Consider the following 55,824-nt stretch of genomic DNA (forward strand, 5'->3'; position numbering starts at 1 on the left):
TTATCGCCCTCCTTGTTGTTCGGCCCCGATATGGATATCCACAAAGTTGTATGGAGGCCAGGGGCCCGTGTACTTAATGGTCAACGCGCCGTCGTACTTGGCGTCAATCTCATCAATCGCGGTATCAAAGTTGTCGCGCTGGTCACGGGCTACGAGGTATGACTTGTTGATAATCAAGCGGTCGGTGAAAAGGTCGTTCTCGGTTTCGTTGATGCTGAGTTCTGTCAGCTGGTCTGTGACAGTGGCTTCGATGTCGTCTTGGGGGACCGTGTCGTCAGCAGGCGCAAGTATCTTGACGCCAAGTTCAACGGTCCCGTCAATATCGTTGAGCGTACTACGCAACGCACGTCGTGCCCCGCGTAATACGCCTTTGAGCGTGCGCGCATTCTTGAAAGCCATCCCGAAACTCATCGGCACGACCGTGCGCCCACCATCGTACTCCAGCACATGTTGGAGGACAGTATTATGCGCCTCCACGTCTTCGTCAGTTCGGTCAGGCTCAGTCGTGTGAATGTCGGACACGACTGCCGAGAAGGTCTTGTAATCGACCGTGTAAATCTGGTCTGCACCAGCGACGCCCTCAACATCCAATTCGAGGTCTTCCTGTGCGATGATGCCGTATGTGTATAGGTTCTCACTCATCGGACTCACTCCGGTGGGATTGTGACTGCTCGGCGTTGCAATCGGTCAGGCCGCTCTTCAGAACGAACGCAAACAACAGCAACTGATCGGCCGCGTGGTCTATTCGGGCCAACGCTGCGTCAGGGTCGGACAGGGAGTATATCTTGCGTTTGCTCAACTTTTGCATTTCGAGTAGACCGTTGTCTGCTAGATCATTTAAATGTGGATAGACCGTGCCCGGACTCAGATCCGTCCCAAACAATCGCCGAATATCTTGTAACAGTTCTTTGCCGCAGGCGCCATCGCGCACAGCAATCAGGAGGAGCAGAATTGTGTCAACGTGCTCGGTAACAATCTTATCACTGATTGTGTGCAATCGGTCATTGTCAAGCCATCCGTCTAACGCCGCGATCATGTCATCAGTCAGCGGCGCATCCGTGTATCGTCGTACCGCTCCTTCGTCAGGCGGTTGGTCGTCGTGAGCTGCTGCACCGTCGGCTTCGATCGCCGATTCGAGATCGGAGCCTGTGAGTGAGAGCACGGCGTTGAGGTCAATGTCTTCGGTGAGCGCCTCCAGCGGGTCGTTCATCATCAGACCATCTCCGTGAGCGTGATTGTGGGAATCGACTCTGATTGGCTGATGCCGATACCAAGCAGCGGAGTCAACGGATTTTCACCATATAAAATGATGGCGTCACTGGACCGTTCCAGCCGGAAGTGCATATCGGCTACCCGATCTGCTTGTGTCCGGAGTTCAGTTCCTGGCTTGGTGATGAGGATTGTCAGGTCGTTGTGGAGAGCAACATAATTCGCAAAGTCGCCCAGCCGGGTTTCGAACGCGTCCCGCGCCGTATCCATACTGATTACGTGCAACAGCGGGGTTTCACATTCGTCTCGCGCCCGTTCAACGTGAGCCATGTAGGGTTCGTACGCGAGTTGTCCACCTTCTATAGGCGCCTCCAGATCTGCACCAATCGGAGCCGACTGACCATCTCCTGCATCCCTCGCACGTGGCTCATCGCCCTGCCCGTCTGCCTCATCTGCCGGCGTCGCCGTATCGGCCGGTGGGGTTGTCGCTGCTATCTCAGAAGAAGAGGCACCGGGGTCCAATTGAGTGTATCGGCCGGCATTATAAGTTGGACCAGCATACGTGCCGAACACGTGGCAGTATGTGTTGAAGACCTGTGACGAAAGTGCGGTACTGAGATCGTTGTGAAGTAACCCAGGGCTACCCTCTCGGGGTGGGACGACTGCAACGCCCATCTCCTGAGTCAGGAAATTACGAATCGTCGGGAGTGTCAATACGCTCCACGCGTCACGAGACAAATCGGGACCAAGATCAAGATGAACGACGCTGCCGCGATTGTAGCCCCCAGAGAGAATCCGGTCAAGATCACGAATGCCAGTCGAGAATTTCGCCTTCGAATTTGGTAGAGGCGTCCACGCGCCATCCGCGGTTCCTGTCCGAATGGATGGTAGTTCGACTGGCGTGATTGCTTGAAACTGGCCGCCAGCAAGTGTAAACGGTTGTAAGCGGTTGGCAATCCGAACGCCTCGAAGCTTTTCCAAGCGAAGATGCCGACGCGTTCGGCCGCGATTATCCTCTTCAACTTCGAGAGTGACAACACCATCGGCGATGTAGCCAAGCGATGAGGAGTCTGCTGTTTCTGACACCAACATCAGACGGATGTTTTCTTCGCGAGCAAGAACGACCAGTTGATTCGTCACTGTCTCGATATCAGGGGGGGCATCGTGGCGCGTCGCTAAGTACTCATAGATGAGTTCCCAGCTATCGAACGCGATTGTGAGTTGTGTGGTCGCGGCGTTGACTTCTTGGATCCATTTGAGCAGTGAATCCAAATCGAGTTTCTCGAATGGCACGTCCACATCTACTGGATGTTCGAATGGGTCTCGAGAGAGGTCAAGAATCGCAGTTGTGTCAAGTGAGGAATGATCATCGAAGTACATCTCATGAACCGTCTCTTGATCAACGCGTGTGGATACGTAGAGGACATCCCCATCCCGGTCCAATGTGTCGAGTCCACGGATCGTGAACAACGTCTTTCCCGTGCCTGGTGCGCCGTTGACAAGGAGCGTGTGCCCAGTATCACCGGTGAAGAACTGGCTGATCTCGTGCGGGAACAGCGCGAGTCCGGTATGGTCTGTGGGCGGTTGAGCGGGACTCGGTGGGCTCATTCCTTTGCTCCAGTCGCTGTCGGCAGGGCGTTTAGGACCTGGCGGTGAGGATTCCTTCGCATATGGACCGTACAGACTAGTTTATCCTCCCCTCACTTGGAAGTATGACTCATTACAGGCGATGAAACAACTGCTGAAACTGTCCGAATCTTTTTACCAGGTGCGGGTACACCGAAGAGTGGGTTCAAGCCCAGATCACCAATGGCACAGCCAGATTCCTCAAGCTTGGCAGAAGTTCTCGATCGCGTACTGGACAAAGGCGTCGTCGTAGACGTGTTCGCTCGTGTGTCGCTCGTTGGCATCGAAATCGTAACCGTCGAGGCACGCGTCGTCGCCGCCTCGGTGGATACCTTCCTCCATTACGCAGAAGAAATCGCCAAAATTGAACAAGCCGAACTTACCGCAGGCGTTGAAGCGGCACCCGAGGCCTGACGCACAGGTCTCCCATTCGGCCCAACGACAAGAGGGTGAATAGCTTGCAAACCTTGCCATTAATACCTTTTTGCGATACAAACCAACCCATGAGTGTCACAGACAAACGCGACGAGATGAGAGCGGCCCGCGAGGAGTTCGCGGAAGCACAGGACGAATTCGAATCATACACCGAGGAGTTTGCAGCTGACGTCGCGACAAAACACAACGAGGTTGATAATCTCGTTGATACGATCGGTGAATTCCAGGCGGAGATGACCAGCACGGCAGATGCGTTTCACACCTATGGTGATACGTTTGCCGCTGATGTCGACCGACTCCGTACCGATATCGACGCCCAGCGGGACGTGATCCGTGACCTCCAGGATGCATTCGAGACGTATACTGAGACGTTCGCGACAGACGTCGCAGACAAGCAGGATATCGGCGATCTGTTAGCGGCGGTTGAGACGCTGCGAACGGAGATGAATACAACCCACGAGACGTTCGCTGCATACGCCGATGATTTCGCAGCCGATGTCGCCGCGCTTCGCGATATAGCCGACCTGGTTGCGGCAATCGACGACCTGCGAGAGGGCTTTACCGCCGTGCACGACACGTTTGACGACTACGCTGATGGTTTCGATGCCGAGCTTGACCAGTTCCATGCTGCCACCGCCGACCAACGCGAGCGCTTCGCCGCGACCGCCGACGCCTTTGCAGAGTACCGAGAGACATTCCACGGCGAGGAAGTAGGCGCACTCCTCGAAGCAATCGATGACTACCAGCAGGAGATTGGTGCCTTCCGAGCGGAGTTCGAAACGACGGAAGACGCATTCGCTGCCTTCGCCCGTGACTTCTACGGCCACGAGAGGCTGGCCCAGGCAGGCGCCGCCGAAGCGGAGGCCGACCCCATTGAAACCGAAGCGGACGCAGATGTGGACGCACAGGTCTCACCGGATGAAGCTGCTGGAGGATCCGTCAATTCCGAGAACGAAGACTCCGAGTTGGTCGATGTTGACACGACGACGCCGGCCGAAGCAAGCAGTCCCGTGGATGCGACAGACGAAGCGAAAAAGACAGACGCAGAGGAGGGAACGGAGGAAGACCCACCGGAGGACATGGTTGAGTGCCGGGTCTGTGGCGAATACTACCAGGCGATTACGGAGCCACACCTCCAGACACATGATATGACCATTCAGGAGTACCGCGACGAATTCGGTGAGAACACCCCGCTTCGACCGGATGATCAAGCATGACAGACGGCTCCCGGAAGCGAAAAGTACGCGGCTCCCAGATTCGCTCGTCACACGAGGAGAAGCGACAGCAGCGAACACAGCAACAAGAGGACAAAGAACTCGAGCGGCTCGAAAAACAGCGCGACGGTCGGAGTCGAGAGGCCCCGACTGATCGTAAGGGAGGATTCTCTCCTGAGGAACAGCCGTTTATCGAGACAGAGGCAGTCAAGCAGGTCCAAACGCGGATGGAACGGTGGCTCGATGTTGGGCGTCCTGTTCACGTGATTGGCCCCACCGGTTCCGGCAAAACCTCGCTGGCCATACATGTCGCGCAAGAACGGGACCGGCCTGTAGTCTGGATTAATGGCGACGCTGACCTCACGACGAGCGACCTGGTCGGTGAATACGCTGAAAAGGAGCGTATCTCGGAACGGGATCAATTTATCCACAATGTCGTCAAGAGTAAAGATATCGTCCGGGATCGATGGGTGGATAATCCGCTCACACTTGCCGTGCGAGAGGGCGCGACGCTCGTCTACAACGAGTTCTCCCGCACCAAACCAGTCGCGAACAATGTGCTCTTGTCGGTCTTCGAGGAAGGTGTGCTCGAGTTGCCAGGGAAACGCGGAGAGTCGCGCTACGTCGATGTCCATCCCGAGTTTCGAGCAATCTTGACGTCGAACTCTATCGAGTACGCTGGCGTCCACGAGCCACAAGATGCGCTGCTTGACCGCCTCGTTGGTATCTACACGGATTTTTACGACCTCGAGACAGAAATTGAGATTGTTCAAGCTCACGTGGATGACGCTGACAGTACGGAGATTGAACAGATTGTGCGAGTAATGCACGAATTGCGTGAGGTGCTTGATACCACGGTCGGCACGCGGGCCGCAATCATGGTCGCTGAAGGAGCGACGACCGTCGACACGCTTGACCAAGCGACCTTGGCCGACATCTGCACGGATGTGCTGGCCTCAAAAGTCGCCCAGCGGAGTGCTGTTCACGACTTACGGGCTGATATCGAGGCGACACTTGACGAGTTGGGAGCCAGTCCTTCTTAAGACTCGGCTCCCGAGATAAAAGCATGGCAGACTCACCAGACGACCACCCAGGTCACGACAACGACGACAGCACCACCCCACCGTCCTCTCCGGACAGTGACGAGGCGTCAGCAACCGCCGACGCCGACAGCGCTGACGAAACCCCGCCGGGCGAGGCAACTCGCTCATCGTCGTCAAGAGAGACGCTCACGCTGGTTGCTGCGCAAAAGCGAGCAGAAGAGGCCGCAAAAGAGCTATTGGACCACCCATTCGAGGGAATTATCAAAGCGGAAGCGGCGGATGGCGACGGCTGGCGGACAATCGTCGAAGTCGTTGAACGGAGTGCCGTTCCCGATACGCAAGATATCATCGGCCGCTACGAAATCATGCTTGATGCGGCAGGGGCAGTGACTGGCTACGAACTTCTCGAACGATATCGCCGCAACGATATGAAAGAAGAACTGTAGTAGGGCGGAAACGACACCAAACATGGCCTATCGGCTGACAGTAGCTAATGAGAAAGGCGGTGTTGGGAAGACAACGACCGCAATTAATCTCGCCGGAGCCCTTGCTGACCGCGGGCACGAGGTGTTATTTGTTGATCTTGATGCGCAAGGAAACGGGACAATCGGACTTGATCTCGACACAGCCTATACCGACGACCAACTCTCGTTGTATGATCTCCTCCTCAATTTGGACGAGCAACAGAAGATTGATGCGGTCATACGCTCGGACGAAGAGTTCGATGTGCTCCCGTCGCACGTCGATATGTTCAATGCTGAGGCCGAACTGCAAACGGCGATGCGTGGGCGTGAACGGCTCTGGATGGCCTTGGAGGAACTGGAGGGCGACTACGCGTATATCATCGTTGATGCGCCCCCATCACTGGGGTTACTCACGGACAATGCACTCCTTGCCTGCCGAAACGTCCTCATCCCGGCCCTCCCCGAGGAGGCGTCCCAGCATGCATTAAATATTCTATTTGGCCATATTGACACGCTGGAAGACGGATATGGCGTCGAGATTGATACGGTTGGACTCGTCGCTAACAGAATCGAGGTGGATGGCGAGACCGACCGGATGCTGGAGCGGTTTCGTGCTCAGTATGAGTCACTCCCAATCTGGCGGATCCGGAACCGGGTTGTGCTCAAGCGGGCGTGGGCAAACGGAACATCGGTCTTCGCTCATCCGGAAACGACAGATATGGAGGAGCGGCTACACACTATCGCGGCTCACCTCGAGCAAATAGGTTGACATCCTCCCCGCGCTGACGTGCGAGGATTCTAGCGCGGGACAGCGAGCCGGGCCCCGTCCCCGCTGGCACTGTCTCGCCTGCCGAACGGGGACCGGCGAGGCGATCCCGGGGTCGTGCGCGATCCGTCGGCCCCGCGAGGGGTGTGGCGTGTTCGGCGCCTGGGGCGGACGCGGTATCCGCGTGCACCGTGCATCCCGGTCGTCTCGGAGCGACGGTGGGGATGCCCCCGGTCGCCCGTTCGGAGCGTCCGGGCACGGGCCGTGCCATCGGCCTGCCTGCCCTTCATGCCATGATTGGCAGGCACAATCGGGCGAGGGTCGCGTTTTGCCTGCCGTGTCACCACAGCCGTGGAGACGCCCGCTCGGGAACGGTGTGGTAGCCTTCGTCGTCCGGGTGGACCTCTCTCCGGCTGCCAGTTTGTGCCTGGTGTGCGTACCGCGACAGACGCTATCAAGGGGGTAATCCCGGCGGTTGTGGTCCTGTTGGCGGATTCATCCCCGCCGTGAGCGGCGAGGCGTTCTCCTCGAACTTCCGTAAACTACCCACCTCTACCCGCTCACGGCGTCGCCGGTCGGTTCGTTGTGAGTGGGGCCTTCGCGTGGACTCCCGTTCTGACCGATATCTACCAGCAAGAGAGGTCATATCCTCTGTTCGCGTTTAGCATCTCATAGTTCGCGCGCACGCCCACAGGTGCGCCTCCGCGTCTCCAGTTCGGGGACGGCGGAGATACCGCAGTCTGACGGGTTTTGCGGCGGTGTAGTCGGCGTGAAGAGAGGCAGGTGGGCTAGTAACGGCCCGCCGCTAAGGCCCACCTAAACTAGTTGGGGGGTCCCACCAGGAGTAGGGGCGCGGTTAGTCGTCGGCGACGGCCTGTCCAGGCGTCGGCTCCGGCTGAGTGTCGGGCTGGTCGGTGACTGGCTGCCACTCGCCGCCAGGCCCGTAGTGGAAGGCTCGGTGGTCCTGGGTCGGGTCGACGACCGTCAGCGAGAGCCACCTGTTGTCCAGCAGTGTGGTCAAGTTCTCGTGGCCAGATACTATACCCGCAACCCGCTCGACCGGCGCGTGGATAACCGTCGATAGGCGGAGTGGCTGGTGATACGGGTCGTCGTCGGCCTGCATCAGCGACTGGAGCGGGAGCCCGCTCATCAGGTCGCCGCCGTTGCCCTGATAGACGCCGACGTTCCCGACCGGATTCTGGGTCACCTTCGAGCCACTGCCGTAGACGGCGGTATCGACCGTCGAAAAGTAGTACTGGGTGTTGATCCACTGGGTGACGACGAGTGGCCCGGTCAGGATGGCCTCGAGCGCGTCGCCGTCCTCGTCAGTCGTCCAGTCGTACGAGTGGAGGAACGCGCGGCCGTCGAGATCACAACCGCTGGTCAACCCGCGGGGACCGATCACGAAGCCGGCGTTGCCGGCCAGTCCCCACTCGGGGCGTGTCTCGGCCCAGTCGGCCGCCCGCCGTTCCGTCTCAGTGATGCCGGTCGCGTCGTCGGCACCCAGCGCCGCGGCCCGCTCGGCCGCCGCCGTCTCGCGAGCCGTCGCGAGGTCCGACCGCAACTGCGCGAGGTCGGCCGCGTGGCTCTCGGGCACGTCGTCGGCGAACAGCTCGACTTCGTCGGTGGTGGTGTTGTGCTGGCCGGCCACGAAGACGGTATCCTCCGGGATTGCAATCCCGCGGTCGCGGAGGTCGGCCTTGACGTCGTCGTCGTTACAGATGGCCGCGAGAACGCGCGCATTCGGGCCGCCGGGATTGCCCGCACAGGCGCCACAGTCCAGACTCGCATCGTAGGGGTTGTTGGCCGTCTCGCTGGCATGGCCCGCGAACACGACGAGCCGGCCGAACTCCTGGATGCCCATCAGCTCGACGGCCGTCGCCGCGTACTCGACTTTCTCGTTGTGAGTCAGCCCCACCGGCAGGTCGCCGTCGTAGGTGTGCTGGTGGTGGACCAGCGGCTCACAGAACGTGTGGTCGTCGGGGACCAGGTCGGCGACGGTGTCGACTATGTCGTGGACACGACCAGGGATGAGCGTCCGGGCGGCGAGTGAGAGGCCATAGCCGCTCCCGACGGTCTCGACGTAGCCGTAGGCGGTGGCGGCGTTCGCCTCCAGAATCTCGATGACCTCGTCGGCGGCCCTCCGGATGCTCGTCCAGCGGTCGTGGCGGGCCCGTGTCTCGTCGTCGGTGGGGAACTCGCGGACATGGTGCTGTGGGTCAAGAATCGGGGGACAGGCGGTGACCGACACCTCGCTGTCGTACCCCTGATACTCCATCGGAATCCCGAAGAAGCCGGCGTACCCGTGGGTCTCGTAGTCGCCCGTCGCCTCGATATGACGGCGGATCACCTCCGAGCGGGTGTCGATACAGAAGACCAGCTGGGCGGCTGGGCGGCCCGATGGCTCGCTGTCGGCCAACTCCTCACTCTGGGCCGTGACGGTCCCGACGAGGTCCGCGCGATAGGTGGCTTCCCAGGCCCGCAGGAAGGCCTGTGCAATCTCGTCCGCCGGGGCCGGGCCGTCGGCAGCGGGTGCCGGTTCGATCTGGGCGTCGACGGCATCGAGCAGGGCCAGCCGTGCGGCCAGATAGCCCGCCAGCGAGATGGGATACTGCGTCTGCCAGGTGCCCTCGTCCGCGGCGCGCTGCTTGATGAACCCGGTCCAGCCCGGAAGAGCGGTCAGTTGTGCCTCCAGGATAGCCACCCACTCGTCGGCTGGATACGACGACAGCACCGCCTCGATTGCGTCGAGTGGCGCCTCTGGTAGGTCGGCGACCAGCCCCGCGTTTGGGATGTCGCTGTCGTGGGGGGCGACGCTGCGGAAGGCGGCGTAGAAGCCCGCCTCGCGGTTCGGCATCGACCAGTGGGCGCTGCCCTCGTCGAGGAAGGCCGCCAGCCACTTGCACAGCACCCGGTCGACGTGGGTCGTGGCGCTGTCGGTGTCCGCAGGCTCCTCAGTGGCGGTATCGGCTAGACGGTCGAGGAGCGCACGCGGGTCGGCCTCGTAGCCGGCGTCGGCCAGTTCCGCCTCGAGGATGGACCAGTCAATCTGGCCACGCTCCAAGGCGGTCGCGAACATGTCGGCACTGGGGTAGCCACGGCCGCCGAGCAGCGTCGCCGCTCGGTCGACCGCCTCCGCGAACGGCTGGTCCTCGAACCCAGCGAGCGGATTGGCCGTCACGAACGAGTGGAGCGGCCAGAGGCCGCCGACGGTGGTTGCTGCCTGGTCGATGCTGTCGCGGATGGCGGTGTCAGTACTCATTGTATTCCTCCGAGGAGGTGAGGACGGTGGCGGCGGCCGGTTGGGTGGCGTTCAACAGAGCCACGTACAGTCGCTGGCTGTGTTCGTGGATGCCCGTCTCGATGGCGACGTAGATGCCGACGAAGGCGACCGCGATGACGCCGTGGAGCAGGGTCAACTCGGTCGTGGCCGTGCTGACCGCCAGCAGGCCCGAGATACCCTCGTAGACCACAGCGTAGATGACGATCGCCGGGAAGAACACCAGCGGGACGGCCCCGTAGCGGGCGAGCGTCGGCAGCGAGGTCTGCTGGACCGAGCTGCGGGCGGCGTGGAGTGTGGTGACCACAACGAAGAACGTCAACAGCAGGCCGCTGTCGACGGTGGCGCCCTTCCCCGTGAGCACGGTGAACACGACGCCGCCGCCGAGGCCGGTCACCACGGCCACGGTGATGCCCACGAGGCTGGTGATCCGGCCGAGCGTGTGTTCGGTGGTCTCGTGTGGGCGTGTGTGCTCGACCTGGGCGCCCGTGCTGAGGAACTGATAGGCCTTGTAGCAGCCGTGCAGGATGAGGTGGGTGATGGCGGCCCCGAAGAAGCCGAGACCGGCCTGCATGATCATGAAGCCCATCTGGCCGACCGTCGAGCAGCCAAGCTGGCCTTTGACGTCCGTCTGGACGGACTTCAGGAGTTTCCCGCCGCCCGCACTCGCCGCGCCGACGGCCACCACCGCGAGCATGAACGTGGCGTCGACGGTGATGACCGGAGCGAAGCGGGTCAGCAGGATGCCGCCCGCGTTGACGAAGCCCGCGTGCATCAGCGCAGAGGCGGGCGTCGGGGCAGTCATCGACGAGAGCAGCCAGCTGTGGAACGGGATCAGTGCGGACTGGATCATGGCCGCGAGCAGGAGCGCGCTGGCGGCCGCCAGCCACACCGGCCCGCCGAGCGTGTCCGCAGCCGCGCCGATGCCGGAGATGGAGGTGGCGCCGGTCGCCCACCAAAGGGCGACCAGGGCGCCGCCGAGCAGCGCGCTACTGGCCAGGAAATACCGGCGTGCGACCGCGGCAGCCGCCTGGGCCTGCGGCCAGCCCTCGGTGACCCCGATGAGTGCGGCCATCGTCAGGCCCATGGCCAGCCACAGGCCGGCGAACAGGGCGACGTGGTCGGCTGCGACGAGGGCCATCACGACGGTGGTGAAGCCGCTCATCGCGAAGAAGAACCGCGGCTTGTGTGTGCTGCCGGCCATGTAGCGGCGCGAGTAGCTGTGGACGATGCCGCTAAAGAACGTGACCACCGTCCACAGCAGCACCGTCAGCCCGTCGACGGCGATTACCCCGGGGATAGCCCAGCCAGTCCAGCCTCGCATGCTGGCGACGAGAGCCGCCAGGCTCGCGACAAACAGCGTCCACACGAGCCATGTTAGGACAGCGGGCACGACCGGCGAATCCGCCGTCGTGTCCGGGAGCGCTCCGACCGTCGGTGTTGGACTCTCATCTGGCATCGTTCGATTCGTCGTACGACCCACAGCAGCACCCTATCCCTGGCCGACAGGCCCGCTCGCAGTCGTAGTTACCCACTGCTTGGACAGATTGGTTATTAAGTCTGTCTATATTCACAGTGTGTTCGGCAAGATGGTGTAAAAGAACATTATGGTTTTTCCGGTGGGATGTCGTGCCGCCCGGGCGCAGCGGCCAGACGCGACGGCCTGCGACACGGGCCGCGGGCCCGTCAGCGAGCGGCGCTCGGCTGGCACGCCAGGGCGATGCGCCGTCGGGAATTACCGGGTATCGCGTGTCAAGGGCCCGCTCTGGACACATCGGCGTGATTGTGGGCGCTGCCCGTGTCGGTCAACGACGCAGGGATAGCTATTCGAGACGAACCTTGGTGGCAGCCCGCCTCGCCGCCGAGCCAGTGCCGGGCTGTAGCGTCGCAGCGTGACCGATGTGGTCCTGTGTTGGCTGTCTGCGACCGAACCGTTCGGCACACGCAGACAGAAACCCATATCGTTACGCATCTCTGGGTCTTCGTATGGAAACCGTCTCGGGCACAATCCTCGCCGGCCAGTCGTTCGACCCGGTGCAGGGACGTGTTGTCATCAAGGAGGGGCAGATTGAGCGGATTGAGGAGACAGCCACGGACTCGACCGATATCATCCTGCCGGCGTTCGTCAACGCCCACACCCATCTGGGTGATTCCGTTGCGAAAGAGGCGGCGGTCGGGCTGTCGCTCGAGGAGGCAGTGGCACCGCCGGACAGCCTCAAACACCGCCGCCTGGCCGCCGCCGACCAGGCGGAGTTCGTGGCGGCGATGCGTCGGACGCTCCGCTTCATGCAGCGCACAGGGACGGTCTCCTGTCTGGATTTCCGGGAGTCGGGACTCGCTGGCGCCCGCGCCCTCCGTGAGGCAGCCACAGGCGTGCCGCTGAATCCGTTCATCTTTGGGAGTGGGCCGTCGTCCGTGCTGGATGTTGCGGACGGGTACGGCGCCTCCGGGGCCAACGACGGCGAGTTCACCGACCAGCGGGCCGCCTGCCGCCGGCGCGAGGTGCCCTTTGCGATCCACGCCGGCGAACCCGACGCGACCGATATCCACCCGGCGCTCGATCTGGAACCGGACCTGCTCGTCCACATGGTCCACGCGGCCGAACCCCATCTGCAGCGGGTGGCAGCCCAGTCGGTGCCCATCGCGGTCTGTCCCCGGGCGAACACGGTGCTCGACGTCGGCACTCCGCCGATTCGAGACCTGCTCGACCACACGACGGTCGCACTCGGGACTGACAACGTGATGCTGAACCCGCCGTCGATGTTCCGGGAGATGGCGTACACGATCAGACAGTTCGACGTGACCGCCCGCGAGGTGCTGCGGATGGCGACGACGGCCGGTGCCCAGATTGCCGGCCTCGACTGTGGTATACTCGCGCCGGGCCGGCAGGCGGCCCTCATCGTCCTCGACGGTGCGTCGGACAATCTGGCGGGGACGACAGACCCCGTGGAGGCTGTCGTTCGGCGGGCTACCGAGCTGGATATCAAAGACGTTCACATGTAGACCGGAGGTGCCCGATTCCGACCGTGACACTTCCTGATTTCTGGCGGAGGCGACGGCCGCTGGCGACGTATCACGGACGAGCCTGTCGCGTTGCCCTCCTCCCACCATGAGGGGGTGAGAGTCTCCTCTTCTGTGTCACACCGGCGGTTCGGGCCGTCTCGCCCTCATTGCTCGCATCGTGTCGGACAGGACTCCCCGCAGCGAATCGACTTCTTGTACCGACGTGCTGATACGAGAGCCGCGACGAGCCTGCGGCAGGTCGCTCGTATGCCGGTAACTGATCTTATTGAAGACTATCTCCTCGTGTGGATTCTCCTCTCGGTCGGGCTGGGCATCGCCCTCCCGCAGCTCGCGGTCGTCACCCGTGCGTCGACGGCCATCCTTGCGGTGATGATCGGGAGTATCTCGCTCACGCTCTCGGTCGACCAGTTTCGCCAGATCGACCGCCGGACACTCGGGCTCGTCCTTGCGGGCCACGTCGCGATGCCCTTTCTCGCCTTCGGCATCGCGTGGGCGTTGGGCTTGTCGCCGGCGCTGACCGTCGGGTTCGTGGTACTGGGGGCCGTGACGCCGGAACTCGTCACCCCGGTGATGACAGAACTCGCAGAGGGAGACACGGCGCTGTCGACGACGGCGCTGGTCGTGATCGGGGTTGGGAGTGTGGGATTCATCCCGGCGGTCGTCGCACTCTTGATCGGCGGCATCGCTGTCCCGACGCAGCCGATCGTCGAGCAGCTGATCGTGGCCGTCGTGGCCCCGATGCTCGTCGCCGTCGGTGCACGGGCAATCCAGCCGGACCGTGTCGGCGCCTACGACGCCTACTATCCGGCGGTATCGGCCACGATGGTCGTCCTAATCATCGGTGGCGTCACGGCGGCGAACGCCACGGTCATCCGGTCGAACCTGTCGTTGTTGGCCGGCGTCGGCGTCGGTGTCATCGTGCTGAATGGGCTCGGCTACGGCCTGGGCTATCTTTTGAGCTGGCGTGGGACGCGGGCGACCCGAATCGCGTCGGTCCTCTCGATTGGGATGCGGGATTTCGCCGTCGCGGCTGCGCTCGTCATCGCAGCTGGGCTGCCGACGATCGCGTCGCTGCCGGCCGTCGCATTCGGCGTGGTCGAGATGGCCACGAGTGCCGGCCTCGCGCGGTGGTTCAGCACCGCCGAGTGACCGGCCCTTGGCTGGGGGGTGTGTCTTGCTCCGGACTCGAATCCCACAGGTGTGCACGGGACCGTAATCGTCATCGCCACCGAGTGAGTAGCCGCCGGTATGCAGCGAACGACGATTTCGGTATCTGGGATGGCGTGCGACGGGTGCGAACAGAACGTGGAGACGGCTGTGGAAACGCTCGATGGCGTGAATCGCGTCGAGGCCGACCACACCGCCGACACAGTTGAGGTCGTGCGTGCGGACGATGTCGCAGACGACGACCTGCACGCGGCCATCGAACGGGCTGGCTACGACGTCTCCGCGTGAACTACTCTACCCTACTTGTTCACGGCTGACGCCGGCCACTCCACAGAGGGTGGGGACTTAGCGCGTATATTCAGCTAATCGGCCGGCGCGCGGTCGTCGGTCACGTCACCCGTCGGTAGGGTTGTCGGGGGCGAACTCGGTGGTGACGCCCTCGCCGGTGAGGAGCTGCCACCCGAAGCTGTTCGCGAGGACGGCCGAGACGGACGCCACCATCGCGCCCATCGCGACCACTGGATGGATGAGGCCTGTTGTCGCGGCGGCGACGCCGACGCCGTTGAACGCGAACGCCATCGCGAGGTTCTGGCGGGTCGTCCGGTAGCTTGCGGTGCCTATCTCGTGGGCGTCCATCACGCCACTCAGCTGGTCGCCCATCAGGACGATATCGGCCGACTCGATGGCGATATCGGTTCCGGCGCCGATGGCAATCCCGATATCCGCCTGGGTGAGCGCGGGCGCGTCGTTGATGCCGTCACCGACCATCGCCACACGGTGGCCGGCATCCTGGAGGCGCCCGATCTCCGTGCGTTTCTCGTCGGGCAACACGTCGGCCATGACGCGGTCGATGCCGACCGCGTCGGCGACCGCCTGTGCGGTGCGTTCGTTGTCGCCGGTGATTAAGACGGGCGTGATCCCAGCCTCGGTGATCCGCTGGACGGTCGCGGCGGCGTCGGGTTTGACCTTGTCGCCGATGCCGAGCAGGCCGATGAGAGTGCCAGCACGGCCAACGCCGGCCACGGTGTGCCCGCGGCGTTGCAGCCGCTCGATATCGTCGTGGGCCGGCGACAGGTCGATTCCCTCGTCGGCGAGCCAGTCCGGTTTGCCGACCAGGATCTCGTCGCCGTCGACGGTCGCCCGGACGCCCTTGCCGGTGACCGAGTCGAAGGCGTCGGGGTCGGCGGCCGTGACACCCTGCTCGTCGGCTGCCGCGAGAATCGCATCCGCGAGCGGGTGCTCGGAGAACGCCTCCGCGCTGGCCGCCGTCGCGAGGACGGCCCGCTCGTCGGCGGTGTACCCGACGACCGCGTTGACGGTCGGTTCGCCGACGGTGATGGTGCCGGTCTTGTCCAGCGCGATGTGGTCGATATCGGGCATCACCTGGAAGGCATCGCCCGAGCGCAGCAGGATACCGCGGGCGGCAGCTCTCCCGCCGCCCCGAATCAGCGCCAACGGAGTCGCCATCCCGAGGGCACACGGGTACCCGAGGACGAGCACGGCCAGCGCTGCGAACACACCACGCTGGACATCGGGGGCTGCTCCCCACGCGAGGGGGGCGACCGCCCAGAAGAGCACCGCCAGCGCGGCGATCGTCAGCACACCGGGGACGAAGTATTTGAGGATGCGGTCGGCCAGCTGGATGATACCGGGTTTCATGGCCCGCGCTTCCTCGATCTCGTGGGCGACCTGATTCAGGAACGCCTCCTCCCCGGTTGCCGTGACCTCGATGATCAGCATTCCGGTCTGGGTGACGCTACCACCGATGACGGCGTCGCCGGGCGTCGTCTCTTCGGGGATGGACTCACCGGTGGCGAGCGACGCGTCGACTGCGGAGGTTCCCTCGACGACGGTCCCATCGACGGGGATGTTCTCCCCCGGTTTGACCCGGACGCGGTCGCCGATCTCGAGATCCTCGACCGGGACCTCTTCGACGGTCCCGTCTGTCGCGACGCGACGGGCCGTCTCGGGTTTGAGGTCAAGCAGGCGCTGGACGGCCTGTGAGGCTCGCGTACGGACGATGAGGCTGGTGTACTCCGAGAGGATGTGATAGGTCGTGATGAACACGGAGACGGCGAAGAAGTGGACGGTCGGGAAGTTCGGGAAGACGACCAGGCCGAGCAGGCCACCGAGGAGCCCGGCGACCGCCCCTGCTTCGAGGAGCACGTGCTGATTGAGGATGCCGCGGCGCAGGCTCTGGACGGCTTTCGTTTTGATATAGCGACCAGGCCCGAACATCGTCCCGAGCGCCAGCCCCAGCGTGAGGAGATCCATCCCGAGCGATGGTGATTCGAACTGCCCCATCACGAATATCATCCATCCCATCAGGGCAGCGACGACGATTGCGGCGCCACCTGCCACCTGGAGGCGACGCTTCCCATCGGCGAGTTCGGCCTGCTGCTGGTCGTACCGTTTCGCCTTGTCCGGGTCGCGGATGGTATACCCGAGGTCCCGAAGCGTGTCCTTCACCTCGACCTCGCTCAGCAGGTCGTCGTCGTACCGGACGAGCACCTCCTCGTGGGCGAGACTCACATCGACGGCCTCGACACCCGTCGTGCGCCGGTAGGCTTTGGTGATACTATCGGCACAGAACGAGCAGGCCATCCCGCCGACGCTGAACTGGTCCTGTGTCGTCCCCACCGTGGGTGGCGGTTGAGAGTCGACGCGGGTAACGATTGTGTCGCCGTTCGATGCCGGATTCCGAACAGGGGGCCGGTCGTGGTCAGGTCGCGATCAGGATGACGCTCACACATGCGAAGCCGATGCCCAAAAGCTTCTTTGCGGTCACCGCCTCCCCCAGTATGAGAATGCCGGGGATGGCCCCGCCGGCGATGAAGAGCCCGTAAATCGGGACGACGACACTGGCAGGGCCCTTCGATAATGCGGTGAAATACCCGACGACGGCGAGTGTCAGCGCGACGCCAGTGAGATATGTCATGAGTGCGGCCTGCCCCCGATAGGAGTCGAGTCGCCACTCGCCCGTGAGGAGCGTCACGGCGAGGGATGCAACTGCGACGATTGCGACGGACACCGACATCACCGTGTAGGGCGAAATACGGCCGCCGTCCATTGCGAGCTTCGCGAAGATGAACACGAACGAGTAGCCAACCATGGCGATGAACGCCCACGTTATGTAGCCGAGCATACGACGTAGTGCGTGGGGTATCGGCGGCCCGTATCAATTGTTCTTCGGCGCGGCAGAACCGCTGCCGCTGTCATCGTCGCGCCAGCGGGGCGTGCGGGCTCGGGCTGGGACTGAGACAGTCCCGGCTCGTTTTGGCCACGCCACGATGTCCGTCGGCGTGGCGCCGGCCTCCCCCTCAGCGCGGCCCGAAAACGTGGACTGGCCACGCGGTCTCGTACTCCAGGGCAGCCTCTTGCTCCGCAGCCGTTGGCTCACGGACCGCGAGTTCGACGGCATCTCCGATGGCAACGTCGGCATGGTCGACGGTCACGCGCCCGAGCAGGCGCCCTCCATCGGCGAGTTCCACGACGGCGATCGTATAGGGGGCATCCGCCGCGAACGCCGACGGCGGCGCGTGGACCGCCGTGTACGCGAAGATGTGGCCCTCGGGCGACTGCGGTTCGACGTCGACATCGCGACTGCCGCACGCATAGCAGGCCGGCCGCGGCGGCAAGAGGACCTGTCCACACTCCGCACAGACTCCCCCCAAGAGGTCGCCATCCGCGAGGGCATCAAAGAACCCCGGAAGTGTCCGCGGGTCGGTCGCATCGAGCCGACTGTCAGTCATGGTGCCTCTGCCGTCGTGATTACGTGCCCGACGGTGACGGCGTCTGCGACGCCACCCTCGTTGAGTAGCAAGGCCGTCTCGGCTCCCGCAACGGCGCGGTCGCCTGCGCTTCCCGTGAGTTGTTCGTAGGCTTCGAGCGCTTGCAAGAGCCCGGTTGCGCCGATGGGGTGGCCGCGGGCCTTCAGCCCACCGCTGGGACTCAACTGTACGTCCGTCCAGCCGTCGGCCCGCTCTGCTGGCGCCCGATAGCTCTGGTAGCCCGTTCCTGTGGGGGCGAAGCCGGCAGCCTCTGCGAGTAGTGCCTCGGACACGGTGAAGGCGTCGTGGACTTCGGCGATATCGACGGCCGTGGCGTCTATGCCCGCCTCCTCGTAGGCCGTTTCAGCGGCGATGCGAGCGCCCGCGATGTCGGTCATGTCGCGCTCTGCGACCGCGATGTTGTTCGCAGCGGCCCCGCTGCCCGCAACACGTACCTGTGGCCGACCGAGATCGGCCGCTCGCTCGGCGGTCGTCACCAGGACGACCGCGGCGCCGTCGCCGACCGGGGCACAATCGTAGAGCTTCAGCGGTGGCGCTACAGGGTCGGATTCCAGGACTGTCGCCACGTCAATCTCGGTCGGGAACTGCGCCCGGGGGTTGCGGGCGGCGTTCGCGTGGTTCTTCACCGCAATCTCGGCGAGGTCCCGTTCTGTGGCGTCAGTCTCGTGGAGATAGCGGTTGGCGAGGAGTGCGTACTGACTGGGCGCGGTGACGCCGGAGCGCTGCTCGATTGCCCGGTCGAATGCCGCCGACAACGCGTTCGTCGCACCACTGGTGCCTGCGGCCGTCATCTTCTCGACGCCGCACGCGAGTACGGCCTCGTGGTCACCGTTGCGGACATCCTTGACAGCGTGGCGCAACGCGAGCGCGCCGGCTGCGGCACACCCCTCAACCCGCTCGGCGGGGACGTGACGGAGTCCGGCCCACTCAGCTAACAGTGTCCCGTGCATAATCTGGTGTTCGTAGCTCTCTGACTGGGTACCAACGTACACCGCCTCGACGATGTCAGCGGGGTCGGGCAGTTCGTCGAACGCCTCTGCGAGGGCGACCGAGAAGAGGTCTCTCCCCGGGAGGTCCGTGCGCCCGAGCGGCGAGGCCCCGACAGACGCGATGACTGGCTCTGGCATGATACTTCAACAGGGATGGAGACTCCGACTCACATTTGTCTGGCTGTTAAATTGATAACTTCGTTATACTACCATAGCATCCTTCATGAATGCTTGGCCGCTCCGCACGTCGCCAGGTAGCCGCGGCGAAAGCAACCCGAGGCGACCGCAGGAGCCCTGGCCACCTGGTAGACGCCGAGTGATGCGGTCGAAACGTGCGCCGCGGCATCGCACCGTGGAGTGTCGCTCACTCCGGTTCGGTGGTGGTGGTATCTACCAGTGATGAAATAATCAGGCGTCTGGTTCCACGCCGAAGGAGCCCACTGGCTGCAGGTTGCGAGATATCCAACTCAGCGGCGACCTGGCTGAGTGTCGCGTCCCGCGGTTCTTCGAAATACCCCATTTCAACTGCGACAAGGAGTGCGTCTCGTTGGGTATCGGTCAACCCGGCGTCCGTCTGTCCCAAACTGGCATACTCGTTCACTCGCAGTAATTCGATTTCGATCTCATTCTGCTGGGCATAATCCCAAAGATGGACCAACTCCGTTCGGTCGGGAATCCATATCGTGAGAATCCACCCACATCCATCATTCTCCATGTCGAGGACGACGCCGTTTGCGGCCGCGATGACCGGCGAGATTACCTTCGCTTCGGCGGTGTACTCAAAGCTGTAGATTGCTTCCTCGTTTCTGGTTTCGATAACACGTTCGAAGTTACCGATGGTTCTGTCGTTCCGTAACCCATCCTCGAACCGACTGAAGTCGGCCGATTCGATGTGATAGAAGAACTTCCCCGAGGTCGGATCAGTGCCAGCCTCCGACACCGACCTGACGGTCGCACTTCGGTCATGTGTAACTGCCCCTGTAAGCACTATCTCGGGATGCTCAACGCGGACAACCGCTTTGATATCGGCCATAGTCTGATTGGTAGTCGTATTATTCTCTCGGGTCTTCCAGTTGCAACCTGGTGGGACGGGCCGTGCTCAACCACATTGGGACACGGGCCGCTAGAGTTGATTTGCTGGTCGCGAGCCGCAATAAGTGAGTCGGTGGGTCAGCCGGTCTGTCGGCTACTCGCGGCCTGAAGCAGTCTTCCGCCGTGTTCGTTCGATTTGCCCTTAGCATCCCACTACTCACTCGTCTACGTCCCCCCTGGCGTGAATCTTGGCCTGTTCACGAGCACTAAGATTGTTCGACTCTGTGAATGGAACCTTTGCCAGCGTCGCATAGACCGGTTCGCCGGGCTCTCTTGCGTACTCGTCCGGAAGATGGACTGCGAACTCCAAGTCGAGGTCCGCATCGTATATTGAGTCGTCAAGCGGGATGTCGGTCGCGGCCTGCAGTTTCGTCGCTGGTACGAATCCGAGGCCGATGTTGGCCTCAAGATCCGGGTTCCACCCCGCCGATGTCAGGTAGCCATATTTTTCGCCCGTCTCGGGGTCCGAGATGAGCCAGTAATCCGACGCCCACTCCAGAATTGGATCGCCGGCCATTTTCAGTCCAACCAGTTTGTGCGTGAACGGATACGCACCGGCTTCAATAGCTGCCTTCTGGCGTTCCAATTCGGCTTTGCCGACGTAGTCTGTGGTCTTATGATCGGGAACCTGATAACCGAGATTGACCTGGAACGGCGACGTCTCGTGGTCGATGTCTTGCCCCAAAGACAGGATTCCGGCTGCAATCCGCCGCCGCCCGTCTACTGGCGTCGCGGCACCGCCGTGGTCTTTGACCGTTTTGAGGACTGGGTTCCACACCGCTTCGGCGTTCGTCGTCGCCTCTCGGACGTATATCTCGAATCCCGCCTCGCCAGAAAAGCCTGTCTGGCTCACCAACACCGGGCTATCGTTGATTGTCGCTTCTAACAGTCCGTAGTATGGAACAGCGTCGACCAGGTCATCGATGAGCGACTCGATCACGTCGGGTGATTTCGGGCCCTGCACCTGCATCGGCGAGACATCAATCTCGTCGATATCGACCTCGAAGTCGTTCCCGACCGTGACCCCTTGCAACCACTGCAGCAGGTCCGAATCGGCAATTGAGAACCAAAACTCGTCGTCGCCGGGTCGCAACAGGACGAAGTCGTTGAGTATGCCACCGTCCTCATTGCAGCAGATGGCATACTTGCCGTGCATCGGCTCGATATCGGTCGCATCCCGCGTGATGACGAAGTTGACGAACGCCTCGGCATCAGCCCCTTCGACGCGAATCTGGCGCTCAACCGCGACGTCCCACAGCGTTACGTGGTTGACCAGCAGGTCGTATTCGGCTTCCGAACCGCCGTCCTCGGGATCGATGTATGCCCGAGGGTGATACATGTGGTTGTAGACCGTCGCCTCGTGGCAGCCTTCCTCAACAGAAAGGTGCCAGAACGGAGACTTCCGGACCCGGGTCGAGATTACGAGGTCGATGTCTGCGTCGCCCGTTTGCCGCAGGTTTCGGGGTACGGTGCGATCCGATTGGTCGACACTAGGGTGGTTCGAATGATAGTGGTCTCCAGACATTACTAACTATTTTCGAGGGTCAACACCGTGGTTGAACAGCTGTCCCCAAAGACGCTTGAGTCGACTGAGTTCGCCCGACGGGGTGACCCCAGCTGGGAGGTAGAGTTTTAGGTCGGTCGCTCTATCAGAATCGTCGGCATTACTTCTCGCTGCCATACGACCCAGTGACGACCCGTGCCCGCATTGTTCTGTAGCTTATTCGCATAACTGATTTATATTGAGGGTGGAGCAAGCCGCGGCTTTTCACCCCGTTCGTGCTCGCTGGATGAGCGTGGTGAGGCTGATCAGTGGCGAATACCGACACGACAGTCATCACAGCGGCCGTTTCGAGAGCGATGACGCGCACTGTCGTTTCGCGACCAGCGGACGTGGCTCTTGCTGCGCCGCGCGCTCGTTCTGTGCCCGTACTGTTTCACGAAACCACAGAGCGGCGGCCCGATTGCTAAATGCACACTCTGTATTGGTCATCCCTACCGACGGTGGACAGGTAGGGCAATCGTGGGGTTGGGGCTCGCGACCGGGTCGCTCAACGAGGCACTGATGTTCACAATCGTCTCGGCGCGGATTGTCGCCCCTCTCATCGGGCTCGCAATCGGTGCAGTCATCGGCCGGTACATCCATCCACAGTTTGAGGCCAGACTCTCGTTCACCCGGCTTGAACGACAGTTGGTTCAGGTTGACCGAGCCGACCGCACTCACACCACTCTCCACGCGCTCACGGAGAGGAAGCCTCGCTCATCGGTCAGGCCGACGCAGCGGCCTCGGTCTGTTCGGGTGCCTCCGGGCCACCTTGGCCGCGGACGAATTGTGATAGTAGTCCTGCCATCGCGCCGAGGCCCAGCAGTGCGACGACGAATTCGAACACCCCGCCGATGGCCGGGATTCGCACCAGGACGGCCACAATTCCCAGGCCCACGAGGAGGTCGGCCCAGCGGTTCTCCACGTCCGTATAGGAGAGTACTGTGGCGCCGACGGCGTATCGGCCGTAGACCGTTGCAATCCAGACGGCGAGGGCGTATGCGACCAGCACGGCGATTGTTACAGGGATGCCGATGATAGTGATCGCAATCAGGGCGGCGCCAATCGGGATGCCAATGAGAGCCAGGAGGCCAGCGGCGCCGGTCATGAGCGGGTCGTCCTCAACGCGGTTGGCGATGCGCCTGGAGGTATCCGGAACGACGAGCAGGAGAAGCCCGCCCACGAGCACGTTGACGAGAAATCCGTAGAGGCCAACGAGTGGGGCGCCGATATCCGGTCCATCGAAACCGCTGCCGGTCGAGAGGTTCTCGTTTTGCACGACAGATCCGCCGACAGACGCACCCTCATTGGTGAACTCGCCGTCCTCGCCGGTGGCGTACTCGACGTTTCCATCGACTGATGCTGTTGAGGTCAGCGTAATCGACCCGCCGGCGAGGTTAGCGGTGCCAGCAACCGCTCCGGCGAGGACGATTGTTCCCGCAGCGACCTCGAGATTATCATCGATTGTCGCTGTCTCGGTGATGAAGACGTTGCCGCCGGTCGCGGTGGCGGCACCGCCGACGTTTCCCGCAATCCTGACGGTCCCGGCTGTCGCCTCGACGCTGCCGGTGACCTCGCCCCCTGGCTCGATTATGACGGTCCCGGCGAAGGCCGTGACGTCTCCGTCGACTGTGCCGCGCACGACGACTGTTCCACCGAAGGCGGTCAGATCCTCTGACACGGTCTCACCGTCCTCGACCACGATTGACCCGCCGGTTCGTTGCTCTGCGGCCGCGATTCCAGGGAGTGTCCCAAGCAGAACGACTGCGACTAAGAGGAGGGCGATGCCACCTGCTCCCGGCCGGGGGAGGTGTAGCATACCCACGATATATATCTACTATCTAATAAATTCGCGGGTCGACAATCGCAGACTGGACGTCGCGCTCCGAGTGGGGGTGCTGTATACGCGGTCTGTATCTCGTACGCTGTTACTACGAGGATTTGAGCAGGTTCTGGCGGGTGTGCCGTACAAAGAGCGCGAATGCGGTAGGTAGTGTGTCCGTTTACAGGCGGAGCAGGCCGAGTGTCTCGGGGCGTGACCCCGAGGCGGTTCACATACTCACTGCGTCAAGTACCTCCGGAGTATAAAACGTCGTGCCGTCGGCCCGAAGCCGCTCGATCGACAGCCAGCAAGCGCGGTGTTCCGTCCCGAATTCCGGTTCCACGAAGGTGAACGCGTCGCGGTCGTACGGCCACTCCTCGACGAGTGTTCCCTCGTACACCCGCCAGGTCTCGTGTGCTGTGTCTCCATCGTACGATAACACTCGTTCGAACGTTCCCACATCCGTCGGGTCGGTGAATGTGACGCCCAATTCCTCGTTGAACTCCCGAACGGCTGCGTCGCTGCTGTGTTCACCGAATCGACGTCGCCTCCCCAGGGATCGGTAGAATGCCGCTTCGGTGTCGGGTGACTGCCCCTCGAAGACGAGGAGTTCATCGTCCCGCTGGACTGCACCGAGAGCGACGACGCGAATATCAGCGCCCATATCGAGTATTCATATCACTTCGGGCGAACCGGTGAGTGTTCCAAACTTTCTCCACCAATGCTGTTCAGACCCTTTGAGTCGGTCACGCCATCCCTGACAGACTCTCAGTAGCTTGGACCACCCGTGCTGGACTCAGCGCGTGTATCGGCCATGGAAAGTCTTGGTGTCCGGCACTCAGAACGTACCCTCTCTATCGACGTGCTGGGTTCGGTGCGTAGAGCGTTGAGGGTTGGAGACTATAGCCTGCGAACACCGGGTTCAATCCACCACCTGTACGTTGAGCTTCCCTTTTCATCGATACCGTCGTCCTCCCCAGTCAAATTCTGATTTCGTTGCCGCATATCCTGTGAACAGGAGATGGATGAGTGGGATTCGGGCCCGCTGGCGGCCCTCAATGGTGCGCTGACTGCCATCCGCGACGGCGGGGACGACTCATCAGTCGCGAGCGACTGACGGAACGGCGCATCCGCCGCTTCTGACCCGAATCTATCCGGTGTAATCGCGTTATGAGGTGGTATGTGAGCTAGACGCACGATAGGTGCGCACCTCTACGTATATCGTCGCGGGCATCAAGATGCTCGGCGCCGGAGCGTGGGATGCGGTGCTCTCGTACGTGACTGTCTCGGCGGTGCCCGAATCCTGGCCGACCGTGCCTGTGCTTCTGGCCATCGTGTGGCTCGCGTATGCGGGCGTGGTAGCCCGCTGACGCCGGATGACAGATTCGGGACCCCTGGCACCTGCTGTCCCCTTCGCCGCTCGTCTCGTTGGTCTATCAGCCCGCATTTTGTGCACTTCAATCGCGCTGCAGAGTGGACGCGTATCGTCCACGGCTGCATGCACAGCGGGCAATCTGTGGCCAGCGGCTTAGTCGGAGCCGGCGGTGGGAAGTGCCACGTCGTTGACGACGTGCAGATACAGAATCCCTCCGACAAGCCCGACAAGCAACACACTGCCGATGGAAACCAGAAGGCCGGCGAACGGAACAGCCAAGCCCCGAACCGCGAGCATCCCCAGCGCGACACCAACAGTACCAGCAAACAGTGCTCGCATCAGCGACGCGCCGTTCGTGGCCATGGCTCGACGTTTTTCACCCGATGTCATAAGCACCCACGCTCCCAGCCCGGCAGGGCGTCTGATACTGACTGGCGTTGCCGCAGAGAGGACGCGTATCGGCCGGGGGGTACCGGGTCGGCAGCCGGAATCGGAGGGAGAATTAAGCCCGTGTCTGGGCTATGTCGTGACTGTGTCCTCCACAGTCCCGCTCGGTGCGGTGCAACCGAGTCAACTCTATCTCGACGCAGCGAAACTCCGGCGAGCAGCGGACTGGTTCGACTTCGATGACCCGACGTACGACCCGATTCCGGTCCTGAATCTCGGTGGGGAGACGGTGGTGGCAGACGGGCATACCCGTGCGTTCCTGGCGTATCTGAGCGGCGCCCCCTCGCTCAAGGTGATTCCCGAGCCGAATCGAGAGGAGTACAGCATGGACCTGTATCGGGCCTGCGTCGAGTGGTGTCACGACGAGGGTATCCGGGCCGTCCCCGATTTCGCAGGGCGGGTGGTGAGCCACCAGACGTTCGTGGACGAGTGGGTGGCCCGCTGTCAGGCATCGCCCTACTACGACGACGGTGACTGAGGAGACGGCTCCGAGCTGTGCTGACTGGTCGCACCGAACACGCGGATGGGGCCATGTTGGCGGCGTTCCCACCGGCGGCAGATGAACAGGCCACTAAGTCTGTATCGAAAACGCAGATTTCAGCGCTGTCTCCATGGTCACACTGCTTGTCATCGTCGGGCTGCTCGTCGCCGCGTTCGTCGGGTTCAACATCGACGGGTCCTCGACCGGCGTCACGTTCGGGCCAGCGGTCGGGAGCAAACTCGTCAGGAAGGCCACCGCGGCAGCACTCTTCAGCGTGTTTGCTGTCGTGCTCGTTCGCCCGGGCGATGATCTCGATCCCGGGGTTCAGTTTGCGGATTGCGAACGTCGCGAAGATCGCCGTCGAATCGTCCGGCAACGCGAGCACGATTGTGCCGGCGTCCGTGAGAGCTGCCTCGTGGAGGACGGCTCGGTCTGTCGCATCGCCGACCACGTCGACGGTCGAGGCGTCCCTGCGGTCGATGGTCGTGTACCCGACCCGGGCACTCGTGAGGCCGCTCGCGACACTCCGGCCAACGACCCCCATCCCCGCGATGATAACATTTCCTCGCCGATGCCGGCCTTCCGAGAGGGTCATCTCCTTCAATCGGTCGAGTTCCGCCTCCGTGCCGGTTGCAACGAGCACACTCCGGGCGTCAAATCGCGCCTCCGGTGGGGGTGGACTCTTGAAATCCCCCTGAACCCACACGCCGATAATGGCCGCTCCCGTCCGCTTGAGGATGTCGCTTTCCGCGATGGTCTGGCCGATGCGTTCGCTCCCACTCTGGAGGGGAAACTCCGCGATGTCGAAGTCCTCGACGATCTCGACGGCATCGACCGCCTCCGGATTGAACGTGCCGACGGCTTTGCTCGCGAGCCGCTCGCCCAGGACTTGCTTGGGTGAGAGGACGTGGTCGGCGCCCGCGTACCGGTGATAGTCAGCGGTCTCCGGGTCCTCGGTCAGGCTCACCGTCCGGACGTCGGGGTTGACTTCACGAGCCGAGAGGAGCACGCTCGGGTTCGTCTTGAGGTCGATATTCGCGATGACCGCGTCGGCGTGTGCCAGCCGGGCTGCCCGAAGTGCCGCGTCCGAGTCGGGATCCCCGACCATCACGGTGTACCCCGCCGTGTGCAGCTCGTTTGGGGTCTCCCGACCGGCTTCGACGATGACGTACTCGACGCCACGCTCGGCGAGTTCGACGATGAGGACCTCTTCATGAGGCCCGTAACTGCAGAGGACGACGTGAGTGTCGATGCCACGAGCCGCAGAGGGCGCAGTGGATTGGAACACGTCCTCGAAGAACGGGACGACGAGGACCGGCAGTGCCGCGAAGATCAACACCAGCCCCGAGAGCGCCATCACGGAGACGAGATAGTTCATCTGGGGGCTCGACCACGGGGCGTCACCCCCGTACCCAACAGTGGTGACCGTCTGAACGACGACTTCGATCGAACGATACAGCGGCTGGGGGCACCCTCCCAGGTGGCCATCCCGTAGTTGTAGAGGAGTACGAACCCAGAGAGCACGCTCAGGGCAACGACGAGATAGGAGACGATGAGCCGCGTACGCCGCTCCATATTGTCCAACGTTGGGAGTGACGAGTGTAAGTGACAGCATCGCCCGGTACGACCCAACGAGGAGCGCACAAACCAGAGTACTCGCCAGGAGGAACTTGCCGCCGCTGGGACGAGATAGTCACCATCCCTACCGGAGGAATTCCACGGCTTCAGCCGTGGGCGGATGTCAAGTTGTTGTGGCGAGCGAACTGCCGAACGGCCCGGTATCGACTGTTCGAAGGCTGTCTCATCGCGACGAACAGGCCGGTGTCGGCGATGTGGAGCCGGCTCACGGGTCGTCGGCCGCGTCACCGTCGTTGATGTCCACCTCGTCGAGTCCTGCTCCGACCTCCTCGATGTCGTAGTGCTCGTGGACGTACTTGCCCCGGAGGCGAGTGGATTGCTGCATACATAGCGCGTAGTCAGCATCCTCGTGTACTATAGCTCGGTACGCTGTCGCGGGTCCGTCGGCTAGCGGAGTTGTGTGTAGAGTCAGCTCTGGACTCCACGTATGATTTATACTACAGTAGTACATATAATACGCATGGGCAGTGTGAGTTTCCGCGTCCCCGACGAGGTGAAAGCACGGATGGAAGAACACGACGAGGTAAACTGGAGTGCAGTCCTCCGTGACCACCTCGAGGAGGAACTACGCAGTCTGGAATCGCGGGATATCGCCCACGCAGTTGCGACCAGCGAGCGACTGAGCAGTGCCATTGACGCCGACGAGGTGGCCACGACGAACACGGCAGAACAGATCCGTGAGTTCCGCGACACCCGATACGGAGCGGAACGGACCTGATGGCCGACATCGTCGTCGACACCAGCACTGTCGTCAAGTGGTACATTCCCGAACAGCATCACGAGCAAGCCCGCACACTTCGTGACGATTTCCTCGACGGCAAACACGACCTGTGCGCACCGGCGCTCATGCCCTTCGAGGCGGTCAATGCACTCAACTACAGCGGCCACTACGATGGCGAGCGACTCCACGAGGCCGCAACCTCGCTCGACAACTACGGTATCGAACTCGTCTCGTTCGGGTCAGTCGGCCCCATCGCGGAAATCGCGAACACCGTTGACATCACGGTCTACGACGCTGCCTACGTCGCACTTGCCGTCGACCGGGATGCGACAGCCTACACCGCGGATGGAAATCTCTTGCAGGATGTAGACGGGAGTAAGTATGACGACACCGTCGCCCACATCCAGACCTACTGAGCGATAAATTGCGTTTCCTGCTGCAGACATCCTCTATATTTCGCACGGCGTTCCTGACCGGACCCGAATCAATCGAAACAGCTGTGGACGATACAGGGCAGGTATCGGTCAGACGTGGGTTCCAAACGGAAGCGCCGAAAGTCATTCCAGTTCTCGTTCGGTACCGACTGCGACTGGTGGGGACGAGTGAATGTGATCTGGACAACTGCTCACGATGGGAACGGGCTCGCCGACCACATCCTACAGCGGCATCTTATCGGTAGTAATGGCTTGACCTCCTCCACGCCCTGAAGGACGTGGAATCCCACCATGGGATGTCCGCCGAGCGTGGCGTTCGAGGTTCCAACCCGCACTCAAGGGGACCCAGAGACACTCTGGCGAAACTCTCGTTTTCTCCTCTGTATAGGGCTGTGGCCCGGTCAAACAGGCCCCATCGGAGTCCGTGTCATCGCCGTGCGACCCACCGTCGGGTCGCCACGCCGTGTGGTTCGGGGCCGGCATCTCACCGAATCCGTAGCAGCCCATGCTACACGGGGCCACGAGAAAACGCTTTTTGATGGGACATCCGAACTGGCCATAGTCCATGGGTTGTGGCCGGTGTGTCCGCTTGACCTCCGCCTGAAGACGGAGGTATGCGCTCGTACTCTCTATCACAAGACCGGATAGGTCGACCGACCGCTGGCGGCCGTCCCAATCATCGATCTCGCGGTCGGGGAGTCGATGGGAGCCATCCACCCGCGTTCACAGCCAGTCTCCCCATCGTCGAACAGGTCGCCACCGCATACGGGGGGACTGTCGAGATACTCGACAGCGCGACGGGTAGCGCGCGATTCGAGGTCGCCGGTGTCGCGGTGGGGTGACGGTCCGGCCGACGGTGCGTGATTCGATGCCCCGCGTGGGGGCTCAACTGGGGTTACTCTGTGCCCTCGCCAGACGCGCAGGCGGCCAGCGAGCACTCCCGCCGGAGCGACTCGAGGTGCGGCCGTGCGTCCTCGGCGAGGGGGAACGTGCCGTCCACGTCGGCTGGGGGCTGTCCGTGGAGGACCCGCCCGAGCGGGTCGCCCACGACCTGGTATGCTCGCTCAGCCCCGTCAATCAAAAGCTGAGGGACACCCCTCTCACAGAGCAGCCGGCGGACGGTTTCTCCGCCGGCGTGGACCTTGTCCGTCTCCGGGTCGATTAGCACGAACACGAACAGATGGTCGCCGAACTGTGCTTCGATGAAATCACGGGTGGATTTCGACCGCCACGGGACGAGTCGAATATCCTCCGACAGCCGAGCGACCTGCTTCGCGGCCGCTCGGTATAGTCTGTTCCGTCCATCGTAGACGAGAAACGAATCTGACATACACGTAATCAGTTCTGCAGCGATTTATTTCGACGGACACTGTGCGTTCTCCCCGCTCACTCATTAGCTCAGATGTGCCGCCCGCATCGTGACGCGTATCATGTCTATCTTCTAACAGCGAAAGAATCCCAGCCTTCAGGCCGGGCGTGAATCGCGTACGCTCGGTCTCATCGGTATCGTCTGTCTCTGCTCGTGAACGGTATTTGGCGAACAGGCGCTCCTCGTACGGTGAATTGAATAAAATTCGTCGTTCGTGGTGTTTCGTTTGGATTTTTGTTGATGACACAGTGGTCTGGTTCGTGTGCCGATTGCGCGTTTGATGCGGTACAGGGAGAGAACGGACGTCCAAAGCCCGGATTTCTCTCGTGTCATGGCCTGTCGATGATGACCACGTCGGTGTCGATGTCGTCGACCCGCTCGAACGTCGGCGGGGAAACGAACCGAGATACGCCGCTGCGGTCCATACTCGCACCCATTATGACGATATCGAAGTGGCTCGCGTTGCGTTCGAGAAACGTCTCGACGGTGGTCGTTGAGACGCGAGTTTCCACCGTCCTCTCGACGGTCTCGGCGAGATTCGCCAACATTTCCTCGGCGCGGCGGCGCTGCCGGTCACTGTCGACGCAGGTAGCGACGCTGAGTTGACCTGTCTTGCCCGCCAGCCGCGCTCCGGAATCCAGCATACTGTGGGCGAGGTCGCTGGCGCGACGCACCAGGACGAGCACGTCAGACCATTCCGTTCGACCGTCGGGGGACTGGTGAACCACCACGTCCAGTTCGCACTCGAAGAGTTCGAGAAACTTCGGGGCGAGGCCGCCGTGTCGTTCCTCGTAACTGGCCGCGATCAGGTCACAGTCGGTGTCGTGTGCAACTTTACGCGTCGTCGCCGCCATCGACCGACCCGTCGCGGCGACTGTTTGACATGGGACGTCGAGTTCGGATTCGATCACGGACGCACGACGCTCCAGCCGCGCCGCCGCCTCGGCCGCCACACGCCTCTCGGCCATGTCGGTCGTGCTCTTGCCGTCGGCCTCGCCTTCCGCGATCTGATCGGCTAATGGGCCCTCCACTGGGGAGTCGACTGTCGGACCGTCTCCGACGCTCGTCCGGTCAATGGAATCATCCGCGCTCGTGCGCCGGGTATCCGTGGCCACCGGGCCGGTGCCGCGTCCGCCGTCGGTAGCGCCTGGGTCATCGCTGGACAGGTCCCGCATAAGATTGTGCTTCGCTCGTTCGATATCATTGTCGCTGACAAAATCGAGGAGGACGACTTTCCCGGCGTCGTGGGCCGCAGCCAATCTGCCGGCCAGCATCGCCGTCTCGTTGGGGCTCTCGCCTACCATCGGGACGATGATGTGGTCCCCCCCGTCCGTCGACTCGTAGAGTAGGCGGGCCCGTTGGTGATAGAACTGCTTCCGCCAGACAGTAAACACGGCTGCGACGATTGTACTGGCGACGACTACGCTGGCGACGAACGCGAGTGTCTGTCCGTCCGGCACGAGCAGGCCGAGCAGTGCCGTCGAGAACGCCGACGCTTCCTTGACATCAAGCGCCCATGTCACGGCGGCCGTGAGGAACACGGCAGTCCCCGCTGTGACGGCGTCGACTCCGAGCGATCCGGACGGGCCGACAGATCCGCCGACAGTTCCATTGCTGACGAGGACGCCGAGCTCCATCGCCGCCCAGCCACACAGCGCGCCGACCGTCAGCCCGCTCACGAACCGTGTCGGGGAGGCGTACTTGCTCTCCGGATTGGCAAACAGCGTGTACGTCCCGGCCGCGAGCGGCGGGAACAGTAGAAACGACAGCGATTCGACGGTGTTCGCGAGTGTCGTCACGACGACGATCAGTAACGGGACGAGTAGCAACACCGAGAGGTGAAGTAGGTTACGCGTTTGCTCAATCCACCGACGAAACTCCCGTGGACTCCGGCGATTGAGGCGACCGATTCGACGGGTTCTGGCGAGCAGGCGGTTTGGGAGTGGATCGAGCATGGGAACCAGTCTACTTGTGGTTGGTGGCGGCCGTCATCGGCTGTGAATCGTCCGGTTATCGGGCAGTTCCAGCCCGTGTTCCGCGCTGATTTCGCGACCGGCGGCGTGGCCGTTCAGTTTGGCCGCGGCCGGTGACTCGCGGAGGTCCTCGTCGTCATAACCGGCCTCCTCGAACACCTCCATGAGCGACCGCTTCGCTCTGAGGCTGTGCTTCTGGTGATAATCCTCCGCCAGGTAGAACCGTGAGAGTTGCTCAATACGCGTCTCGATTTCGTCCGGGTCGTAGCTGTTCGCTTCGAGGTACGTGTGGAGCGTGTCGCGCTGGGCCGCGGTTGCCGCGAACACGATGTTCTGGTACTGCGTCTTCGGCGTCTGGCGGCGCGGGTCGTGGCTCCGGAAGACCCGGGCGAGGAAGTCAGTGTAGGAGACCACCTCTGGGTCGTAGTCGACCTGGAAGACTTCCGTGTGGTCTCCGAGGTCGTGGTACGACGGGTTCGCTTTCGTCCCGCCGGCGTAGCCGACCCGCGTGCGAACGACGCCAGTAATCGCGCCGAACTCCGCGTCCGGGCCCCAGAAACACCCGAGGGCGAAGGTAGCGGTCTCAGTCTCATCGCTGTCCGGTGCACGGTTGTCGTAGTCGCGTATGGTCGCTGGTGTGAGGGTCATGGGTGGGAGTCTGTAGTAGTTCTATGGTCGGCTGCTGTCGTGTCTCAGCGTGCGACTGAGGATTCCGTCTCGAAGTTCTCGCGGACCTTCTGGACCTTCGGTTCGACGTAAGTCCGGCAGTACCCGTCGGCCGGGTTCTTTTCGTAGTAGTCCTGGTGTTTCTCTCCGGCCTCGTAGAACTCTTTAATAGGTTCTATATCGGTCACGACCGAGTTGTTGAACGCCTGTTCGGCCTCTAGTTGCTCGACGTACTCCTCCGTGTACTGCCGCTGTTCCTCGTCGTGGTAGAGGACGATGGACCGGTACTGTGACCCAACATCCGGTCCCTGCCGGTTCAATTGGGTCGGGTCGTGGATGGTGAAAAACAGCTCCAGAAGGTCGGGGTACGTCACCGTCTCGGGGTGGTACTCAACCTGGACGACCTCGGTGTGGCCGGTCGACCCGCGACAGACCTCCCTGTAGGACGGGTCGGGTTTGTCCCCGCCGGCGTAGCCTGAGGTGACGGAGGTCACTCCCTCCAGTTCTTTGTACGCGGCTTCGATGCACCAGAAGCAGCCACCGCCGAACGTTGCTTTCTCTGTCATTGTGTATAGTGGAACGGTCGGTAGGTCTCGTCGGTTCTCATGACTCGTCCGTCTCGAAGTCAAGTACTTTGCCATTGATACAGTAGCGCTTGCCGGTCGGCTCTGGCCCGTCGCCGAACACGTGTCCGAGGTGGCCCTCGCACTTGCTACAGATGACTTCGGTTCGGGTGCGGCCAAGACTGTGGTCCGGCCGGGTCTCAACGGCGTCGCTGTCGGCCGGGTTGTAGAAACTCGGCCACCCGGTGCCTGACCCGAACTTCTCGTCGGTTGTGAATAGCTCCTGACCGCATCCGGTACACCGGAACACGCCGTCATCATCGACCTTCAGTAGGTCTGAGGTTCCGCTCCGCTCTGTCCCCGCCTCTCGCAGGATTCGATACTCCTCGGCCGTCAGTTCCTCCCGCCACTCTTCTTCGGTCTGTGGTCGCTCTTCCCCGGAATTCTTACTGACATACATTATTAAAGTAATACTCTTTATTATTAATAACTGCGGGAGAGGTCGACACCGACACACGATCGCAAAAGGATTAAAATACTCCAGTTAGGTCAGCGCCGGCAGGCGGATTCGCCCCTATCCACCACCCTCGCCCTTGCGATTGGTGCGTGGATGAGAGACCAACGAACAGTACCCGCCTGGACGCGTGGACGCCGACTGGGGCGACCACGGCAACCTCAACGTGCATGGGTGGGCGTTCGACAGCTTCACCGAGATGCTGGAATACAAAGCCGCTGAACACGGTATCTCTGTGGAGCGCGTGGATGAACGTGGAACGTCCGAGTCCTGCGCGTCCTGTGGGGCCAGTGACGACAGCCAGCGCGTCGAGCGCGGCCTGTACGTCTGCGACGAGTGTGGACTGGTCGCCAACGCCGACGTGAACGGAGCCGAGAATATCCGACAGAAGGTACTCCCGACTCTCGCCTGTGACGGGGGAGATAGGGATAACGGCTGGATGGCACAGCCAGCGGTGCGCCTGTTCGACAAATCCACGGGGCGAGTAGCCCCACAAGACTAGGTACGCCGCGAACCATAGTATCCCAACGCTTGGGAAACCCCGGCGTTCACACCGGGGAGGATGTCATGCTGCGGCGTTCGCCTACGCTGTCGGACTATGAGTTGTCGGAATCGGCCTCGTCTTCGTCACCGCCGAGCAGTAGCGGTGGCCCTCCCTTGCTAAGCGCGATTAGGCTTCTTCGATGTGTTGTTTGATTGTTTCGACCGTCTCCTCGTCCAGCTCGAGATCGGGATGGGCCTCTGCGGCGTGTTCCTCGGCCGCTTCGAGTACTTCTTCTTCGGTCTCCTCGGTAATCGAGGCATCACAGCCCTCAACGACGCAGTGGAGTTGTTGTGACATTGCGAGCGCAGATGATTGCCGGACACGGTTGGCTCTTGTTTTGGTTACTACCAACTCTCAATCGTCGGTCGGAGCAGCAACGACTCTGCCGATCCACATCTGCGCGCTGATCATACTGTCACGTTTCAGTGTCGCTAACCGCCTCCCACGTCATTTCCGACACGAACTCCGTGGCAAGCCACGCCTCGGCGCGGGAGAGTCGATATTGGACGGTTGACTGTGGAATATCCAACTCGTCGGCGAGTTCCTGCGTCGTGACTGCTCGCGGAGTCTCGTAGTAGCCCCGTTCGACGGCTTCTCTGAGCATCGTCCGTTGCTCGTACGGGATATCGGCCAGCGAAACCACAGTATCACCCCACCGCGTCGGCTCTGTCAGGTGGTCGAGGCTCAATCGGAGCCCGTCTCGAAGTTCGCCGTTGATCGTATCATACAGGTCACCGACCTGTGCGTCCTCTGGGACGAGGATGCGCCACCGGCACTGATTGCCCCGGCGCTCGGCGTCGTAGAAGAGCCCGTTGCCGAGTTGAGTGACGCTGAGGACGGGAATCGAGTGACAGTCGTCGCCGTCCGTGCCGTATGCATATATGGTTCGGCTGGTCTCGCCGCTGGATAGGAGTTCGTACGTCCACTCCGTACTGCACTGCTGGGCGTCAAGACATTCGTTGCAGTGAGTCGGGTCGAGGAAGATGTCGTCCAGTTGTTCGAGCGCTGCTGTAGGTCCGGTTATACGATTGAGATACCAGATGCTGTCTTCCGTGACACTACAGGACAGCGATGTCATCATGACCTCTGGATAGTCGATGAACACGTCCGCAATCGGGTCACTCCCCCGGTCGTAGGTGACGGTGAAAACGAACTCTTGCATCCAGTGTCGCTACCGTTCGACGTTACTTCGTAATTCGGTTGTGTTGGTCATAACCAATGTAACCCATATATGAACAGGGACACTTCCTCCACCTACGATGGAAAACGACGCCGTGTCGGACATTTATCATGAGGGGGAGATTGCGGTTCAGCGACAAGCTGGAGTCCGCGAGCGTGCCGAACAGTTGTCGGGGATGGTAGAGCGGACAGTCCCAGGAGGTGAGGACGTTCGTGCGCTCATCGAGAACCAGCCGCATGCGGTCGTCACGTCCGTCGACGACGACGGTGCAGTATGGGTCTCGTTTCTGACCGGCGAACCAGGGTTCATCAGCATTGACGATGAGCGGACAGTGAGGTTTGCCGCCACGCCAGCCACCGGCGATCCACTCGCCGATCACCTCCGCCCGGGAATGCCAGCGGGCGTGCTACTGGTCGATCCCCGGAATCGGAACCGGCTCCGGCTCAATGGAACCGTCGAGCCGACCGATGAGGGGTTTCTACTTACTACCGAAGAAGCGTTTCCAAATTGCCCGAAATATATCCAGCAGCGCTCCTTCGAACGGGTTGTTGACGAAACGTCGGATGTGGCCCGCGAAACGACTGATGGGCTCCGACCGTCGCACCGCGAGTGGATCGAGACCACGGACACGTTCTTTATCGGGAGCTACTATCCGGGAACGGGGGCCGATGCCTCGCACCGCGGTGGCGATCCAGGATTCGTCGATGTCGACGGCGACACGATCGTCTATCCGGACTACCCAGGCAACAACATGTTTTGCACGCTGGGGAACGTCGAAGCACATTCTCGCGTGGGTTTGCTGTTCGTCGACTTCGCCGATGGTCAGACATTACAGACCACCGGGATTGCGGAGATCATCTGGGACGACGACCGTGTGGCACGATACGAGGGTGCGGAACGGTTAGTCGAGATCACCGTCGATCGGGCGATCAAACTGCCGAATGGCAACCCCTTACGCTGGTCGCTGGAGGAACGGTCTCCATTTAATCCCTGAATACACCGATCGGTACGTTTTGCATACGATCGAACCTGGGCAACGATCATCGATTAGAGGATGGCCAGTTTGCCCCGGTGTCAACTCATACGGACATTAGAAGCGGCGTTTTCGAGCGCCGGCGCTGGGTGCCGGCGCACCGAGCAGACAGCGCCGGGCGGCGCGCGGTGAGTCGGACTCCGAGGTGAACCAGACGCATGTGGTCATCTACGCGCTGGTGAAGCACCGACACAGCACGACGTCTTGCTTGAAGAGAAGCAGTTTTCGTCCGTCTCGTCGGCGCGAATCCCCCCGGCTGCGCCGTGTTTGCTTCCTACATCCGTTCAACGGCGACGGTACGACGATCGCCGGGAAGGCCCGCTGGGGTGACCTGCCGACGGCAGCCCAGGTGAACTCAGAGGAGGGCAGTGAACTGCTCGACCGAGCTTGGAAGAACTTCATCGGGCGGGTCGAGCGAGCCTACGAGGAGCAGCCGGAGGCGGACGGCGCCGACGGGTCACAAGCGTCGTTCGCCGGCGAGCGGGCACTCGCGAGTATCGAGCGTGTCACCGATGAGCAACAGGGAAGGGTCGACCAGTCCGAGGAGCGGGAGGACGCGCACCGTGAGCGGTTCTAGGACGCGATGAGTTGAGACGATATCGGCAATTCCCTCCATCTCCAGCGAATAGTTTGGACTCTTATAGTACATCAATCCACAGCGATTTGTGACTACCCACAAGGAACTGAGATTGGGGAATTCGGGTGGCCCAAAATTGACACCGATACAATAATTCGACAGAGACAAGCGTCCGTTGCGACGAAACGAACGGTACGAAGATGTCTACAACGAGAGCGCTACATGCGTATCAGCGCCGATATGTCGGGTCGTCCCATGGAGGAGATATTCAAACTGGCATAGCCAACCGACGACAATCTGGTCTAGGTGAAAGATGACTAAACAAAAACAGGAGGCGGAAGCGAACGCAGTCAAGGGGACGCCGGGACATGGCCTGTCCATGGCGACGGTCGGATTTTTCGCTGGCCTCACCACCATCGTTTTCTATGGCGCTGCCGGTCCGATCTTCGAGGAGCATCTAGCCCTCACCGGCGTCTTCCACGGATTGCTACTCGGATCGCCACACCTCAGTAAGGCAGTGCTGCGAATTCCGTTTGGGGCCTGGGTCGACGAGGCTGGGGGCAAGAAACTGATGCTCATCCTGTTAGCGTCGACGATTGTTGGGATTGCTGGCCTCGTTGTCACGCTGTTCCTGACCTACCCGGACGATTTCGGGATGCAGCTGTACCCGCTGCTGGTGCTGTTCGGTCTTCTCGCAGGAGCGGGCGGGGCGACGTTCTCCGTCGGTATCAGCCAGACCTCCTACTGGTACCCCAGCGATAGACAGGGGTTCGCGATGGGTGCATTCGCCGGTGCCGGGAACATCGGCCCAGGGATGGTCGTCTACGTCCTCCCGGTGCTAATCGGGCTCACGGGCCTGGCGATGGCATATGGGATATGGCTCGCGTTCGTCGTCGCGGTCGCCATCGTCTACGCCATCTATGCCGTCGATCCGTACTATTTCCAGTTGCTCCGGCAGGGGAAGGCTCAAGAGGAAGCCAAAGAGACGGCGTCCGAACTCGGCCAAGACATCTTTCCGTCGGGCAACGCCTGGGAGTCACTGCGTGAATCCGCCTCAATCCGGCGGACGTGGGTTCTTGTGTTTCTCTATACGGTCTCGTTCGGCGGCGGCTTCACCTCACTATCCGCGTGGTTCCCGACCTACTGGGGTCTATTCCCCGGGGTCAACCTGTCGACGGCAGGGCTACTGGCGGGCATCTTCATCGCTTACGGCTCGCTCATCAGGATTCCCGGCGGGAGCATCAGCGACCGGTTCGGTGGTGAGAACGTCGCGATCGCGAGCTTCAGCGTCATGGCCGTCGGCGCGGTCGTCATGACCTTCGCGGGCGGCTTCTGGCCGGCGCTTATTGGGATGATAATCCTCGGCACGGAAATGAGAATTGCGAATGTCGCCGTCTTCGAGCTGGTCCCGAAATTCGTCCCCGAAGCTGTCGGTGGCGCCTCCGGGTGGATCAGCGGCATCGGCGGCGGCGGGACGCTCATCATCCTCCCGGCACTGGGCTACTACACCGACATCTTCGGCAAGATTGGGTATGCCCGGGGGTTCTCACTGTTCGTCGTACTGACCGCGACTTGTGCCGCGGTCTCGTGGGGGCTGAAGCGGTACGACCCCGATGTCGACGCTGCCGTCGACGAAGCACCGGTTCATTAGATCGGTCCTCCCCTTCCCCGCATGGTTCACGGGGTCGTCCTCACGCGATTGACTGAGAAGCTGTGTCAGACTTCCCCCTCCTCCTCCGGGTCGCGGTGGACGGTCAAGACAGGCCTCTCAGAGTGCCGGACGACATCTTCGGTCACGCTGCCGAGGAGTGCCCGTCTGACGCCCGTTCAGCCGTGAGTCCCCATCACGATCACGTCGATATCGTTCTCTTCGGCGTACGTGAGGATGTCGTCGCGTGGATTCCCACGCCGAACAACGCTCGTTGCCTCAACGCTATGGTCTGAGGCCCGGGCTACAACATCGCCGGTGGTTTCCTATCCCTCCTGTTCAAGGACGGCTAGGAGATTATCTAATCCGGGAACCGCCTCCCCAGTCCCAGCCACGGACGTTGGCTGATCAACGATGTAGAGGACGCAGCGTTGCGTCGTGGATCTCAGCGAGCTCGATCGCCGTCTCCGCTGCCCGGTGGGCACCCTCACTGCCGTCCGTCGCAAGAAGCACGCGATCGAACATCGGCTTTCAATTGACCTCTTCCTCCGGCTTTAGACGGAGGAATCCGCCCATCGGAATCGGGCGGTCCTCGCCCGTCGGTTTCACCCCGCACTCGGAGGGACCCGGCGACACACCGCGGGAGCGGTCGGGGGTCTCCCTCGCAGGGCTGTGGCCCGGCCAATACGGTCCCATCGGACTCCGTGTCATCGCCGTGGGACCCACCGGTGGTTCGCCACCTCGTGTGGTTCGGGGACGGCATCTCACCGGGTCCGTAGCAGCCGTATCAACAGAGGGCACGGAGATGAATCCATCGGCGAACGACTTGAGTGGCCGCTCGCCCCCCGCCTGAACACGGGGGGCTGCGCTCGCAAGCTCTATCACCTCTAAAACCTATCAGGAGACGCGTGTTAAGCGTGGTCACGGAAACAGGCGTCAACGGCTCCACCCTACTTCGCTCGCCCGTAACGGGCTCGCTCGTTGAGGGTGGGGCTTGTCTGTGGGCTCTGCCTCTATCCCTGCATGGGGAGCGAGGTGTGTCCTCGACTCGGCGTCACTGCCCCAGACGTCAGAGCGTATTGACTGACGCTGCTTCCACGTAGCGGCTGATGACCACGTAGGAGATACAGTTCCGCAACGCTCTTTGCAGCGTTGTAGTCAGCGTGATTCTGATTTCCACACTGCTCGCACTCGAAATCACCCGCATCCCGATTATCGTCGCTGATGTGTCCGCATTCGACACACCGCTTGCTCGTATTCGTTGGGTTCACCGTTTCGACGAAGATATCCTCTGATTCGGCTTTCTACTCGACGTACTCGTACAAGCGGTTGAAACGTCGGCTTCCGTGAGGTCGTCCACTCACAGTGCCGCATACTCGTACGCAACACTCTTTGAGCAGAACACGCCAGCCCCGCACACAGGCGATGGACAAACGAGTGATGTGGGCAGGTGGTCACGGCGGTCTCCTCCTCACCGTGATTGCGGGAATTGCGTTCGCGGCTGGCCACTGGGCCATTCTTGTCGCGCTCGCGCCTGCTGCCTATCGTCTGGTCGTTCATCCACATGGCTCGGAGAGCTCGCCAACGACAGTCGTGGGAGTCATCTGGCCGCGCTCGTCGCTGGGTGGATCACCTATACTGTCCTCGCCCAGGGAATCGCGCCGACGAGTATCGAGCCGATGTCGGAGCCGGGGCTCCGGATCGTCGGGAGCGCGTTACTCGCCTTTGTCGCCACCACTGTTGTCTTCTACGTCCTGACCATCACCCATCCGATGGCCTATGTCACTACCTTCACTGCTGCGATTGGGGGATTCCCGACGATTCAGTCGGTCGCTATCGCGGCTGGGGCGGTGTTCATCGTCGCTGGACTACAGAGAATCCGGCAGAAGGTGGGGCCTGATTCCGATTCGGTAGCTGGGACGCTTAACGAGGAATACGCACGATCATAGCTTCGCAAGTGGACCTCTATTGTAGACCAACCACCATCGCTTCTCACCACCTAACCCACGTAGATGATCTGCTCGGCAATAGAGTCGTGATTGGCCAAGAGTGCGGTCAGTATCGAAGACATCGAACATCAGCACGACCAGTCAACAGGATGTGCCTGGCGTGACGAAACACACCCTAAAGAGACTCGCTACCTAAATTTGGAGGAGAGCAACGCTACAGAGCAGGGACCCCTCCCCGTCGAAATAAAATCTGTTTGATCGTTGTCGCGTGGCGCGTGTGCGCCGTCTCCGTGACCACCGGGATGGCGACAGGCTGTCGAAACGGAGACATGGTCGAGCGGACCCTGTCAGTCTGCCAGAAGAATTTATTGTGCTCATCCTGACGTCTGTCGCCTTGACGACGGTGAGACGAGCCGGCTCGGGTCGTGCTCGCTCTGACGGCGCCAACGCCACGTCCGTATTATTTCGTTCAGGGCAGTGAAACCCCACAGATCGCGGTATTCGGGCGTCGCGTAATAAGGCGCGTCGGGCCTATCCCCCCGAAAAAGTCCGCTTACACCCAATTTCGCATGGGTGCTAGACCCAACAGGTGGGAGACAGCGGACAGGCGCCGGAAATACGAGGCGACGGCCGAGACATATCCGGCCGGAGCGGCCGTCCGAATCCGGAATTCGCAGCCCGTGTCCTACACGTGGCAGGGCTCACCCGTCGGATTTGGTGGTAATATATGGGGTGAGCAGCCGGATTCTCAGACATATATCACAGTCGTGACTCTCAAGTTACGGGGGCGTAGATGCCAATTCAGCCGTGAACGGGCCGCTGCGTCCGAGATTCCTCAGATACCGGTCCGAATAGCCTGGCCAATGGCAGTAAGCCCGTATCCCAGTGGAGCGGCCCGTACAGCCGCTGAAGCGCGGTGATACGGATTTTCGGAGACACAATAGCGACGCTGCCGCGCTGTCACGCCGGCAAACGACGTGCCCACACATCACTCACAGCGCCGGAACGCCGCTAACACGAGTTTTCAGGCCGTTTCGTCGGATACGAGGACTGGTGAGACGACGCCTTGACACCATAGGCGGCGGTAATCGGCGGCAGCACCCCCTGAACGGGGCGTATAAGCGGAGTATCGGGGGACAATATCTACCGGCCGTCCGGTCGCCGTGTCTCCCCGGGTGCCGAAATCGAGGGGTAGCGGACTTCTCTGCGGGTATAGGCGACAGCATCCGAAAACACCTGTTTGTCGGACAATCTGCCGCACTGGGAGACGTCAGGGCTGGTGCGGCTACGGTGTCCTTCAGGCTGCGCGGACAGGTCAACGACCTGTGAGCCAGCCAACTGCCGGCGGCCAGCTCCGGTTGTGTTACCGGCGTTCCCGGACGTGGTCGCTCGTCTGGACGTCGATATCGAGCTTGTCGGTGCCGCGAATCCACGCCAGATACTCGGCGAGTCGGTCGGCCTCGCGAAGCCGTTCGACCGTGTGGTATGTCTCGCGCAGCTCCTCGTTGGTAAACAGCGCGTGAATCTGCTTGTGGCAGGGGCGACACAGTTCGACGGTCGGTGACTCGGCGCGCCGCTCTGGCCACAGGTGATGTTCCTGGACGACCTGTGGGTCGGGGATGTGCTCGGCGGGGATTCGGCGCCGACAGAGCGCACACAGCGTCGGCATACGTGGCGCCACGAGTGCCACGAGCAAAGGCGGCCGGCCCGCGGCAGGCCACGCTCTCGGCGACACCCGCCGGGCTGCCGGGAACGGCATCGCGGCTACACTGGGCCGGCTGTCGCCACCCAGCCACGTCCCGACCGCAGATCCGTCATCGGGAATCCACATCGTCACTCTTGTCCCGGTAGCATCGGCGCTGGTCATCTCGAGAGTCCCATCGGGATCAGCCACTGCACATTTGACGCAGTGGCCAAGATGGAGTTGGGCTCTCCTGGTGTGAGGCCATGTGATTGCAGACGGCGAGCGGTCCACGACTAGATGCCGCGGCCGCGTTGAGGCTTATTCGTGTGCAGCCCCTGTCTGGTGGTAATGGACGAGCCGGTATCGGCTGGGCAGTCGTCGATGGCCACCGCAAACGACCGCGAGCAGTCAGCGGCCAGCGACGAGGCCGGCGCAGCTGCGGCGGCTACACCGCAGGCAGCTCCGGCACTGGTCGTCGACGGCGTCTCGAAACAGTTCGGCACGGGCGACGCCGCGGTGCAGGCTGTCGACGACGTGAGCATGACCGTCGAGCGTGGCGAGGTTGTCGGCCTGTTGGGGCCCAACGGCGCCGGCAAGACCACGCTCATCAAGTGTGTGCTGGGGATGGTGCTGCCAGACACAGGCCGTATTGAGCTGTTGGGCAGGGATGTCAGCGACGGCCGGCGAGGCGTGTACAGCGATGTCGATGCGATGCTCGAGGGCGCCCGCAATGACTACTGGCGGCTCACGGTCCGAGAGAACCTTCGCTATTTCGCGACAATCAGCGGCGTCACACCGGCGTCGGTGGCGGCACGACACGACCGGCTGTTGACCCGGTTCGGCCTCGCCGAGAAGGCTGACACACCCGTCCGCGACCTCTCTCGGGGGATGAAACAGAAGGTCTCGCTGGCGAGCGTCCTCGCGGGCGGGGCCGACCTCGTCTTTCTGGACGAACCCACGCTCGGGCTCGATGTCGAAAGCTCGCGCACGCTCCAGCGCGAACTCCGGCGGCTGGCACGCGACGAGGGGCTGACAATCCTCATCAGTAGCCACGACATGGGCGTGATCGAAGCGGTCTGTGACCGTGTCGTCGTCATGGCAGACGGCCGTGTCGTGGCCGACGACACGGTCGACGCTCTGGTGCACCGGGCCGGCCAGGGGACGGTACGGATTGCAAGCCCGGATATCGATGCTACCGTCGTGACGACGCTCCGCGCCGAGTTCGAGGTGCGGGACGTCCACCAAACCGCCGATCGAACCCGGGTCGACCTTGCGGTCGCAGGCGACGACCTCTACCGGCTGATGGCCGTGCTTCAGGCCAACGACGTCACGCTCGAACAGATCCGGACCGTCGACCCAGATCTCGAGGATATCTTCGTCGCCCTGACAGACAGTCCGGACGGTGCCGCAGCCGACACCGCCAACGGGAGGCGGTCGTCGTGACGGCGGGCGGTGCCGACGAACGGCGCCACACAAGCTCGGGGGATTCGGGCCACGCCGACGCGGCCACGACACACGACGCCCCCCAACCGGCGCGTTACTACCACCTCGCCCGGGCAGTATTGTACCGCGAGGCGCTCATCTTCCTTCGGTATCCCGCCAATGCCGTCGGCGGCATCATCGTCGCGGTGTTCTTCTTTGGGCTCTTGTTGTACGGCGGTCGCCTGGTCGCTGGTCGCGCCCTTACCGACTCGCTCGACGGCATCATCGTCGGTTACTTCCTGTGGACGCTGTCAGTTGGGGCGTACTCGGCAGTCTCGAACGACCTCGGCAGCGAGGTCCAATGGGGCACGCTCGAACGCCACATCATGACGCCGTTCGGATTTGCCCCGGTGGCGTTGCTGAAGGGCGTCGCAAAGCTCGTCCGGACGTTCCTTACCTCGGCAGTAGTGCTTGTCGTGATGTTGCTGCTCACCGGAACGACGCTGCGTGTAGCCCCGCTCACGATCGTCATCATCGCCGGCCTCGCCATCACGTCGGTGCTCGGACTTGGCTTCGCCGCCGGCGGAATCACCGTCCTCTACAAGCGTATCGGCAACTGGCTGAACCTGCTGCAGTTCGGGTTCATCCTGCTCATCTCGGCGCCCGTTCTCGAGACGCCCTGGGCACGGTATCTGCCGTTGGCACACGGTAGTGCGCTGCTCCAGCGGGCCATGGTTGACGGCGTCCGGCTGTGGGAGTTCGGCGCCGGTGAACTTGGGCTGCTCGTCGCCGTCGCGGGGGGCTATCTGGCCGGCGGCTACGCGGTGTTTCACTACGCGACCCGCCGAGCACGACGACTCGGCGTCCTCGGCGACTACTGATACCGCCAGCGGCCAGGCCGCTACGCAGCGCACCCGCCACTGCCCGGCGACGACTCCACGAAGCGGTGGCCTGGCTGGTGTGGCACCGGCGAATCTCTTGCACCGGGCTGGGCGCTGCTGGGAGCGGACGCGTGGTGATCCGACTCGATGACACCGCTCCCTGAATGTGCCGGGCGACGAGACCGACGGCCGAACCGGTCCTGTCTGTCCCTGTCGTCAGTCACGGGCTGTGACCCGCGCCTGGAGTGTCGTCGCCGGCTGGAGTGTCACTGCCGGGCGGAACGGCAGCTCCTCTGCGAGGACCTCCACGTCGTACGACTGCAGGATGCCGGCCACGACGAACTGCGCCTCCGTGAGCGCCACCTGCCGCCCGATACAGATGCGTGGCCCACTGCCGAACGGGAAGTATGCATCCTGTCCCCGTGAAGCCACGCCAGCCCATCGGTCTGGGTCGAACGTTGTCGGATTGTCCCACACACGCCGGTCGCGGTGGTGGGCATACGGCGAAAGCATCACCAGCTCCCCCGGGGCCAGCTCTGCCCCGCCGACCCGGGTTGGCGCCCGGGGCTCACGGCTGATGTTCCAGGCGGCTGGCGTCAACCGCAGGGTCTCTCGGATTACCTGCTCGGTGTAGGTGAGCTCGGACAAATCACTCCAACCGGGCTGGTCACCCCCGAGCACCCGGCTGGCCTCTGTGCGAACACGTTCACGGGCCCTGGGATGCTGTGTGAGCCAGTAGAACGCATACGCGATCGTCAGTGCCGTCGTCTCTTGGCCGGCGGTCAGAAACAGCACCGTCTCGTCGACGAGCTCGTTGGCCGACAGCTCGATCGAGGGGTCCTGCTGAGCCTCGATCAGCGCGGTGAGCATATCCGCCGGCGGATCCGCCTGCGAGCGGTGCCAGTCGATGAACTCCTCGGCAACACCCTCCACGAGTTCGTCGGCTGCCAGAAACTCCTCTGACAGCCCCGACTGGAGCGTCTCCGGGAGCAGAAACTCCCCGATATCGAACTCCAGCTCGCGGCCGAACGTCTCCATCGCGGCGTGCACGGCGCGCCCTGTCTCGGGACTGGTATCCCGGCTGAACAGCCCCCGAGTGATGACACGGAGCGTCAGAACGGACATCTCCTCGAGCAGATCGACGGTCCCCTGGGCCGGCCAGTTGGCCATCGTCGCCTCGGTCACTGCCCCCGAGATATTCGCGTAGTCGGCGAGTGTGGCGCCGAGAAACTCAGGTTCCAGTACGGACCGCTGTGTCTCCCAGAGCGCGCCCTCCGTCGACAACAGCCCCTGTCGGCGGGTAGCCTGCGGACCGAGTGCAGGCCGGGCGAATCGCTCTCGATCCTCGAGAATCTCATGCACGAGCCCCGCATCGAGCACGATGTGGATTCGCTGGCCGACAGGGGGGTCGAGCTGGACGAGCGGATACTGCCCACCGTACGTCTGTTGGACACCGACGAGGAACCGCAGTGGGTCGGCACCCGGTTTCGTCGCGTTCCCGAGTACGGGGAGTCCTGGGGGCGTGTGTGCCGCCTCCGTTATAACCGTGAGTAGACCGAGCGCTGCAAAAATCCTCGGCCAGACGGAAGTCACGACCGGGCGCGAGAGGCGACATCGCTCCAATGCCATCCTCCCACGCATGAATGGATGGGTGTCCGCCTGCTGCGTGTCATCGAGCGGTAGAAGGGCCACGACCGGAGGCTTGCACGACGACGGGGCGACGACAACTGCTGAGCTACCGCTGAGCCCCCACATCCCGCTAGAGCCGCGGCGTGACAGCTACAACCAGTGACGAGATCTCTCTGGGTGCCGTCCGAGATGCTGATTGGGGATTATCGGACATATGGGTCGTCACAGGGCTCGGGCAACTCGGGACCGCCATCGCGATATACGGGTTGGTGAGTCGTCTCCGGCCTGCTGTCTCGGAGTCCGCCTAGCCTGGACACCCGCAGTCGGCGTTCGCATCACATCTCCAGCACTTCGTCGTCCTGTGCGGATGCGACGGCGTAGATTGTCGCGTCGGTCGCAAGTGACGGAATGTACACACGGGTGTTCAGATCTTTCCGCGCGTTCGGCGGGAGTCGCCCAACCGGCAGCGACGTACTCTTGACCTTGATGCCGTCTTTGTTCCGGAACTCGATTTCCACCTCTGCTGTCGACGCCTCACCAGCGTTATGAACAGTCGCCTTGACGCGCGCCTCGCCACCCTGCAACTCAGCCACGGGGCGACGCTCGCCGTCGCGGTAGAAGGCGGCATCGGACACGGTGAGATGCTCGGTCGCGTCGGCCCGGATGTAGCGGAACAGCCGGTCGCCCATCTCGTCGACCACCTGCTCCATCTCGGCGCTTTCGACGAGAACCGGCACCGGATTCAACGCCGACCGCATACTGCTGGCGATCGACCGGCGTTTGTCGATGCTGTTGGTCGTGCGAAGCTGTTTGTACTCATCGACGAAGGAATCCATCTGCTCGGGGAGGTCGCCGTCGAAGTGCTCCTCCAGCTGCCGGAGCTCTGTGTCGAAGTTGATGAGCGGCGGAAGTGGCTTGTTGACCGGCGTGTCGGGTTTCCACGCGCGTCGCGTGGTGGTGGCCGGCTCCTCGACGGGCGCCGTCGTCGGCTGTTCCTCGAAGTGCCCGAGGACATTCAGCGCAAAGCCGATGATGATGCTCAGGAAGCCGAGCGTGATGGTGATGGCAATGAGGACCTGGGAGACGGCGCCCGAAAGCAGGAACGTGAACGCCGCGACGAACACCGCCGTCACCGACCCGACGATCAGCAGATAGCCGGCGAAGTTCTGCTCGTCGAAGACCGACGATTCGTCGCCGGCTGGGGGGTCGTCGTCTGGCGGCGCACTCATTGGAGGCTCGCCTGCTGGGCCGCATTGTGGAGCACGCCGATGAGATGCGAGATCCAGAGGCCGGCTGTGATGCCGAACAGGACCCCCACGAGGACCGTGTTGATGGCCGGCGCGAGTGGGGCGATGGCGACGGCAAGACAACTGCCACCGAACAGTAGCATGAGCGCGTACTGAACGCGCGTTACCTGATCCATCCGGCGGATTCGAGCGGTTAGTTCCATATGGTACGCTCGGGCCGCCGGTGTTTAAGACTTCTATCAGCCAGACGGAGCGAACTGCGAACGAAGCCCCGAGCGTTTACCGGACAGTATCGGAAAAGCGCGTCCCGGCCCGTTCTGCGTTCCCTCACAGGAGACGGTTACTGCACAGAGTTCTGCCTGAGGAGGTGGCCGAGCGGCTTGGGGGTGCCCCTGAGGCGGTACTCTGTGTCAACTGTGACAGGCTGGTCCGGTTGTACCGTGTCCGGCTGCCACAGTTGCGGTCACACAGTGGGCCCGATTCTGTCGTGCCAGAGGTGCCTAAAGGGGCGACAGGCCGAAAACATACCACGACATCTAGCCCGACTCTGCGGTGCCGCTCGATGAGAATCGTTCAATCGGCGGAATTGCTCGTCACGGAGAAGGAACGGCTGTCGTCACGGCGTTCAGCATTACTGTCCTGACTCGACAAGTAGCGAGTCGAGTATGAACTTCTGGATAGATTCGCGGGCCTGCTCAGGAGCGTCCTCGTGGCCCAGCGAGAGCCGCCGGCCCCGGGCGGCATGGATGACGTCGGTGATAAGTTGGCCCATCTGGGCGGCGTCCACGTCACGGAACACGCCCTGCTCGATGCCGTCCTCGACGACCTCGGTGATACTGCCGCGGATGCGCTCGTAGTGGTCGTTGAAGATGGCGCGGTGCTGGGCGTCGTTCTGGGCGTGGGTGAACAGTTCGTGGTACACCTTCATCCGGTCCCAGTGGCCGAATTCGGCGAACTCCGGGCCGAACAGACACTGCTCGATGCGGGCGTTCAGCTCCTCGCGGGGCGGCGCGTCTGCCGCCACCTCGACACTGCCCTCGTACTGGTCGATGATGTACTCGAGGAAATGCGAGATGAGGTCGTGTTTCCCGTCGTAGTGATAGTGGATGACTTGCCGAGTGAGCTCCATCTCCTCGCCGATATCGCGCATCCGGAGGTCGGTGTAGCCGTGCTCGCTGAGCGCGCGGAATGTCGCCTCCATAATCGCCTCGCGCGTGTCGGTGGCCACCGACTCCGACCCGGACTCGCTCATATACCCGATAGTACGGAGGCGTGTATATATCGGTTGTTCTACCGCGTCCCGAGCCTATTTACCGCCCGGTAAACAACGTATGTCCACTCGACGGCGCGCCTCCCGCCGACTCGTCAGAATCCCACTGCACTCGGCGTCTGTCGGCTGATTTACCACACGGTAAATTATTTGGTGGCGCGGGTGCACGTCACACCTGGCTATGTCAGAGACACTCATCCGCAACGGCACCATCGTCTCGCTGGACCCAGACATCGGCGAGCTGGAGGAGGGGAACCTCCTCATCGAGGACGGTGAAATCGTCGACATCGGGCACGACGTGACGACGACCGCTTCCGACGCGACGGTCATCGACGCGAGCGATCATATCGTGCTTCCGGGCTTCGTTGACTCGCACATCCATCTCGCACAGACACAGGTGCGGGGGATCGCGGGCGACTGGTCGCTGATGAGCGAGTACTTCAACCACATGCTCGGCAATATCACCGGGCTCTACCAGCCGGAAGACATGTATCTCGGCGGGCTGTTCGGCGCCTTCGAGAAGCTGTACACGGGAACGACGACAGCCCTGGATTGGTCGTACCCCAACACACTCGAGCACGGCGAGCGGGCCGTCGACGCGCTACAGGACGCCGGCCTCCGCGCTGTGTACACGTACGGCCCGCCGGGGGACGACGCGGCCAAGTGGTGGTACGACAGCGATATCGGCCTGCCGGAAGAGAACATCCGGACGCTGTACGACGATACGATTCGCGACGACGACCGGCTCAGCCTCGCGCTCGGACTCCGGGGTCCGGACTTCTGTGTCGATGAGACGGCCCGGCGTGACCTGGAGTTGGCCCGCGATATGGACGCGCTGGCCACCATCCACATGGGTGCCGCCCAGTGGACCTCCTCACAATACAACCCCGACTACCAGGGGTTCGGCGTGCTCGAGGACATGCTCGGCCCGGACGTGAACATCGCCCACGGCAACCACTTCACACAGGACGACATCGACCACGCGGTGGCGGAAGGCGCGTCGTTCTCGTCGACACCGGAAGTCGAGATGCAGATGGGCCACGGCATCCCCGTTACCGGGAAGATGCTCGAAGCGGGCGGCCGGCCGGCGTGGGGTGTCGACGTCTGTTCGAACGTCAGCGGTGACATGGGCAGCCAGATGCGTATCGGCCTGCAGGTCCACCGGATGCTCCAGAATCAGGACGTCCTCGAGGAGGGCGAGGAGGTGACCGACCTCGAGGTGACCGCCCGTGACACCCTCGAGATGGCGACCATCGAGGGCGCTCGGGCGCTCCAGCTCGAGGACGAAATCGGGACCCTCACCCCCGGTAAGCGTGGGGACGTCATTCTCCTTGACGCGAGCGACTTCATGACGGCACCCAGCCACTCGGCGGTCCAGACGGCAGTGTTCCAGGCCGACACGTCCCACATCGACACGGTGCTCGTGGACGGCGAGATCGTCAAGCAGGACGGTCACCTGCAGAACCCGCTGGTCGACGAGGAGTTCGACCGGTTCGTCGCCTCCGGCGAGCGGCTCGTCGCGGAGGCTGGCCTCGACCTGTAGCGACCCCACTCCGGAGCCAGTTTCAGGACTCACCGACATACACGACACAGCCACGATATCGATGCACCTCGGACAATACAGCACGAACAACGGCGACCCATGGGTCGGCGTCCGACACGACGACGAGACGATAGTGAACGTACAGGAAGCGGGCCGTGGAGCGGGACTCGACCTCCCGGCCACGACGAGCGCGCTGCTCGACAGCTGGCACTGGCAGCAGAAGGTCCAGCTCGCCGCCGAGTACGCTGCCGAGACTGGGACCGGCCTGTACGTGGCCGATCAGCTGGACCGGCATGCTCCCGTCAGCGACCCCGAGAAGGTGGTCTGCGTCGGGCTGAACTACCGCGACCACGCCGAGGAGGGCGGCAACGAGATTCCCGACACACCGGTGTTGTTCTCGAAGTTCCCCACGTCGGTTGCCGGCCCCGACGACACCATCTCGTGGAGCCCCGACCTGACGGAACAGGTGGACTACGAGGCGGAGCTGGTCGCGGTCATCGGCGAGGAGACACGCCGTGTCACACCGGAAGAGGCGATGGATCATGTCGCCGGTTTCCTCGTTGGTAACGACGTCTCCGCGCGAGACCTCCAGCACGGCGACGGTCAGTGGGTGCGTGGGAAGAGTCTCGACGGGTTCGCGCCGATCGGACCAGAATTGGTGACGGCCGATGCCGTCCCAGATCCGCACGACTTGGACATCTACGCGGAGGTGAACGGCGAACGGCTCCAAGACTCCACAACCGCGAATCTCATCTTCGGGATCGACGAACTGGTGTCGTTCTGCAGCCAGGCATTCACGCTGCAGCCCGGCGACCTCCTCTTCACGGGGACGCCGCCCGGTGTTGGCGTCTATCGCGAGCCGCCGGTCCTGCTCGAGGACGGTGACACCGTCACGATCGGCGTCGAGGGACTCGGCGAACTGACGAACGACTGCGCATACGAGTGAGGTTCCTCCCACGCTGATCCGCGGGGCGTGCTCCTCACGCCTCCGTGAACTCCTACCGCTCGGCGTCCGTCACTCGCCGAGTCCGTACACGTCGCGTGGATTCTCCCAGACGACCTGGCGAATGGCGTCGGGGTCGATCCCGTACCGGTACAGTTCGAAGATAGCCCGTTTGACGGCGTACGGGTCCGTCCGGAGCACGTTCGCACAGTCCGTGTCGATCATGATACGGTCGGGGCCGTACTCGTCGATGGCGTCCGCGACGTCGGCGGCGTCAACACCGACCAGCCAAGAGTGGCCGATGGTGTAGCTTAGATAGCAGTCGGTCTCGCCCATCAGCCACGCGGTGTTGTTGGGATCGGCGTGCGACGCGACCACCTGCTCCTCGGGAAGGCCGGCGTCGTTGGCCGCCTGGATGTCGAGTTTCACCGCCTCTAAGGCGGGATTCTCGCCTGTCAGCACGGGCTCAGTGCCGAGCGCGGTGTTCTTCTCGTAGCCTGGCGTTCCCAGTTCCGGCCGGTACGCGCGCTTGCGGTCGACGCCCGTGTTCGGTGTGTGCAACAGGACGGGCAAATCGTGGGCGGCCGCCAGTTCCATCTGTGCCTCCACGGCGGCCACCTGTTCGTCGACATCCCACGCGGCGATGTGCTGGCTCGGGGTGACGCCTGTCTCGCCGACGACCGCGACCGCGTCCTGTTCGCAGTAGTCGGCCATTGCCGCCAGCAGTGTGTCGGGATTCTCGATGCGGACGCCGGTGTGGACGCCGAGGCCGAGTTTCGCCTCAAAAAAGTGGTTTCGCTCGATGGCTGCCCGGCGGTTGAGCGCATCATCCCAGAGATAGCGGATATCTGCGGCCCGGACGGGCTTGTACGGCGTCCAGTGATAGCCCGACGCAATCATCACCATTCCCTGGCAGCCTGCGAGGGCGTAGCGTTCGCGGTCCGCCCACGAGAGCGTCTGTGCGTGATTGTGGCCGTCGATCCACGGGAGATTCAGCAACTCCCGCGGCGGCGCGGGTTCGTCGTCGAGATGTGCTGCGTCGGTCGGTCGCGTCGTGGGGTGACTCGAGGTCATGGTTGGATCTCTCTGACTGCGTGCGTACCTGCGATGGCCGGGCGTCGGGCTGCCACGCGGTCTATACCCGGTGTTCGGGCGGGCGGGTCTTATGATTTTACAGCTTGGTAAATATTTATTGTGCGGGATGGTGTCACGCCGGATATGACAGTGCTAATTGGCACGGACGCTGGGCTGTACCGGGTCGAGGACCTCCCGTTCGAGCAGGGGGCGGCCGAACAGGTGCTCGACTGTGGCGTGGTGACCGCGGTGAAGACGTTCACCGGCCACGAGGGCGTCTTCGTCGCCTCGTCGGAGGGAGCGTTCCGCTCGACGGATGGCGGCCACACATGGACAGACCTGGGCGTGCCACTGGGCGATCGGTTCTGGCACGCCGGCACCAGCGAAGTGTGGTCAATCCTCGGCACGCCCGACGGCGCGCTGTACGCGGGGACGAACGACCCCTACCTCTTCCGCTCGACGGATGACGGCGCCACCTGGCACGAACTGAAGGGCTTCCGCGAGCTTCCCTCGCGGGGCCACTGGGAGTCGCCCATCGACCCGCACTATGCACGACTGCGAGCGCTCGAACAGGTGCCGGGCCGGCCGGAGCGACTCATCGCCGGCGTCGAGGCCGGGGGAATCCATCTCAGCGACGACGGCGGCCAGACGTGGCGCGACCGTCGTGATACCATCGTCGACGACATCCACCAGGTGCTCCCAATCTCGGCGGACGTCTGGCTAGCGACGACAGGGTATCTCGACCACAACCTCGAGAACCTCGGGCTGGGCCATGCCGTCGGTGAGGGCGGGCTCTACCGAACGGTCGACGCCGGTGATTCGTGGACACGTATCGACCAGGGGAACGACTTCTCGTACATCCGGCGGGTGTTCGTCCACGACGGGACGGTCTTCTTCTGTGGGGGTGAGGAGGCACCGCCGGCGTGGGTGAACGACGGCCACGAGGCGGCGCTGTTCGAATCGACCAACTTCGGTCGTGACTGGGAGCGGGTATCGTATCCGGGCGAACCCCACGAGGTCATCGAGACGTGGGACGTCTACGATGGCGATGTCATCTGTGGGTCCGGGCTGTTCGACGTCCCCGACACCCGCGATGATGTCGAGGGGCGGCTGATGCGCCGGGATGGAGACGGCAGCTACGAGACCGTCGGGCGGGTGCCGGCGAACGTCTCGCGAATCGAGGTGCTGTGAGCGTGAGCGATCGCCCGACCGCGGTCGGTCGGCTACTCTACAGCGGGGTGCTCGCGTTCATGGCTATCGATGGGTTCCGGAACAACGAGAAACGCGTCGAAGTCGCGGCCGACAGTGGCGTCCCGGTGCCGGACCTGCTGGTCCCGGTCGTCACCGGGATGCTGTTCGTCGCCAACCTTGGAATCTTGCTCTGGAAGTATCCGCGAGCCTCTGCCGGCGCACTGGTCGTCTTCTTCCTATCGACGACGCCAGTCATCCACAACTTCTGGACGATGGAGGGCAAACAGCGACAGGGCAACAAGATCAATTTCCTGAAGAACTGTGCGCTGCTCGGCGGCGCACTCATGCTGCTCGACGCGGCCGACGACAACTGAACTCGGCCCACCCCTCGGCCACTCGCACGCCATGCTCGGCATGGTACCGGGGGGCTGCTGGTGGGTACATCCGCGTCGGACGCCCCCGTGGACTGCGCACGCCGACCGAGACGCCTCGATGCCCAACGGGCGGCAGCGACCTGCAGACTGTCGCGCAGAATCCATTTACCCGGCGAGCGACTACATCAGTTAATGGACGAGTCCACATCCGCACAGCCGCGATCAGGAATCCACACAGCACCCCGAACGGACGTCTCGCGGAATCAGGGCAAGTTTCGGATTCATTTCAACTTCCCCGGCCAGACCCTCCCCGACCACGACGATCACGGGTACGGACCGCTGGCAACCGTCGTGGAGTCGTTCATGGACCCAGGGACGCTCATCCGGATGCACCAACACCGCAACGAAGAGATTATCTCGTGGGTGCCGGAGGGGGTGATGCGCCATGACGACCGCCAAGGTAACCAGTTGGTCACCGATTCCGACCATCTGATGGTGATGGGTGCCGGCAGCGGCTTCTGGCATTCCGAGGAGACGCTTGCGGACGACCCGCCGTTGCGGATGCTCCAGATCTTTGTTCGGCCGCAGAGTCTTGATCTCGAGCCGACCATCCAGCACGAGCCAATCCCCGCCCCGGTCGCCGGCGAGTGGCGCCACCTGTTTGGTCCTCAGGAGACCGATGCCCCGCTGTATGTCCGGAACGACGTGGAGTTCTACGACTGCCGACTCGCCGCTGGGGCCACGACCACGCTTCCGTCGCGATCCGACCACCACACCTATTTGTACGTCTTCGACGGCGCCGTCGAGGTCGGCGATGAGCCGGTCGGGTACACCGAGAGCGCACTCGTAACCGGCGACAACGACGTCACAGTCACGGCAACCGAGGACGCCATCATCGTCGCGTTCGTGATTAACCCTGATGCGCCGGTCACGCGCCAGGGCACCATCGGTCGCTGAGCTACCGGCGCCGCTACGGAAATCCGAGTGCATCGGAACAGCTCCACCGGCTGCCAACGCTGCCTAAACGGCCGAGACAGAGCGTGACCATCCGTAGCCACCCGCCGCAGCCGCGTTCCCGAGCATACTCCATATTCATCGGTTGCTGGGATGTCTCGGATGCGCGATATCGCGACTGCCGCCGGGGGGTCTCGTGGATCCGCCTGCGGCCCTGGCCACAGCCGATACCGCTCCCTGTCACGTCCAGGGCACACCATCATGGGGCTCGCGTCTGTAGCTACGGTCATGCCGGTGAGTACTCCAGGGCTCCACCATATCACTGCAATCGGGAGTGACCCAACCCGGAACTACCGGTTCTACACTGACACGCTGGGCCTCCGGCTCGTCAAACAGAGCGTCAACCAAGACGATACCTCGGTGTACCACCTTTTTTACGCCGACCGGAGCGGGACTCCAGGAACGAGTATGACGTTCTTCCCGTATCCGACTGCCAATCTCGGCCAGGTCGGGACGGGACAGGCGACCCGTGTTCAGTTTCTGATTCCCGATTCGGCGACCGACTATTGGCGCGAGCGGCTCGCCGCAGCCGATGTCGACGTTGCTGAGCCATTCGAGCGCTTCGGCGATACCGTCGTCCAGTTTCAGGACCTCGACGGCACGCCACTCGAATTTGTCGCGCGTGAGGACGCGCCGGCAGGGGACCCACCCGCCGGGCCGGTCCCCGACGAGCATGCAATCCGCGGGTTCTTCGGCGTGACGCTATCGCTGGCGAGCGCCGCCTCGACGATCCCATTGCTTGAGGCGATGGGCTACGAGCAGACGCACGACTCTCCCGAGCGCACCCGTTACCGGGTGGGCGACAACCTCGGCGCTGTCGTCGACATGCGTGAGACCCCACAGGGGCCGCGGGGGCGGCCGGGTGCTGGGACACTTCACCACGTCGCGTTTACCGTCGACGACGAGGAACTACCGGCCTGGCGCGAGCTGCTGCAGGAGCACGGACTGCGACCGACAACCGTCATCGATCGGAAA

53 protein-coding genes and 5 pseudogenes (1 of these 58 only partly in view) are annotated in these 55,824 nt (G+C 62.6%); 27 read left to right on the plus strand and 31 right to left on the minus strand.

The window, feature by feature from the left end; genetic code table 11:
* The 3 genes from gvpF to ABEJ63_RS12925 are packed head-to-tail and all read right to left on the minus strand — an operon-like array spanning nt 1 to nt 2,817.
* Nucleotides 1-642 (minus strand): gas vesicle protein GvpF, encoded by a 642-nt coding sequence (gvpF, locus tag ABEJ63_RS12915; RefSeq protein WP_375796783.1) that lies wholly within the window; start codon nt 640-642, stop codon nt 1-3.
* Nucleotides 635-1,210 (minus strand): PadR family transcriptional regulator, encoded by a 576-nt coding sequence (locus ABEJ63_RS12920; RefSeq protein WP_375796835.1) that lies wholly within the window; start codon nt 1,208-1,210, stop codon nt 635-637. Before ABEJ63_RS12920 ends, gvpF begins: the two co-directional genes overlap by 8 nt.
* A 2-nt stretch (nt 1,211-1,212) precedes the next feature.
* Nucleotides 1,213-2,817 (minus strand): gas vesicle protein GvpD basic region 2 domain-containing protein, encoded by a 1,605-nt coding sequence (locus tag ABEJ63_RS12925; protein ID WP_375796784.1) that lies wholly within the window; start codon nt 2,815-2,817, stop codon nt 1,213-1,215.
* Nucleotides 2,818-3,018: 201 nt separating this feature from the next.
* On the opposite strand from ABEJ63_RS12925, the gene gvpA reads away from it, so the two are divergent.
* From gvpA to ABEJ63_RS12950, 5 genes are all read left to right on the plus strand, one after another.
* The gene (gene gvpA, locus ABEJ63_RS12930; protein ID WP_375796785.1) at nt 3,019-3,249 is read left to right on the plus strand and encodes a gas vesicle protein GvpA; all 231 of its coding nucleotides are present in this window, start codon (nt 3,019-3,021) and stop codon (nt 3,247-3,249) included.
* 89 nt (nt 3,250-3,338) lie between these two features.
* Nucleotides 3,339-4,487 (plus strand): gas vesicle protein GvpC, encoded by a 1,149-nt coding sequence (locus ABEJ63_RS12935; RefSeq protein WP_375796786.1) that lies wholly within the window; start codon nt 3,339-3,341, stop codon nt 4,485-4,487.
* Nucleotides 4,484-5,527 (plus strand): gas vesicle protein GvpN, encoded by a 1,044-nt coding sequence (gene gvpN, locus ABEJ63_RS12940; protein WP_375796787.1) that lies wholly within the window; start codon nt 4,484-4,486, stop codon nt 5,525-5,527. The genes ABEJ63_RS12935 and gvpN overlap by 4 nt, the downstream gene beginning before the upstream one ends.
* Before the next feature lie 23 nt (nt 5,528-5,550).
* A complete protein-coding gene (locus ABEJ63_RS12945) occupies nt 5,551-5,973 on the plus strand; it encodes a gas vesicle protein (RefSeq protein ID WP_375796788.1) in 423 nt (140 codons plus the stop codon).
* 22 nt (nt 5,974-5,995) lie between these two features.
* Nucleotides 5,996-6,760 carry a ParA family protein gene (locus ABEJ63_RS12950; protein WP_375796789.1) on the plus strand — a complete coding sequence of 255 codons (765 nt, stop codon included), beginning with the start codon at nt 5,996-5,998 and terminating at the stop codon, nt 6,758-6,760.
* Nucleotides 6,761-7,613: 853 nt separating this feature from the next.
* Here the strand turns inward: ABEJ63_RS12950 and ABEJ63_RS12955 are convergent.
* Entirely contained in the window at nt 7,614-10,019 is a 2,406-nt protein-coding gene (locus ABEJ63_RS12955) for a DUF2309 domain-containing protein (RefSeq protein ID WP_375796790.1), read from the minus strand.
* Nucleotides 10,009-11,496 carry a proton-conducting transporter membrane subunit gene (locus ABEJ63_RS12960; RefSeq protein WP_375796791.1) on the minus strand — a complete coding sequence of 496 codons (1,488 nt, stop codon included), beginning with the start codon at nt 11,494-11,496 and terminating at the stop codon, nt 10,009-10,011. The genes ABEJ63_RS12955 and ABEJ63_RS12960 overlap by 11 nt, the downstream gene beginning before the upstream one ends.
* A gap of 527 nt (nt 11,497-12,023) precedes the next feature.
* Here ABEJ63_RS12960 and ABEJ63_RS12965 point away from each other — a divergent pair.
* The 3 genes from ABEJ63_RS12965 (at nt 12,024) to ABEJ63_RS12975 (ending at nt 14,516) form a co-directional block, all read left to right on the plus strand.
* A complete protein-coding gene (locus ABEJ63_RS12965; protein ID WP_375796792.1) occupies nt 12,024-13,040 on the plus strand; it encodes an amidohydrolase family protein in 1,017 nt (338 codons plus the stop codon).
* Nucleotides 13,041-13,307: 267 nt separating this feature from the next.
* A complete protein-coding gene (locus ABEJ63_RS12970; protein ID WP_375796793.1) occupies nt 13,308-14,210 on the plus strand; it encodes a bile acid:sodium symporter family protein in 903 nt (300 codons plus the stop codon).
* 99 nt (nt 14,211-14,309) lie between these two features.
* Nucleotides 14,310-14,516 carry a heavy-metal-associated domain-containing protein gene (locus tag ABEJ63_RS12975; RefSeq protein ID WP_375796794.1) on the plus strand — a complete coding sequence of 69 codons (207 nt, stop codon included), beginning with the start codon at nt 14,310-14,312 and terminating at the stop codon, nt 14,514-14,516.
* Nucleotides 14,517-14,621: 105 nt separating this feature from the next.
* On the opposite strand, the gene ABEJ63_RS12980 is transcribed toward ABEJ63_RS12975, so the two are convergent.
* The 6 genes from ABEJ63_RS12980 to ABEJ63_RS13005 all read right to left on the minus strand — a co-directional run bounded on the left by ABEJ63_RS12980 (nt 14,622) and on the right by ABEJ63_RS13005 (nt 21,625).
* Nucleotides 14,622-16,868: a heavy metal translocating P-type ATPase gene (locus ABEJ63_RS12980; RefSeq protein ID WP_375796795.1), complete on the minus strand. Its 2,247-nt coding sequence runs from the start codon at nt 16,866-16,868 to the stop codon at nt 14,622-14,624.
* Nucleotides 16,869-16,950: 82 nt separating this feature from the next.
* A complete protein-coding gene (locus tag ABEJ63_RS12985) occupies nt 16,951-17,373 on the minus strand; it encodes an EamA family transporter (RefSeq protein WP_375796796.1) in 423 nt (140 codons plus the stop codon).
* 175 nt (nt 17,374-17,548) lie between these two features.
* A complete protein-coding gene (locus tag ABEJ63_RS12990) occupies nt 17,549-17,980 on the minus strand; it encodes a Zn-ribbon domain-containing OB-fold protein (protein WP_375796797.1) in 432 nt (143 codons plus the stop codon).
* Nucleotides 17,977-19,146: a thiolase C-terminal domain-containing protein gene (locus ABEJ63_RS12995; protein WP_375796798.1), complete on the minus strand. Its 1,170-nt coding sequence runs from the start codon at nt 19,144-19,146 to the stop codon at nt 17,977-17,979. The genes ABEJ63_RS12990 and ABEJ63_RS12995 overlap by 4 nt, the downstream gene beginning before the upstream one ends.
* A gap of 226 nt (nt 19,147-19,372) precedes the next feature.
* Complete coding sequence (locus ABEJ63_RS13000) at nt 19,373-20,041, minus strand: helix-turn-helix domain-containing protein (protein ID WP_375796799.1); 669 nt, start codon at nt 20,039-20,041, stop codon at nt 19,373-19,375.
* A gap of 216 nt (nt 20,042-20,257) precedes the next feature.
* Complete coding sequence (locus tag ABEJ63_RS13005; protein ID WP_375796800.1) at nt 20,258-21,625, minus strand: glycine cleavage T C-terminal barrel domain-containing protein; 1,368 nt, start codon at nt 21,623-21,625, stop codon at nt 20,258-20,260.
* A 492-nt stretch (nt 21,626-22,117) separates the two neighbouring features.
* Between ABEJ63_RS13005 and ABEJ63_RS13010 the strand changes: the two are divergent.
* A pseudogene (locus tag ABEJ63_RS13010) lies at nt 22,118-22,318 on the plus strand (inorganic phosphate transporter); the annotation flags it as partial.
* A gap of 49 nt (nt 22,319-22,367) precedes the next feature.
* Here the strand turns inward: ABEJ63_RS13010 and ABEJ63_RS13015 are convergent.
* Nucleotides 22,368-23,462, minus strand: coding sequence for a polymer-forming cytoskeletal protein (locus ABEJ63_RS13015; RefSeq protein ID WP_375796801.1), 1,095 nt, complete (start codon nt 23,460-23,462; stop codon nt 22,368-22,370).
* Nucleotides 23,463-23,694: 232 nt separating this feature from the next.
* Nucleotides 23,695-24,129 carry an NUDIX domain-containing protein gene (locus ABEJ63_RS13020; RefSeq protein WP_375796802.1) on the minus strand — a complete coding sequence of 145 codons (435 nt, stop codon included), beginning with the start codon at nt 24,127-24,129 and terminating at the stop codon, nt 23,695-23,697.
* 538 nt (nt 24,130-24,667) lie between these two features.
* On the opposite strand from ABEJ63_RS13020, the gene ABEJ63_RS13025 reads away from it, so the two are divergent.
* Nucleotides 24,668-24,835, plus strand: a complete 168-nt coding sequence (locus ABEJ63_RS13025) for a hypothetical protein (RefSeq protein ID WP_375796803.1) — start codon at nt 24,668-24,670, stop codon at nt 24,833-24,835.
* Nucleotides 24,836-24,993: 158 nt separating this feature from the next.
* Here ABEJ63_RS13025 and ABEJ63_RS13030 read toward each other — a convergent pair whose 3' ends face one another.
* Nucleotides 24,994-25,203, minus strand: a complete 210-nt coding sequence (locus tag ABEJ63_RS13030; RefSeq protein ID WP_375796804.1) for a hypothetical protein — start codon at nt 25,201-25,203, stop codon at nt 24,994-24,996.
* A 169-nt stretch (nt 25,204-25,372) separates the two neighbouring features.
* Between ABEJ63_RS13030 and ABEJ63_RS13035 the strand changes: the two genes are divergently transcribed.
* On the plus strand, nt 25,373-25,765 hold the full coding sequence (locus tag ABEJ63_RS13035) for a histone acetyltransferase (RefSeq protein WP_375796805.1): 393 nt from the start codon (nt 25,373-25,375) through the stop codon (nt 25,763-25,765).
* 133 nt (nt 25,766-25,898) lie between these two features.
* A pseudogene (locus tag ABEJ63_RS13040) lies at nt 25,899-26,099 on the plus strand (inorganic phosphate transporter); the annotation flags it as partial.
* Between the two features lie 3 nt (nt 26,100-26,102).
* Here ABEJ63_RS13040 and ABEJ63_RS13045 read toward each other — a convergent pair.
* Nucleotides 26,103-27,383: pseudogene (locus tag ABEJ63_RS13045) on the minus strand (NAD-binding protein); the annotation flags it as partial.
* A gap of 483 nt (nt 27,384-27,866) precedes the next feature.
* Between ABEJ63_RS13045 and ABEJ63_RS13050 the strand changes: the two are divergent.
* Nucleotides 27,867-28,124, plus strand: coding sequence for a hypothetical protein (locus ABEJ63_RS13050; protein ID WP_375796806.1), 258 nt, complete (start codon nt 27,867-27,869; stop codon nt 28,122-28,124).
* On the plus strand, nt 28,124-28,543 hold the full coding sequence (locus tag ABEJ63_RS13055) for a type II toxin-antitoxin system VapC family toxin (RefSeq protein ID WP_375796807.1): 420 nt from the start codon (nt 28,124-28,126) through the stop codon (nt 28,541-28,543). The genes ABEJ63_RS13050 and ABEJ63_RS13055 overlap by 1 nt, the downstream gene beginning before the upstream one ends.
* Before the next feature lie 913 nt (nt 28,544-29,456).
* Here ABEJ63_RS13055 and ABEJ63_RS13060 read toward each other — a convergent pair.
* From ABEJ63_RS13060 to msrB, 5 genes are all read right to left on the minus strand, one after another.
* On the minus strand, nt 29,457-29,891 hold the full coding sequence (locus ABEJ63_RS13060) for a hypothetical protein (protein WP_375796808.1): 435 nt from the start codon (nt 29,889-29,891) through the stop codon (nt 29,457-29,459).
* Between the two features lie 368 nt (nt 29,892-30,259).
* Nucleotides 30,260-31,762, minus strand: a complete 1,503-nt coding sequence (locus ABEJ63_RS13065; protein WP_375796809.1) for an HPP family protein — start codon at nt 31,760-31,762, stop codon at nt 30,260-30,262.
* Nucleotides 31,763-31,918: 156 nt separating this feature from the next.
* Entirely contained in the window at nt 31,919-32,551 is a 633-nt protein-coding gene (locus ABEJ63_RS13070; RefSeq protein WP_375796810.1) for a peptide-methionine (S)-S-oxide reductase MsrA, read from the minus strand.
* 44 nt (nt 32,552-32,595) lie between these two features.
* Nucleotides 32,596-33,135 carry a peptide-methionine (S)-S-oxide reductase MsrA gene (msrA, locus tag ABEJ63_RS13075; protein ID WP_375796811.1) on the minus strand — a complete coding sequence of 180 codons (540 nt, stop codon included), beginning with the start codon at nt 33,133-33,135 and terminating at the stop codon, nt 32,596-32,598.
* A 37-nt stretch (nt 33,136-33,172) separates the two neighbouring features.
* Nucleotides 33,173-33,592 (minus strand): peptide-methionine (R)-S-oxide reductase MsrB, encoded by a 420-nt coding sequence (gene msrB / locus ABEJ63_RS13080; protein WP_375796812.1) that lies wholly within the window; start codon nt 33,590-33,592, stop codon nt 33,173-33,175.
* Between the two features lie 193 nt (nt 33,593-33,785).
* Between msrB and ABEJ63_RS13085 the strand changes: the two are divergent.
* Nucleotides 33,786-34,148, plus strand: a pseudogene (locus ABEJ63_RS13085) (zinc ribbon domain-containing protein); the annotation flags it as partial.
* A 168-nt stretch (nt 34,149-34,316) separates the two neighbouring features.
* On the opposite strand, the gene ABEJ63_RS13090 reads toward ABEJ63_RS13085, so the two are convergent.
* Nucleotides 34,317-34,487, minus strand: coding sequence for a DUF1059 domain-containing protein (locus tag ABEJ63_RS13090; protein WP_375796813.1), 171 nt, complete (start codon nt 34,485-34,487; stop codon nt 34,317-34,319).
* Between the two features lie 118 nt (nt 34,488-34,605).
* Nucleotides 34,606-35,352 carry a helix-turn-helix domain-containing protein gene (locus tag ABEJ63_RS13095; RefSeq protein ID WP_375796814.1) on the minus strand — a complete coding sequence of 249 codons (747 nt, stop codon included), beginning with the start codon at nt 35,350-35,352 and terminating at the stop codon, nt 34,606-34,608.
* Nucleotides 35,353-35,449: 97 nt separating this feature from the next.
* Here ABEJ63_RS13095 and ABEJ63_RS13100 point away from each other — a divergent pair, with 97 nt between their 5' ends.
* The 3 genes from ABEJ63_RS13100 (at nt 35,450) to ABEJ63_RS13110 (ending at nt 38,631) form a co-directional block, all read left to right on the plus strand.
* Nucleotides 35,450-36,364, plus strand: a complete 915-nt coding sequence (locus tag ABEJ63_RS13100) for a pyridoxamine 5'-phosphate oxidase family protein (protein WP_375796815.1) — start codon at nt 35,450-35,452, stop codon at nt 36,362-36,364.
* A gap of 388 nt (nt 36,365-36,752) precedes the next feature.
* On the plus strand, nt 36,753-36,980 hold the full coding sequence (locus tag ABEJ63_RS13105; RefSeq protein WP_375796836.1) for a hypothetical protein: 228 nt from the start codon (nt 36,753-36,755) through the stop codon (nt 36,978-36,980).
* A gap of 379 nt (nt 36,981-37,359) precedes the next feature.
* Nucleotides 37,360-38,631 carry a nitrate/nitrite transporter gene (locus ABEJ63_RS13110; protein WP_375796816.1) on the plus strand — a complete coding sequence of 424 codons (1,272 nt, stop codon included), beginning with the start codon at nt 37,360-37,362 and terminating at the stop codon, nt 38,629-38,631.
* A 65-nt stretch (nt 38,632-38,696) separates the two neighbouring features.
* Here ABEJ63_RS13110 and ABEJ63_RS13115 read toward each other — a convergent pair.
* From ABEJ63_RS13115 to ABEJ63_RS13125, 3 genes and pseudogenes are all read right to left on the minus strand, one after another.
* Nucleotides 38,697-38,873: pseudogene (locus tag ABEJ63_RS13115) on the minus strand (universal stress protein); the annotation flags it as partial.
* A gap of 163 nt (nt 38,874-39,036) precedes the next feature.
* Nucleotides 39,037-39,153, minus strand: coding sequence for a universal stress protein (locus tag ABEJ63_RS13120; protein WP_375796817.1), 117 nt, complete (start codon nt 39,151-39,153; stop codon nt 39,037-39,039).
* A gap of 488 nt (nt 39,154-39,641) precedes the next feature.
* Nucleotides 39,642-39,899, minus strand: coding sequence for a zinc ribbon domain-containing protein (locus ABEJ63_RS13125; RefSeq protein ID WP_375796818.1), 258 nt, complete (start codon nt 39,897-39,899; stop codon nt 39,642-39,644).
* Nucleotides 39,900-40,307: 408 nt separating this feature from the next.
* On the opposite strand from ABEJ63_RS13125, the gene ABEJ63_RS13130 reads away from it, so the two are divergent.
* Entirely contained in the window at nt 40,308-40,577 is a 270-nt protein-coding gene (locus ABEJ63_RS13130; RefSeq protein WP_375796819.1) for a hypothetical protein, read from the plus strand.
* 1,363 nt (nt 40,578-41,940) lie between these two features.
* Here ABEJ63_RS13130 and ABEJ63_RS13135 read toward each other — a convergent pair.
* On the minus strand, nt 41,941-42,246 hold the full coding sequence (locus tag ABEJ63_RS13135; RefSeq protein ID WP_375796820.1) for a hypothetical protein: 306 nt from the start codon (nt 42,244-42,246) through the stop codon (nt 41,941-41,943).
* Between the two features lie 363 nt (nt 42,247-42,609).
* Between ABEJ63_RS13135 and ABEJ63_RS13140 the strand changes: the two genes are divergently transcribed.
* Nucleotides 42,610-43,704: an ABC transporter ATP-binding protein gene (locus ABEJ63_RS13140; RefSeq protein WP_375796821.1), complete on the plus strand. Its 1,095-nt coding sequence runs from the start codon at nt 42,610-42,612 to the stop codon at nt 43,702-43,704.
* The gene (locus ABEJ63_RS13145) at nt 43,701-44,564 is read left to right on the plus strand and encodes an ABC transporter permease (RefSeq protein ID WP_375796822.1); all 864 of its coding nucleotides are present in this window, start codon (nt 43,701-43,703) and stop codon (nt 44,562-44,564) included. Before ABEJ63_RS13140 ends, ABEJ63_RS13145 begins: the two co-directional genes overlap by 4 nt.
* 216 nt (nt 44,565-44,780) lie before the next feature.
* Here ABEJ63_RS13145 and ABEJ63_RS13150 read toward each other — a convergent pair whose 3' ends face one another.
* The 4 genes from ABEJ63_RS13150 to ABEJ63_RS13165 form a co-directional block, all read right to left on the minus strand.
* The gene (locus ABEJ63_RS13150; protein WP_375796823.1) at nt 44,781-46,157 is read right to left on the minus strand and encodes a cytochrome P450; all 1,377 of its coding nucleotides are present in this window, start codon (nt 46,155-46,157) and stop codon (nt 44,781-44,783) included.
* A 371-nt stretch (nt 46,158-46,528) separates the two neighbouring features.
* Nucleotides 46,529-47,422: a hypothetical protein gene (locus ABEJ63_RS13155; RefSeq protein WP_375796824.1), complete on the minus strand. Its 894-nt coding sequence runs from the start codon at nt 47,420-47,422 to the stop codon at nt 46,529-46,531.
* The gene (locus ABEJ63_RS13160) at nt 47,419-47,643 is read right to left on the minus strand and encodes a hypothetical protein (RefSeq protein ID WP_375796825.1); all 225 of its coding nucleotides are present in this window, start codon (nt 47,641-47,643) and stop codon (nt 47,419-47,421) included. The genes ABEJ63_RS13155 and ABEJ63_RS13160 overlap by 4 nt, the downstream gene beginning before the upstream one ends.
* A 428-nt stretch (nt 47,644-48,071) precedes the next feature.
* On the minus strand, nt 48,072-48,692 hold the full coding sequence (locus ABEJ63_RS13165; protein WP_375796826.1) for a TetR/AcrR family transcriptional regulator: 621 nt from the start codon (nt 48,690-48,692) through the stop codon (nt 48,072-48,074).
* A 199-nt stretch (nt 48,693-48,891) separates the two neighbouring features.
* Here ABEJ63_RS13165 and ABEJ63_RS13170 point away from each other — a divergent pair, with 199 nt between their 5' ends.
* Both ABEJ63_RS13170 and ABEJ63_RS13175 read left to right on the plus strand, forming a co-directional pair.
* On the plus strand, nt 48,892-50,253 hold the full coding sequence (locus ABEJ63_RS13170) for an amidohydrolase family protein (protein WP_375796827.1): 1,362 nt from the start codon (nt 48,892-48,894) through the stop codon (nt 50,251-50,253).
* A 61-nt stretch (nt 50,254-50,314) separates the two neighbouring features.
* A complete protein-coding gene (locus ABEJ63_RS13175) occupies nt 50,315-51,199 on the plus strand; it encodes a fumarylacetoacetate hydrolase family protein (protein ID WP_375796828.1) in 885 nt (294 codons plus the stop codon).
* 69 nt (nt 51,200-51,268) lie between these two features.
* On the opposite strand, the gene ABEJ63_RS13180 is transcribed toward ABEJ63_RS13175, so the two are convergent.
* Complete coding sequence (locus tag ABEJ63_RS13180; RefSeq protein ID WP_375796829.1) at nt 51,269-52,270, minus strand: TatD family hydrolase; 1,002 nt, start codon at nt 52,268-52,270, stop codon at nt 51,269-51,271.
* 144 nt (nt 52,271-52,414) lie between these two features.
* On the opposite strand from ABEJ63_RS13180, the gene ABEJ63_RS13185 reads away from it, so the two are divergent.
* The 4 genes from ABEJ63_RS13185 to ABEJ63_RS13200 all read left to right on the plus strand — a co-directional run.
* The gene (locus tag ABEJ63_RS13185) at nt 52,415-53,461 is read left to right on the plus strand and encodes a WD40/YVTN/BNR-like repeat-containing protein (RefSeq protein ID WP_375796830.1); all 1,047 of its coding nucleotides are present in this window, start codon (nt 52,415-52,417) and stop codon (nt 53,459-53,461) included.
* On the plus strand, nt 53,458-53,835 hold the full coding sequence (locus ABEJ63_RS13190; protein WP_375796831.1) for a DoxX family protein: 378 nt from the start codon (nt 53,458-53,460) through the stop codon (nt 53,833-53,835). The genes ABEJ63_RS13185 and ABEJ63_RS13190 overlap by 4 nt, the downstream gene beginning before the upstream one ends.
* A gap of 192 nt (nt 53,836-54,027) precedes the next feature.
* Entirely contained in the window at nt 54,028-54,792 is a 765-nt protein-coding gene (locus ABEJ63_RS13195; protein ID WP_375796832.1) for a pirin family protein, read from the plus strand.
* 285 nt (nt 54,793-55,077) lie between these two features.
* Nucleotides 55,078-55,824: the 5' portion of a VOC family protein gene (locus tag ABEJ63_RS13200; RefSeq protein WP_375796833.1), read on the plus strand. 189 nt of this gene lie beyond the right edge of the window; 747 of the gene's 936 nt are visible here — the first part of the coding sequence; its start codon is at nt 55,078-55,080; its stop codon lies beyond the right edge, outside the window.

The organism is Halosegnis sp. (genome assembly GCF_042216475.1).
Lineage (GTDB): Archaea > Halobacteriota > Halobacteria > Halobacteriales > Haloarculaceae > Halosegnis.

Excerpts from the sequence above, each read along its gene's own strand:
- ABEJ63_RS12960 (WP_375796791.1), bottom strand. The coding sequence starts at position 11,496 with ATGCCAGATGAGAGTCCAACACCGACGGTCGGAGCGCTCCCGGACACG.
- ABEJ63_RS13160 (WP_375796825.1), bottom strand. The coding sequence starts at position 47,643 with ATGGAACTAACCGCTCGAATCCGCCGGATGGATCAGGTAACGCGCGTT.
- ABEJ63_RS12925 (WP_375796784.1), bottom strand. The coding sequence starts at position 2,817 with ATGAGCCCACCGAGTCCCGCTCAACCGCCCACAGACCATACCGGACTC.
- ABEJ63_RS13180 (WP_375796829.1), bottom strand. The coding sequence starts at position 52,270 with ATGACCTCGAGTCACCCCACGACGCGACCGACCGACGCAGCACATCTC.
- ABEJ63_RS12950 (WP_375796789.1), top strand. The coding sequence starts at position 5,996 with ATGGCCTATCGGCTGACAGTAGCTAATGAGAAAGGCGGTGTTGGGAAG.
- ABEJ63_RS13135 (WP_375796820.1), bottom strand. The coding sequence starts at position 42,246 with ATGCCGACGCTGTGTGCGCTCTGTCGGCGCCGAATCCCCGCCGAGCAC.
- ABEJ63_RS13130 (WP_375796819.1), top strand. The coding sequence starts at position 40,308 with ATGTCGGAGCCGGGGCTCCGGATCGTCGGGAGCGCGTTACTCGCCTTT.
- ABEJ63_RS13015 (WP_375796801.1), bottom strand. The coding sequence starts at position 23,462 with ATGCTACACCTCCCCCGGCCGGGAGCAGGTGGCATCGCCCTCCTCTTA.
- ABEJ63_RS13100 (WP_375796815.1), top strand. The coding sequence starts at position 35,450 with ATGGAAAACGACGCCGTGTCGGACATTTATCATGAGGGGGAGATTGCG.
- msrA (WP_375796811.1), bottom strand. The coding sequence starts at position 33,135 with ATGACAGAGAAAGCAACGTTCGGCGGTGGCTGCTTCTGGTGCATCGAA.
- gvpF (WP_375796783.1), bottom strand. The coding sequence starts at position 642 with ATGAGTGAGAACCTATACACATACGGCATCATCGCACAGGAAGACCTC.
- ABEJ63_RS12955 (WP_375796790.1), bottom strand. The coding sequence starts at position 10,019 with ATGAGTACTGACACCGCCATCCGCGACAGCATCGACCAGGCAGCAACC.
- ABEJ63_RS13165 (WP_375796826.1), bottom strand. The coding sequence starts at position 48,692 with ATGAGCGAGTCCGGGTCGGAGTCGGTGGCCACCGACACGCGCGAGGCG.
- ABEJ63_RS12935 (WP_375796786.1), top strand. The coding sequence starts at position 3,339 with ATGAGTGTCACAGACAAACGCGACGAGATGAGAGCGGCCCGCGAGGAG.
- ABEJ63_RS13120 (WP_375796817.1), bottom strand. The coding sequence starts at position 39,153 with ATGTTCGATCGCGTGCTTCTTGCGACGGACGGCAGTGAGGGTGCCCAC.
- ABEJ63_RS12920 (WP_375796835.1), bottom strand. The coding sequence starts at position 1,210 with ATGAACGACCCGCTGGAGGCGCTCACCGAAGACATTGACCTCAACGCC.
- ABEJ63_RS12990 (WP_375796797.1), bottom strand. The coding sequence starts at position 17,980 with ATGACTGACAGTCGGCTCGATGCGACCGACCCGCGGACACTTCCGGGG.
- ABEJ63_RS13030 (WP_375796804.1), bottom strand. The coding sequence starts at position 25,203 with ATGGCCACGAACGGCGCGTCGCTGATGCGAGCACTGTTTGCTGGTACT.
- ABEJ63_RS13155 (WP_375796824.1), bottom strand. The coding sequence starts at position 47,422 with ATGAGTGCGCCGCCAGACGACGACCCCCCAGCCGGCGACGAATCGTCG.
- ABEJ63_RS13055 (WP_375796807.1), top strand. The coding sequence starts at position 28,124 with ATGGCCGACATCGTCGTCGACACCAGCACTGTCGTCAAGTGGTACATT.
- ABEJ63_RS12975 (WP_375796794.1), top strand. The coding sequence starts at position 14,310 with ATGCAGCGAACGACGATTTCGGTATCTGGGATGGCGTGCGACGGGTGC.
- ABEJ63_RS12995 (WP_375796798.1), bottom strand. The coding sequence starts at position 19,146 with ATGCCAGAGCCAGTCATCGCGTCTGTCGGGGCCTCGCCGCTCGGGCGC.
- ABEJ63_RS12970 (WP_375796793.1), top strand. The coding sequence starts at position 13,308 with ATGCCGGTAACTGATCTTATTGAAGACTATCTCCTCGTGTGGATTCTC.
- ABEJ63_RS12985 (WP_375796796.1), bottom strand. The coding sequence starts at position 17,373 with ATGCTCGGCTACATAACGTGGGCGTTCATCGCCATGGTTGGCTACTCG.
- ABEJ63_RS13175 (WP_375796828.1), top strand. The coding sequence starts at position 50,315 with ATGCACCTCGGACAATACAGCACGAACAACGGCGACCCATGGGTCGGC.
- ABEJ63_RS13095 (WP_375796814.1), bottom strand. The coding sequence starts at position 35,352 with ATGCAAGAGTTCGTTTTCACCGTCACCTACGACCGGGGGAGTGACCCG.
- ABEJ63_RS13090 (WP_375796813.1), bottom strand. The coding sequence starts at position 34,487 with ATGTCACAACAACTCCACTGCGTCGTTGAGGGCTGTGATGCCTCGATT.
- ABEJ63_RS13060 (WP_375796808.1), bottom strand. The coding sequence starts at position 29,891 with ATGTCAGATTCGTTTCTCGTCTACGATGGACGGAACAGACTATACCGA.
- ABEJ63_RS12945 (WP_375796788.1), top strand. The coding sequence starts at position 5,551 with ATGGCAGACTCACCAGACGACCACCCAGGTCACGACAACGACGACAGC.
- gvpA (WP_375796785.1), top strand. The coding sequence starts at position 3,019 with ATGGCACAGCCAGATTCCTCAAGCTTGGCAGAAGTTCTCGATCGCGTA.
- ABEJ63_RS13170 (WP_375796827.1), top strand. The coding sequence starts at position 48,892 with ATGTCAGAGACACTCATCCGCAACGGCACCATCGTCTCGCTGGACCCA.
- ABEJ63_RS13000 (WP_375796799.1), bottom strand. The coding sequence starts at position 20,041 with ATGGCCGATATCAAAGCGGTTGTCCGCGTTGAGCATCCCGAGATAGTG.
- ABEJ63_RS12965 (WP_375796792.1), top strand. The coding sequence starts at position 12,024 with ATGGAAACCGTCTCGGGCACAATCCTCGCCGGCCAGTCGTTCGACCCG.
- ABEJ63_RS13050 (WP_375796806.1), top strand. The coding sequence starts at position 27,867 with ATGGGCAGTGTGAGTTTCCGCGTCCCCGACGAGGTGAAAGCACGGATG.
- ABEJ63_RS13140 (WP_375796821.1), top strand. The coding sequence starts at position 42,610 with ATGGACGAGCCGGTATCGGCTGGGCAGTCGTCGATGGCCACCGCAAAC.
- msrB (WP_375796812.1), bottom strand. The coding sequence starts at position 33,592 with ATGTATGTCAGTAAGAATTCCGGGGAAGAGCGACCACAGACCGAAGAA.
- ABEJ63_RS13070 (WP_375796810.1), bottom strand. The coding sequence starts at position 32,551 with ATGACCCTCACACCAGCGACCATACGCGACTACGACAACCGTGCACCG.
- ABEJ63_RS13020 (WP_375796802.1), bottom strand. The coding sequence starts at position 24,129 with ATGGGCGCTGATATTCGCGTCGTCGCTCTCGGTGCAGTCCAGCGGGAC.
- gvpN (WP_375796787.1), top strand. The coding sequence starts at position 4,484 with ATGACAGACGGCTCCCGGAAGCGAAAAGTACGCGGCTCCCAGATTCGC.
- ABEJ63_RS13185 (WP_375796830.1), top strand. The coding sequence starts at position 52,415 with ATGACAGTGCTAATTGGCACGGACGCTGGGCTGTACCGGGTCGAGGAC.
- ABEJ63_RS13195 (WP_375796832.1), top strand. The coding sequence starts at position 54,028 with ATGGACGAGTCCACATCCGCACAGCCGCGATCAGGAATCCACACAGCA.
- ABEJ63_RS13005 (WP_375796800.1), bottom strand. The coding sequence starts at position 21,625 with ATGTCTGGAGACCACTATCATTCGAACCACCCTAGTGTCGACCAATCG.
- ABEJ63_RS13110 (WP_375796816.1), top strand. The coding sequence starts at position 37,360 with ATGGCGACGGTCGGATTTTTCGCTGGCCTCACCACCATCGTTTTCTAT.